Genomic DNA, 56,667 nt, shown 5'->3' with positions numbered 1-56,667 from the left:
CAACGGGATGGCCGAGGCTGTCGTTGATGTGCTTGAAGCGGTCGAGGTCGAGAAACAGCACCGCGCCCTGTTTGCCGGTTTCCTGCTGGCCGTTCAACGCGGCCTGCAGGCGGTTTTCAAACAGTGTGCGGTTAGGCAGTCCGGTGAGGGGGTCGTGGTGCGCCTGGTAGTCGAGGCGGGCCTGGGCGAGTTTGAGGCTGGAGATATCGGCGAATACCGCGACAAAATGCGTCACCTGGTCGCCGTTACGCACGGCGCTGATGGTCAGCCAACTGGGGTAGAGCTCACCGTTCTTACGGCGGTTGGAGATCTCGCCTTGCCAGTGCCCATAGGCGGTCAACTGGTGCCACATGGCGGCATAGAAGGCGCTGTCGTGCAGCCCTGATGCCAGCAGCCTCGGCGTTTCGCCAAGCGCTTCGGCCTCGCTGTAGCCAGTGATTTCGCTGAAGGCGCGGTTGACGGCGCTGATGTTTTGCCGGGTGTCGGTGATCAGCACGCCCTCGGCGGTGCTCTCGAATACGGTAGCGGCCTGTTGCAGCTTTTCCTGCATCAATTGGCGCTCGGTGATATCCCGGGCGATGGTGAGCATGCAGTCCTCGCCACCGATGGGCAGCGGGCGGCTGGACAATTCGCACAGGCGTATCAGCCCGTCGGCCCGGCGGATGTGGCAGATGAAGTCACGCACAAACCCGTCGCGCCGCATCAGTTCCAGCAGATGTTTGCGCTCGTTGAGGTCGACCCAGATGCCCAGTTCCAATGCGGTCTGGTCAATCGAAGTGGCAGCGGTGAAACCGGTAATGCGGCTGAAACCCTCGTTGACCTCGATCAGCAGCCCGTCGCGCTGGCGGCTCAGCAGTAAACCGTCGGGCGAGGCATGAAAGGCCTTGGCGAATTTCTCCTCGGAGGTCTGCAGTTGTTGCTGGGTTTCCTTCAACTGGCTGATGTCGCGCACCACTACCACAATGGCTTCCACCGTATCGAGCTGGAACGGTTCGGCGGATACCAGCCCGGTGAAGGCTTGGCCATTGCTGCGTCGGAACGCCATTTCCAGGTTGCGAATGCTGGTGGTTTGTACGCGGTGCAGCAGGTCGGGGCCTGCTTGGTCAACACCCCAGATATTTAGGTCAGTGGCGGTTTTGCCCAGCACGTCGGCGGCGCTTAAACCGATCTGGTCTTCAAACGCTTTGTTGACCTCCAGCAGGCAGCCATCGCTCAGGCGTGCGATTACCAGAATGTCGGGGCATTGCTGGAACACCGAGGCGAACTTCTGTTCGGAGCGTTGCAAGGCCTCCTCGGTGCGCTTGGCCTCGCTGATATCAATCATCAAGCCACGAAGTACCGGCTCATGGCCGTGCTTGATCAGGCTGACGATATCGCGCACCCACAGGCAGCGGCCGTCGGCGGTGATCACTCGGTAATCGACGCTATGATCGCGATTGGCACGGGTTTCGCGCCAGCAATAAGCTTCGGCGCGGGTGAGGTCTGCGGGGTGGATGATGTTGCGCCAGAAGCCGGGTATCAGCCAATGGGCGCGTGGATAACCGAGCAGTTCTTCGGCGTGGGGAGACACGTAGCTGTAGGTGAAGTCGGTAATGCTGGCTTCCCAGGCGATGGCGGACAGACTTTCTACCAGGCCACGGTAATGATATTCGCTGCTGCGCAGCTCCTGTTCGAGTGCGACACGGCGGGAAATTTCCGAGCTGAGCCGACGATTGATTCGGATGACGATGACCAATACGGTGCTGAGCAGCAGTAGCGCCGGCACGCCGTATAACAGCAGATCGCTCCAGAACGTGCGGTTATCCGAGAAGTTGCCAACCCAGTGGTGCTGGATTGCGTTGGTTTCGTCCAGGCTGAGGTCGGCCAGCACTTTATCGAGGATACCCACCAATAGCTTGTCTTCGCTTGGTACCCCCATCGCCAGTTGATAGCGGTAGGGCGTTTCACCACTGACGTAAAGGCCTTCAAGTTTGAGTTCGCGCAGGCTCCAGACACTGGACGCGAGGTCGCTGACGACGGCGTCCACTTTTCCGGTGGCCAGAGCCTGCAGGGTGGAGCTGACGTTGGGCATGGCCACCAGATTCAGGTCAGGGTGATGGGTGCGCAGCAGTTCGTGGGGGGCGTAGCTGTCCACTACGGCGATTTTCAGCCCGTAGAGGTCTTTGAGGTTTCGCGGTCGCGCTCCGCCTTCATGGGCGAGAATGACCATCGGAAAGTCGATATAGGGCCGGGTAAAGGCCAGGTATTTCTGGCGCTCGGGCGTAGACATGACGCCGGGGACAAGATCGAGTTGATTGTCTCGGGCCAGCTCCAGCACCATGCCCCAGCGCGGTGGTTCGATCAGTTTGACCTTGACGCCCAGGCGATCCTGGATCAGTCGCACATAGTCCGCGGCGAGACCTTGATAATGCCCATTCTCGTCACGGTATTCGAAAGGTGGCCACGAAGTGTCCACGCCAAGGCGCAGCTCCTGATGGTCCGCCAACCAGGCACGCTCTTGATCGGTGAGAGTCAACGCGCCAGCCGTTGCGGTCCAGATCAGCAGCGACAGTAGTATCACGGTCGGCAAACTGGGCATAACGGTCTCGTTATGGCACGGGGAATTGTTTCGAGTGTAGACGGGCATTTCGCAGGAGGGGTGTCGCGGGGATTTTTATCTGGGCAAAACAAAACCCCCGGCCTGGGCCGGGGGTTCTGGGATCACTCGTCGAGGAAGGAGCGAAGATGCTCGCTTCGCGTCGGGTGACGCAACTTGCGCAACGCCTTGGCTTCGATCTGACGGATCCGCTCGCGGGTTACGTCAAACTGCTTACCGACTTCCTCAAGGGTGTGGTCGGTATTCATGTCGATGCCGAAACGCATGCGCAGTACCTTGGCTTCACGGGCTGTGAGGCCGGACAGTACGTCGCGGGTGGCTTCCTTGAGGCTCTCAACGGTGGCGACATCGATGGGCGACTGCATGGTCGAATCTTCGATGAAGTCACCCAGATGGGAGTCTTCGTCATCACCGATCGGGGTTTCCATGGAGATCGGCTCTTTAGCGATCTTCAACACCTTGCGGATTTTATCCTCAGGCATTTCCATGCGTTCGCCCAGCTCTTCCGGGGTCGGTTCGCGACCCATTTCCTGCAGCATCTGACGGGAAATACGGTTGAGCTTGTTGATGGTCTCGATCATGTGCACCGGAATACGGATGGTGCGGGCCTGGTCGGCAATCGAGCGAGTGATCGCCTGACGGATCCACCAGGTGGCATAAGTCGAGAACTTGTAGCCGCGACGGTATTCGAACTTGTCCACAGCCTTCATCAAACCAATGTTGCCTTCCTGGATCAGATCGAGGAATTGCAGGCCACGGTTGGTGTACTTCTTGGCGATGGAGATCACCAGACGCAAGTTTGCTTCAACCATCTCTTTCTTCGCGCGGCGGGCCTTGGCCTCACCGATCGACATGCGACGGTTGATGTCCTTGATCTCGGCAATCGTCAGCCCGGTCTCGGCCTCAAGCGCGCTCAGCTTCTGCTGGCAACGAATGATGTCCGGCTGCAGGCGGCCGATGGCTTCGGCGTACTTCGCCTTGCCCTTGGCCAGAGCGTCGGTCCAGCTTTCGTCCACTTCATTGCCCGGGAACTGGCGCAGGAAGTCGGCACGCGGCATGCGTGCATCACGCACACAAAGCTGCATGATTGCTCGCTCTTGAGCACGCAAGCGCTCAAGGGCGCTGCGAACGCGCTCAACCAGGCCTTCGAATTGCTTAGGCACCAGCTTGATGGGCATGAACAGCTCAGCCAATGCCAGCAGCTCGGCGATAGCCTGCTTATTGGCGCGACCGTGCTTTTTCAAGGCCTTGCGGGTGATTTCCATTTGATCGGAAACCGCACCGAAACGCTGAGCCGCGATCACCGGGTCCGGACCGCTTTCGACTTCTTCTTCGTCGTCGCTGCTGGCTTCAGCCTCGTCGTCGTCGGTGTCGTCGTCCGCCTTGGCGGCCTTGGCGTCGACAGGCGGCGGAACTTCGGCAGCTGGCGGCGCAATGCCGTCGTCCGGGTCGATATAACCGCTCAGGACGTCGGAGAGGCGGCCACCTTCGGTGGTTACGCGGGTGTACTCGGAGAGAATGTGGTCAACCGTGCCGGGGAAGTGCGCAATTGCGCCCATCACTTCGCGGATGCCCTCTTCGATACGCTTGGCGATTTCGATTTCGCCTTCGCGTGTCAGCAGCTCGACGGTGCCCATTTCACGCATATACATGCGCACAGGGTCCGTCGTGCGACCGATATCGGTCTCCACCGCAGCCAACGCGGCGGCAGCTTCTTCAGCGGCGGCTTCGTCGGTATCGGCGTCGGCCAGCATAAGGGAATCCTTATCTGGCGCAGTTTCGAATACGTTGATCCCCATGTCGTTAATCATGCGGATGATGTCTTCCACCTGCTCTGGATCTGAAATATCCTCAGGCAGGTGGTCGTTGACCTCCGCGTAAGTCAGGTAACCCTGCTCACGACCAAGAAGAATCAACTCTTTGATACGAGACTGCTGTTGCGCTTTTCCGGACATAACACCCTATCCACTGAAGGTCTTGGCGGGCAAAAAACAAGCCGAGGATTATACCCGAGCTATGACCTCACACGCCAGCTGAGGTCGGGTTTGATGCGGAAACATTCTGTTTTAAGAGGTCGCGCATCTGTTTTGCTATCTGAATCTGCTCTTCAGCCGATAATCCAGGCTGCCTTGCTCTCTTGATAAGTTCGTCGAGGGTCTGCGTGTGCTGGCCCGCGGATAACCTAGTAATGGTGTCTAAAAACTGTTGTTCAAGGTTTTCGCCGTCAATTAGCCACTCCTTTTCCGCGAGTGCCTTCAATAATCGACCCTGTTCGGTGCCATGCCATCTTGCCATCAGCTGAATGGAGTTTAGCCTGGGGTTTTTCTGCACCGCCTCGATCAAAGCGATCAGTACCTGCGCGTAAGTGTTGCTCTCGTTGGCAAAGTGCTCGGCACTGTCAACTTTGCCCGCCAGTTGCGGGTGATGAATAAGCGTGCGCAGTGCAATCAGCGTAGGCGCTTCCACCGCGACCGGTGTGCGCGGGGCATAGGCTTCATCTCGATCGCCACGCTTGCCGTTCTTGCTCCAGGGTTTTTTGTTGTCCCATTTCTTGCCGCCGGCGCCGGGCTTCTTCGCCGTCCACTCCTGCTGGGGCGCATAGGCGTCTTGTTGTGGATGAAAATCGGCATAGTCCGGCATGGCGTCGTAGTCCATGCCTGGGTCGTAGGCGGGCGGGGCGTCCTGTGGCGCGCTCTGCACCAACTGACTCACGGCCTCGCCGCTCAAACCGGTAATTTCCAGCAGGCGCTGACGCATCAGTGTGCGCAGGTTGGCGCCGGGCACCTTGTCGATCAGCGGCGCCGCGAGGGTCGCCATGTGGGCCTTGCCTTCAAGGGAGCGTGGGTCGGCTTCTTCGGTCAGTTGCTGGAAAAAATAATCCGCCAGCGGCTGCGCGTGCTGGTTGATTCGTGCACGGAAGGCGTCGGTGCCTTCTGAGCGCACCAGGGTGTCCGGATCCTCGCCTTCGGGAAGGAACAGGAAGCGCGCGCGACGCCCGTCCTGCAGGCTCGACAGCGTGGCCTCAAGCGCTCGCCACGCGGCGTTACGGCCGGCCTGGTCGCCATCGAAGCAGAACAGGACGCTGGGCACCACGCGAAACAGGCGCTTCATGTGCTCTTCGCTGGTGGCGGTACCCAAGGTAGCGACGGCGTTGCGCAAGCCTTGCTGAGCGAGGGCTATCACGTCCATGTAGCCTTCAACCACGATGATTTCGTCAAGGTTGCGGTTGTTCTTGCGCGCTTCGAACAGCCCGTAAAGTTCCTGGCCCTTGTGGAATACCGGGGTTTCCGGGGAGTTCAGGTATTTAGGCTTGTCGTCACCCAGCACGCGGCCACCAAAGGCGATGATGCGGCCGCGACTGTCGCGGATCGGAAACATCACGCGGTCGCGGAAGCGGTCATAGCGCTTGCCGGTCTCGGCGTTTTCCACCAATAGGCCAGCATCGATCATGGCTTTCTGTTGCAGGGTGTCGCTGCTCAAGTGTTTGTACAGGTTGTCCCAGCCCGGCGGTGCAAAGCCAAGGCCGAAGTCGCGGGCGATTTCACCCGTGAGGCCGCGCCCCTTGAGGTACTCGACGGCCGCTTTGCGCTGCGGATGGCTTTTAAGCGCTTGACGATAAAAGTCGGCAGCGGCCGTCAGCAACGGGTACAGCGGCGAGTCGGTGGGTTGTCGTGGTTTGTGCGAACGGCCGCTTTCTTCGCGGGGGATTTCCATGCCGGCGGCTTTGGCCAGTTCCTCGACGGCCTGGGGGAAGTCCAGGTTGTCGTGGTCCATGATAAAGCCAAGGGCATTACCGCCTGCGCCGCAGCCAAAGCAGTAATAGAACTGCTTGTCGGGGCTGACGCTGAACGAGGGGGTCTTTTCTTTGTGGAACGGGCAGCAGGCGGTGTAGTTCTTGCCCGCCTTCTTCATTTGCAGGCGCGAGCTGACCACATCGACGATGTCGGTGCGGTTCAGAAGGTCGTCAATAAAGCTCTGGGGAATCAGCCCGGCCATGGCGTTCTCGTCATCACTGCGTGTAAATGAGGGCCCATGAAGTATTCAAGCGCACGTCATGCGGGCTTGATCATCAATTATCTGTTTGGACTGTCAGGAAGTGTATCTGCCGGACATTCGCTGACGTTAGTGTCTATCAGTCTTCGGCTTGAAATGTTGCCCAGGCATCCGGTCTTGACCCATGGCAGGCCTCGGAAGCTCGGTGGTGGGCACAGCCGACGCAGTTGATCGCCTGTTTATAAAATAAGTGTGCTCGTCAGTAGCCTTGTAAGGCTCGTCAGAAGAGACGCGCACCGCTGGCAGAAGAGCCAGTCCTGACGTGTGAAGCAGTGTCTCGGTCGCGTGTGCGGCGTCGACGATGAAGCATCAAGCGATATCCGCAAATGCCATTAGCCCGGCTGAGGGCCGGGCTTGGCAGAAGCTTGCTACGATCGTCTGTGTATTAGTACAGACGAACGGCGCGGCGCTGTTCGCGCTGAACTTTCTTGGCGTGACGCTTAACAGCGGCTGCTGCCTTACGCTTACGCTCAGAAGTTGGCTTCTCGTAAAATTCGCGGCTACGAACTTCAGCCAGTACACCGGCTTTTTCGCAGGAGCGCTTGAAACGACGCAGAGCTACGTCGAAGGGTTCGTTCTCTTTAACTTTGACGGCTGGCATCCAGAGCTACCTTCTTTCATTACCGGGATCAACGTTCTCGTCGCAAACAATTCACGGCTGAGGTCGTCGGTTTTTAAGGGTTGCGGATGTTAACCCCTCATTGCCTGGAATGCAAAGCCTCTGATCGAAAACCGCTAGTCGGGAGGTGGAGCGGCGACTATTATGCGCGCCTTCGAATTCAGCCTCTACAAGGCGCAAACCCATGCTAGTACTGGGACTTGAAACCTCCTGCGACGAAACCGGCGTCGCCCTTTACGACAGTGAACGCGGGCTTCTGGCCGATGCACTGTTCAGTCAGATCGACCTGCACCGCGCCTATGGCGGCGTGGTGCCGGAGCTCGCCAGCCGTGATCACGTCAAGCGCATGCTGCCGTTGATTCGCCAGGTGCTGGATGAGGCCGGTTGCGTGCCCACCGAGATCGATGCGATTGCCTACACGGCCGGCCCCGGATTGGTCGGAGCCCTGCTGGTTGGGGCCTCTTGCGCCCAGGCGCTGGCATTCGCCTGGGGCATTCCGGCACTCGGTGTGCACCATATGGAAGGTCATTTACTGGCACCCATGTTGGAAAAAACACCGCCACAGTTCCCGTTCGTCGCTTTGTTGGTGTCGGGCGGGCATACGCAGCTGGTTCAGGTGGATGGCATCGGCCAATACACGCTGCTCGGCGAGTCCCTGGATGACGCGGCCGGCGAAGCCTTTGACAAGACTGCCAAGATGATGGGCCTCAATTACCCCGGCGGTCCGGAGATCGCACGCCTCGCCGAAAAGGGCGTCGCCGGCCGCTACACCTTCCCGCGCCCGATGTGCGATCGCCCAGGCCTGATGTTCAGCTTCAGCGGCCTGAAAACCTCCGCACTCAACACCTGGCAGCAAAGCCTCGGCGCCGGGGACGACAGCGAGCAAGTCCGTTGCGACATCGCACTGGCGTTCCAGCAGGCCGTGGTGGAGACTTTGACCATCAAGTGCAAGCGCGCCCTCAAGCAGGCGGGCATGAAGCGTCTGGTGATCGCCGGCGGCGTCAGCGCCAACAAGGCGTTGCGCAGTTCCCTGGAGAAAATGCTCGGCGATATGAACGGCGATGTGTTCTATGCCCGACCTGAATTCTGCACGGATAACGGCGCGATGATCGCCTACGCCGGTTGTCAGCGGTTACAGGCGGGGCAGCATGAAAGCCTGGCGATCAGCGTGCAGGCGCGTTGGCCGATGGAGCAGCTGTCGCCGTTGTAGGACACGAGGTGCGTCGGTATTTAAAAATGCCGTTCGCGCCCGGCAAACAGGTCGCGTAGATTGCCGCGATGGCGCCAGACGATCAGCAGCGTCAGCACGCTCATGGGTAACAGCGCCGCCGGCTCCTGCCAGGCCAGCAGTGGCAGGGTCAGGGGCGTGGCGATCAGCGCGGCCAGCGAGCTGGTGCGGGTCAAGTAAAACGTCAGCAGCCAGGCCAGTACGGCCAGCAGCGCGGCGGGTGGGTAGATCCCCAGCAGCATGCCGGCCGCCGTGGCGACGCCTTTGCCGCCGCGAAAGCGAAAGTACAATGGAAACAGATGGCCGAGGACGGCGCATACGCCCACCCAGGCCTGCTGTTGCAGGGTGAGGCCGGCGAGGCTGGCGATCAGCACGGGTAACAAGCCTTTGCAGACGTCGCCCAGCAACGTCAGTACGGCGAGCTTCTTGCCGGCCAGGCGCAGCATATTGGTAGCGCCGGCATTGCCGGAGCCACCCATTCGCGGATCGGGGTTACCCGTCAGGCGGCTGAGCAAAATGGCGAAGGACAGCGAGCCGAGCAGGTAGGCGAGAATCGCCAGTGACCAAAACATGCTAACTATTCCGGGCGAGGACGCCCTGATTCTAACGGGGCATCGCGCCCTTGTCGTGCTGCGGAGAAGAGTGCTTGGACAGAGTGTTTATCGAAGGCCTGGAAGTCGACACCGTGATCGGGGCCTACGACTGGGAGCGCGGGATCCGACAATGCCTGCGTCTGGACCTGAGCTTCGCCTGGGATAACCGCCCGGCCGCGGCCGGCGACGACCTGACCCTGGCGCTGGACTACGCGAGCGTGTCTGCGCGCATCCAGGCGTTCGCGGAGCAATCCCAATACCAGTTGGTGGAAACGTTTGCCGAGCGCCTGGCTGAAGTGCTGATGCGCGAGTTCAACATTCCCTGGCTGCGCCTCAAATTGACCAAGCCCGGCGCCGTGCCGGCCGCCAAGGGTGTCGGTGTGGAGATCGAGCGCGGATGTCGCTAACTCAGGTTTACCTTGGTCTTGGCAGCAACATCGAGCGTGAGCGCCACTTGCGCGCGGGGCTGGACGCGCTGGCGAGTCTGCTGGTGGACATACGCTGTTCGGCGGTGTTCGAGAGTCAGCCGGTTGGCATCAAGAGCGGGCCGTTCTTCAATTTGGTGGTGTCGGCGTATACCGATCTGGCGTTGATGGAACTGGATCGTCGGTTGAAGTTGATCGAGGCGGATAACGGCCGCTATGCACCGGACCGCAAAGGCTTGCCGCTGGATATCGATGTGCTGCTGTATGGCGAGCTGGTGGGTAACTTTGACGGTTTGGTGCTGCCACGGGCAGAGATCCTGAAAAACGCCTTTGTGTTATGGCCGTTGTCGTTGATGGCGCCGGATCGCATGCACCCTGAGGCGGGCAAGACAATGGCCCACTTATGGCGCGATGCGCACATTGATCAGGTGCTGGCCCCCGTCCCGTTCGAATGGCAGGGCCAGCAGCTCACGCCGAGTGGGTTGTTATAACGCGCACTTTTCCTTGTAGGCCTTGAGTGCCTTGAGCCTTTCCCGCTTGAGCGCTTCGCCCAGTTCCGGACCTTTGAAACCTTTCTCCAGCAGCGGCGCTACGGCCACGCCGCGCGCTGCCTGCGCTGCACCGCGCAAATAATCGGCCTGTGGATAACTGCGCTGCTCCAGGCCTTTGCGGCCACGCGCGTCCATTTCACAGGCAACCACGAACTCCTCGAAGCGCTGCGGCCGGCGATACACGTCAAAACTCTGCAACAACTCCAGCAGCGTCGAGGCCTTCAGCTCCAATGCGCGATGGCCGTGGGTGTGATACTGGCCGACCAGCAGCGCCAGTTCCTGGCAGTCCCTTGGCACTTTGAAGCGCTCATTGACCGCCTTGATCAGCTTCAAACCCCTGTGTTCATGGGCAATATGCTGCGGCAACTTATCCACAGGCGTCAGGCCTTTACCCAGGTCGTGCAGCAGGCAAGCCCAGCGTACGGTCAGCGGTTGCCGATGCACGGCGGCCTGTTCCAGCACGCTTAGGGTGTGCACGCCCGTATCGATTTCAGGGTGGTGTGCCACGGGTTGCGGCACGCCGAACAGCGCATCGATTTCTGGCATCAGGGTTTTCAACGCATTGCAGTCGCGTAACACCTGAATAAATACCTGAGGTTGATCTTCCATCAGTGCGCGAGAGATTTCTTTCCAACTGCGTTCGGGCGTCAGGGCCTCCAGTTCGCCGGATTCGCTGAGTTGGCGCATCAACTCGAGGGTTTCCGGCGCCACTGTGAAACCCAGGTGTGCATAACGCGCGGCAAAACGCGCGACTCTGAGTACGCGCAACGGATCTTCGGCAAACGCCGGGGATACATGCCGGAGTATGCGGGCTTGCAGGTCTTGTTGGCCGTGATAGGGGTCGGTCAGGTTGCCGTCATCGTCTTGCGCCATGGCATTGATAGTCAGGTCGCGCCGAATCAGGTCTTCCTCCAGCGTAACGTCTGGGCTTGCATGGAATACAAAGCCGCCGTAACCCTTGCCGCTCTTGCGTTCGGTGCGGGCGAGGGCGTATTCATCGCCGTTTTTCGGGTCCAGGAACACCGGGAAATCAGCCCCGACCGGCTTGAAACCCTTGGCGAGCATTTCTTCAGTGGTCGCGCCGACAACGACGCGGTCGATGTCAGTAACGTCGATGCCCAGCAAGCGGTCGCGCACCGCGCCACCAACTTTATAGATTTTCATGAAAAAGCCTCCATTAGCGGCACAGGATAACGCCTGTCCCTGGCCAATGGAGGCTTTGCTGTTTCACAGATGGACGACGGCCATGTCCAGGCGACCGTAGTCATTATCGTTGTGGTCGCTGCGCGGCGGAACATGATGAGTCTTCATCACCTGATCGCCCTGCAGGGTTTCCAAGTGAATATCGAAGCCCCACAGGCGATGCAGGTGCTTGAGCACTTCCTCGGTGGAGTCCCCCAGGGGTTTGCGATCATGTTGCTGATGACGCAGGGTCAGCGAGCGGTCGCCGCGCACATCGATGCTGTAGATCTGCACGTTGGGTTCGCGATTGCCCAGGTTGTATTGCGCGGCCAGCGTCTCGCGAATAATGCGATAGCCCGGTTCATCATGGATGGCCGGTACCACCAGGTCGTCCTTGAGGTCGTCATCGAGAATGCTGAACAACTTCAGGTCACGGATCACCTTGGGCGACAGGTACTGCAGGATGAAGCTCTCGTCCTTGAAGCTGCTCATGGCGAACTTGATGGTGGACAGCCAGTCGCTGCCAGCGATTTCCGGGAACCAACGGCGGTCCTCCTCGGTGGGGTTTTCGCACATGCGCCGAATATCGCGGTACATCGCAAACCCCAGGGCGTAGGGGTTTATACCGTTGTAATACGGGCTGTCGAAACCTGGCTGGAACACGACACTGGTGTGGGACGTGAGGAACTCCATCATGAAGCCGTCGGTGACCAGGCCTTCGTCGTACAAGTCGTTCATCAGGGTGTAGTGCCAGAAGGTGGCCCACCCCTCGTTCATCACCTGGGTCTGGCGCTGCGGGTAAAAATACTGGGCAATTTTGCGCACGATTCGCACAATCTCGCGCTGCCACGGCTCCAGCAGCGGAGCGTGCTTTTCCAGAAAATACAGAATGTTTTCCTGAGGTTCGGCGGGGAAGCGTGCATTATCCTTGTCGTTGTGTTTACCGGCGCGCTTGGGGATGGTGCGCCACAGGTCATTAATCTGTTTCTGCAGGTGTTCTTCGCGCTCTTTCTGACGCAGGCGTTCTTCTTCGGCGGAAATCGGGTAAGGGCGTTTGTAGCGGTCGACCCCGTAATTCATCAGCGCGTGGCAGGAGTCGAGCAGGTCTTCCACCGCGTCGATGCCATGGCGCTCTTCGCATTGCATGATGTACTGCTTGGCGAACACCAGGTAATCAATGATCGAACTGGCGTCGGTCCAGGTGCGGAACAGGTAATTGCCTTTGAAAAAGCTGTTATGCCCATAGCAGGCATGGGCGACCACCAGTGCCTGCATGCAGATGGTGTTTTCCTCCATCAGGTAGGCGATGCACGGGTCTGAGTTGATCACGATTTCGTAAGCCAGGCCCATCTGGCCGCGGCTGTAGGATTTTTCGGTGCTGAGGAAGTGCTTGCCGTAGGACCAATGGTGATAGCCCAGGGGCATGCCGACCGAGGCATAGGCGTCCATCATCTGCTCGGCGGTGATTACCTCAATCTGGTTGGGGTAAGTGTCCAGGGCATAACCCGCCGCGATACGGCTGATTTCCCGGTCATAGGCCTGGATCAGTTCGAAGGTCCATTCGGACCCGGTGGAAATGGGTTGGCGCTTAGTCTCTTTTTTGGCGGTCATGTCACTAACCTGCGCTGGAAGAGTTCACGGAAGACCGGATAGATATCGCCGGCCGAGACCAGTTGTTGCTGGGCGAACGTGTCGGCGAAGGCTTCGCCGATACGCTCGTATTCGAACCACAGGGCCTGGTGCTCCCGAGGGGTGATTTCGACATAGGTGTAGTACTGCACGAACGGCATGATCTGGTTGATCAAAATGTCGCGGCAGATCGGCGAATCGTCGTTCCAGTTGTCGCCGTCGGAGGCTTGGGCTGCGTAGATGTTCCATTCGTTGGCGGGGTAACGTTCAGCCATGATCTCCTGCATCAGTTTCAAGGCACTGGAGACGATGGTGCCGCCGGTTTCGCGCGAGTAGAAAAACTCCTCTTCGTCCACCTCCCGTGCGCTGGTGTGGTGACGGATGAAAACTACGTCGATCTTGTCGTAATTGCGCTTGAGGAACAGGTACAGCAGGATAAAGAAGCGTTTGGCGATGTCTTTGGTGGCCTGGGTCATGGATCCGGACACATCCATCAGGCAGAACATCACTGCCTTTGAGCTGGGGTTGGGTTGCTTGACCAGCAGGTTGTATTTCAGGTCGAAGGTATCGAGGAACGGCACGCGGCGAATCCGCGCGCTGAGTTTTTCGATTTCCGTCTCGATTTCCTGGATATCGCCGAAGTTATCCGGTTCTTCGCGCTTTAACCGCGCCAACTCTTCCTTGGCCTGTTTGAGCTTGGCGCGGCTGCTGCCCGATAGGGCAATACGCCGGGCGTGGGCCGAGCGCAGGGTTCGGATGATATTGATCCGCGAAGGGTTGCCTTCGTTGCTGATGCCGGCGCGCACCGTCTTGAAGGTGTCGGTGCCCGTGAGATTGCGTTTAACCAGATTGGGCAACTCCAGGTCCTCGAACATGAATTCGAGGAATTCTTCCTGGGTGATCTGGAACACAAACTCATCCATGCCCTCGCCGGAATTACCGGCCTTGCCCGGCCCCTTGCCGCCACCCCCACTTGGAGGGCGCTGGATATGCTCGCCTGTGGTGAACTCCTTGTTGCCGGGATGCACGACGGTCTGTTTGCCGCCCCGGCCGTGGTGCAGCACCGGCTCGTCGATGTCGCGTCCGGGAATGCTGATTTGTTCGCCATGCTCCATGTCGGTGATGGAGCGGCGGCTGACGGCCTCTTCCACCGCCTTTTTGATGTGGTCACGGTAACGCCGCAGGAAACGCTGGCGGTTTACCGTGCTCTTGTTCTTGCCATTGAGGCGTCGGTCGATCACATAGCTCATGGGGCCCCTCCGGGGAGCTTCAAGTCGTGAGCTTCAAGCCGCAAGGCAGAACCCGCTGACGGGCTCTGTCGCTTTTCCCTTGCCGCTTGTCGCTAGAAGCTTACAGCTGCTTCTCTCACTGCGATTTCCGAACCCGCAGGTACCATTCCGAAAGAAGGCGTACCTGTTTGTCGGTGTAGCCACGCTCGACCATTCGAGTAACGAAGTCGTTGTGTTTTTGCTGGTCCTCCTTGCTGGCCTTGGCGTTGAAGCTGATAACCGGCAGCAGATCCTCGGTGTTGGAGAACATTTTTTTCTCGATCACCACCCGCAGCTTTTCGTAGCTGAGCCAGGTCGGATTCTTGCCGTTATTGTTGGCGCGGGCACGCAACACGAAGTTGACGATTTCGTTGCGGAAATCCTTCGGATTACTGATACCTGCCGGTTTCTCGATTTTTTCCAGTTCCTCGTTGAGGGCTACGCGGTTGAGAATCTCGCCGGTTTCCGGGTCGCGGTATTCCTGGTCCTGAATCCAGAAATCTGCATACAGCACGTAGCGGTCGAAGATGTTCTGGCCGTATTCGCTGTAAGACTCCAGGTACGCGGTTTGGATTTCCTTGCCGATAAACTCGATATAGCGCGGTGCCAGGTATTCCTTGAGGAATCGCAGGTAACGCTCGCGGGTCTCGGCCTGGAACTGTTCCTGTTCGATCTGCTGCTCCAGCACATAAAGCAGGTGCACCGGGTTGGCGGCAATTTCGTGGGGGTCGAAGTTGAACACTTTGGACAGGATCTTGAACGCAAAACGCGTCGACAGGCCGTTCATGCCCTCGTCCACGCCGGCGGAGTCGCGATATTCCTGAATCGACTTGGCCTTGGGGTCGGTGTCCTTGAGGTTTTCGCCGTCGTACACGCGCATCTTGGAGTAGATATTCGAGTTTTCCGGTTCTTTCAAGCGCGACAGCACGGTGAATTGAGCGAGCATTTTCAAGGTGTCGGGCGCGCAATGGGCCTTGGACAGGGAGCTGTTGAACAGCAATTTGTCATAGATCTTGATTTCATCACTGACCCGCAGGCAGTACGGTACCTTGACGATGTAGATCCGATCGATGAACGCCTCGTTGTTCTTGTTGTTGCGGAAGGTGTGCCATTCCGATTCGTTGGAGTGGGCCAGCAGGATCCCGGTGAACGGAATCGCCCCCAGGCCTTCGGTGCTGTTGTAGTTGCCTTCCTGAGTGGCGGTCAGCAGTGGGTGCAGCACCTTGATCGGTGCCTTGAACATTTCCACGAACTCCATCAGGCCTTGGTTGGCCCGGCACAATGCGCCCGAGTAACTGTAGGCGTCGGCGTCGTTCTGCGGGAATTCTTCGAGTTTGCGGATATCGACTTTACCGACCAGCGCCGAAATATCCTGATTGTTCTCGTCGCCCGGTTCGGTCTTGGCCACGCCGATCTGGTTGAGGATCGACGGGTAGAGTTTCACCACGCGGAACTGACTGATATCACCGCCAAACTCCGCCAGGCGCTTGGTAGCCCAGGGCGACATGATGGTGTTGAGGTAGCGCCGTGGAATGCCGAAGTCCTCTTCGAGAATCGCGCCGTCTTCCGTGGCGTTGAACAGGCCCAGGGGCGACTCGAAAACGGGTGAGCCCTTGATAGCGTAGAAGGGCACCTTCTCGATCAACTGTTTGAGTTTTTCGGCCAGGGACGACTTACCGCCGCCGACGGGGCCGAGCAGGTAGAGGATCTGTTTCTTCTCTTCCAGGCCTTGGGCGGCATGGCGGAAGTAGGAAACGATCTGGTCGATGCATTCTTCCATGCCGTGGAAGTCTTCAAAGGCCGGATAGCGGCGGATCACCTTGTTGGAGAATATTCGTGACAGGCGCGAATTATTCGAGGTGTCTACCAGCTCCGGCTCGCCGATCGCCAGCAGCAGGCGTTCGGCAGCGGATGCGTAGGCGCTTCGGTCCTGTTTGCACAGGTCGAGATACTCCTGAAGCGTGAGTTCTTCCTGCTGTGTGGACGCGAAGCGTTGTTGGAAGTGGCTAAAAATACTCATGACGTCGTCACCTCGCTCGATACGTGGAGCCGACGCCGGATCAATCAGTTGATGCTGGCAACCATTGACGATCGCCAATGGTTGTTTTCCCCCCAGAACACCCTGAAACGCTACCGATGACCCGCACGCCGGTGTACCGGCTCTCCCCTGATTCGGATGGCCTGCGCTTAAGGATAGTTCGGAATCGGAGAGGTCAAGGTGCGAGACGTAATTAGTTTGCCCGCGCCGTTCGTCAGAAACGGCGCGAGCCCAAGTGACACGCGGGGTGGCGGGGTGTGAAAAAAATTATTGCGAGTCGCCTGATGCGATTTCTGCAGGAAAGGTCGCACGCCATAGCTCAAATCCGCCATCCAGGCTGTAGACGTCCGAGAAGCCCTGGCTGACCAGATAGGCGGCTGCGCTCTGGCTGGAGTTGCCGTGGTAGCAGGCCACGATCAGCGGTGCGTCAAGGTCGGCGGCGCGAATGAAATCGGCGATGTTGACGTTGTCCAGGTGCTGGGCACCAGTGATGTGGGCAGCGGCGTAAGTAGGCTGATCGCGGATATCGACCACCACTGCGCCTTGTTCGCGCAGGGCCTGGGCTTGTTCGGGAGGGATACGTTTGAATTCGCTCATGGCGGGCTCCTTGGGCGGGCGGCAAGCGGTGTCTAGCGCTTGGCGGCGGCCGGCTGTGTAACGGCAAGAGGGGGTGGGCACTGGCAGCGGTGGCGCTCGCCGGTGTCGATATTCATCAAGGTCATGGCGCCACCCCACACGCAGCCGGTGTCGAGGGCGAATACGCCGGGTTCATCGCAGTGGCCTTCCAGGGCCGCCCAGTGACCGAAGATGATCTTCGTGTCGCGGGTCTTGCGTTCCTTGTGGGCGAACCAGGGTTTATAGCCGGGCAGGGCGGTGTCGGCGCCTTCCTTGCTCTTGAGATCAAGTTTTCCTTCGGCGGTGCAGAAGCGCATGCGGGTGAAGTAATTGGTAATGACCCGCAGGCGAGCGACACCGGTGAGATCGTTATCCCACTTGACCGGCTCGTTACCGTACATACCGTCGAGGTAGGCGGTGTACAGGCTGTCGTCGGCGAGGGCGCATTCAACTTCGGCGGCACACTTGAGGGCTTTCTTCAGTGTCCATTGCGGCGCAATACCTGCATGGACCAGCGCGATATTGCGGCTTTCATCGTAATGCATGAGTTTTTGCCGACGTAGCCAGTCGAGCAGCTCGGCGCGGTCCGGTGCGTCGAGAATTTCCCGCAGGGTATCGCCCTTTTTCAGGCGTTCGATGTTATTCGCGGCGGCCAGCAGGTGCAGGTCATGATTGCCCAGAACACAGACCAACGAATTGCGCAGGCTATATAAGTAGCGCAGGGTCTGGAGTGACGCGGGGCCACGATTGACCAGGTCGCCCACCAGCCACAGGCGATCCTGCGCCGGGTCGAAGGCTACCCGTTCCAGCAGGCACTTGAGGGGCTCCAGGCAGCCTTGCAAATCCCCGACCGCATATGTCGCCATCAGTGCAGGGCTCCTGGCACGGCGAGCCGAAAAGGCTTGATCATGGCATCGAACACATGGCCATCGGTGGCTTTCATCTGATATGAGCCCTGCATGGTGCCGACCTTGGAGGTCATCACCGTGCCGCTGCTGTAGGTGTGGCTGGCGCCGCTGTCGATCAGTGGCTGCTGGCCGACGACGCCGGCGCCACGGACTTCTTCGACCTGGCCGTCACCGTCGGTGATCACCCAGTGGCGTGAGAGCAGTTTGGCCGGCACCAGCCCATTGTTTTTCACCGTGATGGTGTAGGCAAAGGCGAAGCGGTTTTGTTCAGGTTGCGATTGTTCCGCCAGGAAGCGGGTGACGACGCTGACGTCGATCTGGTAGCGAGGATCGGACATGCAAGAGGCCTTAAAAGCAAAAGCGGAAGACAGCAGATGCGGATCAGTCTAGGCCAAGAAGTGTGTACTAGGCCAGACATGCTGTCCGGCCTGGTGCACGGCAGGCTCAGTCCGCGGCTGGCGCAGGCTGGACGGCCAACTGGTCAGCCAGGCGCACGAACGCGGCCAGATCCAGTTGTTCGGGTCGCAGGCTGCCGTCGACGCCGGCGGCTTCGATCTCGGCGTTGCTCAACAGCGCCTTGAGCGTATTGCGCAGGGTTTTGCGCCGCTGGTTGAACGCCTCGCGTACGACGCGCTCAAGCAGTTTGTGATCCTTGGCCGGGTGTGGCAGCACTGCGTGGGGAACCAGGCGTACGATGGCCGAATCGACCTTCGGCGGCGGATTGAAGGCCCCCGGGCCGACGTTGAACAGATGTTCGACGCGGCAGTGGTATTGAACCATGATCGACAGGCGGCCCCAATCACCGCCGCCAGGGCCGGCAGCCAGGCGTTCCACCACTTCTTTTTGCAGCATGAAGTGCATGTCGCGGATGATCCCGGCGTTATTCAGCAGGTGGAAAATCAGCGGCGTGGAAATGTTGTACGGCAGGTTACCCACCACGCGCAGGCTGTTGGGCGCGGCGTTAAGGGTATTGAAGTCGAACTTCAGTGCATCGCCTTGATGCAGGTTGAAGTTGGGCTTACCGGCGAACTGCTGATTGAGGATCGGGATCAGGTCTTTGTCCAGTTCCACCACGTCCAGCTGCCCACCGCTGGCCAGCAGGCCTTGGGTCAATGCTCCCTGGCCCGGGCCGATTTCCAGCAGGCGATCTTCCGGCTTGGCATGAATAGAGCGCAGGATTCGGTCGATCACGCCAGCGTCGTGCAGGAAGTTTTGCCCGAAGCGCTTACGCGCCCGGTGTTGGTAATGCTCGGTCATATACGGGTCTCGGCCATCCGGTAGGCGGTTTCCAGGGCCACGTGCAGGCTGCCGGTATCGATCTTGCCGCTGCCCGCCAGGTCCAGGGCGGTGCCATGGTCGACGGAGGTACGAATGATCGGCAGGCCCAGGGTCACGTTGACGGCGGCGCCGAAGCCTTTGTATTTCAGCACCGGCAGCCCCTGGTCATGGTACATCGCCAGCACTGCATCGCAGTGCTCCAGATATTTGGGGGTAAACAGAGTGTCTGCGGGCAGCGGGCCGCGCAGGTCCATGCCTTCTTGGCGCAGACGCTCCAGGGTGGGTTCGATGATGTCGATTTCTTCATGGCCCAAGTGGCCACCTTCTCCGGCATGAGGGTTGAGCCCGCAGACCAGGATACGCGGTTGGGCAATGCCGAATTTGTGGCGCAGGTCGGCGTGCAGGATGCGAGTCACGCGCTCTATACGCTCGGCGGTGATGGCGTCGGCCACCTCGCGCAAGGGCAGGTGTGTGGTCACCAGCGCCACACGCAGGCCGCCCGTGGCCAGCATCATTACCACCTGCGCGGTGTGAGTCAGCTCGGCGAGAAACTCGGTGTGTCCGGAAAACGCGATGCCGGACTCGTTGATCACGCCCTTGTGCACCGGCGCGGTGATCATGCCGGCGAAGTCGCCGTCGAGGCAGCCTTGCCCGGCGCGAGTCAGGGTCTGTAACACAAATGCCGCGTTAGCCTTGTCCAGGCGACCCGCTACGACCTTGGCCTGCAGCGGGGTGTCCCACACGTACAGGCTGCCGGCGGGCGCGGGCGCGTCAGGCCAATTGCCCGGTGACGCATCCAACAGGGTGACAGCCACACCCAGCTGCGCGGCCCGCTCAACGAGCAGGCCACGGCTGGTAATGGCAATCAGGGGGTGTGGCTGAGGTTGCGAGGCGAGCAGCAGGCACAGGTCTGGACCGATGCCGGCGGGCTCGCCGGGAGTCACCGCGAAACGCTTTGGTTTCACTGGGCTGCCTGGTCGGTGCCTGTTGGTCCGGCGCCTGGCAGCTTGATTTCCACATAGGCTTCGTCACGGATCTGACGCAACCAGGTTTGCAGCTCTTCGTCGTATTTGCGGTTACGCAGCACGTTCAGAGCCTGTTGCTCGCGAGCCTGGCTGGTGTTGTCAGTGGCACGACGGCCAAGGACTTCCAGGACATGCCAGCCGTATTGCGTCTTGAACGGCTTGGACAACACGCCCTGCGGAGTATCGGCCATCACCTGCTGGAACTCTGGTACCAAGGCTTTCGGATCGATCCAGTTCAGGTCGCCGCCGTTGAGGGCAGAACCCGGATCTTCCGAGAAACTCTTGGCCAGGGTGGCGAAGTCTTCACCGTTCTGGATACGGTCGTAGATCTTCTCGGCCAGCTCCTTGGTTTGCGCTTCGCTACGGATTTCGCTTGGCTTGACCAGGATGTGGCGAACATGCACTTCGTCTTTCAACGACGTCTGGCCGCCACGGCGCTCGAGCAACTTGAGGATGATGAAACCGCCTGGCGTGCGAGCTGGCGGAGTAATGCCGCCCACTTCCATGGCGCTCAGTTCACGATCGAACGGAGGTGGCAATTGAGCGGCTTTACGCCAGCCCATATCACCGCCTTCAAGGGCGTTGTCACTGCCGGACTGGGCGATCGCCATTTGCGCGAAATCGGCACCGGCCTTGAGGCGATCATAAATCGCCTTGGTTTTGGCAGCTGCCGCATTGAGTTGTTCGGAGTTGGCGCTGTCCGGGGTCGGAATCAGGATATTGGCCAGGTGCAGCTCTTCGGAAAGCTGCATCTTGCCCAGGTCCGATGCCAGGAAGTTCTTCACTTCCTGCTCCGAAACCTGGACGCGCTCAGCGACGCGGCGCTGACGTACACGGCTGATGATCATTTCACGGCGGATCTGGTCACGGGCGTCCTCGTAGGACAAACCATCGTGAGCCAGCGCCGCGCGGAACTGGTCAATGCTCATGTTGTTGCGTTGGGCAATGGTGCCCACTGCCTGGTTCAACTCTTCGTCCGAGATACGGATGCCGGAGCGTTCGCCGATCTGCAATTGCAGGTTCTCGACGATCAGGCGTTCCAGCACCTGCTGGTCCAGCACGCTGGTAGGTGGCACACCGCCGCCACGCTTGGCGATGGTCTGCTGAACTTCCTTGACCCGTTGGTCGAGTTGGCTCTGCATGATCACGTCGTTATCGACAATGGCCACCACTTTGTCCAACTGTTGGACCGCCGCGTGTGCCGAGACGGTCCCCAGGAACAGCGCGCCCAGTACGAGCGGGCGCAGACAATCAGAAAGCTTGATCTTCACGTTCACGATAACCTTGAATGCCTTTGTCGAGGAAGCTCTCTACCTTGGCGCCGGTCAGGCCGCCGAGTCCTTTGAGGACGATCTGGAAGAAGAGCCCGTGGTCACCCTTTTCGTTAAGCGGGGCGAGCTGGGTATATTCGTCGTTGGAAACCCAGTAACGGTTGATGACACGCAATTTCCAGCAGCAGTTGTCGTATTCGAAACCACCAAAAGCTTCCAGGGTGCGGTTGCGGGCATAGTCATACTGCCAGCGGGTGATCAGGTTCCACTGCGGAATGATCGGCCACATCATCGAGAAGTCGTGTTGTTGGATTTTGTAGTAATCCTTCACGAAGTTCGGTTGACCTTGGGTGCCGTAGTCCCCGCCGAACTGCCACTTGCCGGTCAACTGGTTGTAAACCACCTGGTCGTTGCGATAGCGATAACCGAGGTTGACCACCTTGTTGGGGTTGTCTTCCGGTTGGTAGTGGAACATCGCACTGCCGGAGCGAGGACTGTGTTCTTCGGTGTCCCAGTTGTAGTCGGCAGTGGCGCGCCAGTCGCGGTTGAAGCGGAACTCGTAGTCCAGTGCAACAGGGGATATGTCTGTCTGGGAATCAGCACGGTCAGCGGCCAAGATACCTGGTAATTGAACCTCGCGGTCTTTGAAATAAAGTGCCTGGCCTACGCTTATGCGCTGCCGTTCGAGACCGTTTTCTTCAATCCAGCGGCTGGTTACACCCAAGGACAACTTGTTTTCATCACCGATACGGTCGTTACCGACAAACCGGTTATCTCGGAACAGCGACGCGTAGCTGAACGAGGTTTCCGCAGTATCGAAAATAGGTATGTCGTTCTGGTCTTTATTGGGCACATACAGATAGAACAAGCGAGGTTCGAGGGTTTGGGAGTAATTCTTACCAAACCATTGCGTCGACCGGTCGAAATAAAGACCGCTGTCAATGCTTGCGATGGGGATCGCTCGATCCTGAGAACTCGAGAACTTGCTGCCAGTGTAGCGAGTGTTGGCTGCCATAGCGGCATCCTGCGCCGCGATCAGGTCGTTTTGGCCTCGGCTGTCTAGATCCAGATCATATTTGGTGTAGACGTACTTGAGCTTGGGGGTAATAAAACCATACGTCCAGTTGAGTGGTAGCTCAACTGTGGGCGCTACGTTCAAACGGTTGCCATTGACGCGGTTCAACCCGGAAACATACTCATCCAATCGCTTATCTGGAACGCCATCCTCCCCCGTGAACGTACCTGTTTTTAGGTCACGGTCAAACCTTACGGCTTCAGTCTCATAGGAAAAATTTAAACCACCGGGATGGTACGGCAGTGCGCCACTGAATGTGATCTGCGGCAGTCTGTCATAAGGGGTGATCTGGGAGATAGTCGCCAATTGATAAGCTTGGAGGCTCAAGCGCGCTGTATATGTGTCGCCACGGTAGGTCAATGCACCTTGCTGGTTCAAGTAGTCCTGAGACTCCACCCCAATCTGGTTGCTTTTCAGATCCTGGAAGTAATAAGGATCGCTGATCCGGGTGTAATCCACCTGAGTCGACAACCGCGAATCCAACCCACCCTTATGCTGCCAATTGAGCATATAGCGGGTTTTCTCGTAATCGGTCTGCTTGCTGCGCTCGTCGTTGTCGTCGTTCAGGTATGCGCCGCCGAACTGACCTTCGCTGGCCTTGGTGAGGTAGCGGAATTCGCCTTCCATCAACAGGCCGCGCTTGGTCATGTATTGCGGGTACAACGTGGCGTCATAGTTTGGCGCCAGGTTGAAGTAGTACGGCGTGGTCAGCGTAAAGCCAGTCTCGCTGCCGGTGCTGAAGCTCGGCGGCAGGAAACCGGACTGACGACGATTGTCGATCGGGAAATAGATGTAAGGGGTGTACAGGATCGGGATGTTCTTGACCCGCAACGTCGCGTTGGTCGCCGTGCCGAAACCGGTGGCGGGGTTCAACGTAATGTTGTTGCCCTTGAGCTGCCAGGCGTTGCTGTCCGGCTCGCAGGTGGTGTACGTACCGTCCTTGAGACGGATGATCGCGTTTTCGGCACGCTTGGCGTACAGCGCGTTGCCGCGGATTCGCGACTTGTGCATCACATATTCGGCGTTGTCGATCTGCGCGGCGCCGGTGTCCAGTTGAACCTGGGCGTGGTCGCCGACGATCAGCGCACCGTTGTCACGCAGGCGCACGTTGCCGTTCAGCTCGCCACGGTTCTCGGCCTGGTACAGGCTGGCTTCCTGGGATTCGAGCTGCATGCTGCCCTGGCGCATGACGACATCACCGGCCAGGGTCGCGACTTGCGATTCCTGCTCGTAACGAGAGGCCTTGGCACCGATGAAGGTCGGCGCGTCGCTCTTGTTCGTCTTGTCGTTCATGCCCGGACGCGTCGGTTCGATGTACGCACCGCCGCAATACGGACCGGTTTCGGCCAATTGGGCTGCGGTCAGCTTGTCGCGCGGCACCCAATCCAGGTGGCTGTAGTCGGCGCTGCGCGAACGCAGGCCGCGGCCCTTGGCTTCGGTGACCAGTGCGGTCTTGGGCTCGGCCTCGGTGCTGCCACCCGCCTCGGCCTGTGCCGTGCTGTTGGCCGAGCTGACGGCAGCGCCGTCATGCACCGGACGCGGTGGTAGCGGGGCTGCGGCGGTTTTCGGCGCGCAATCCCAGGCACCCGAAGCAGAGACTGAGCAGTCATACTGTTCCGCGGCGACCACGAATGAGGTGGCGAAGGGTTGCATGGCCAGCAGACTGCCGGTTACCAGCAACGGAAATTTTCTACGAAACGCGGGGGATTTCAATGCCATCTTATTAGTCCGGGCTTCCTGCGTGCCATCTGCCCGCGGTGTGGGCCGCACGCCTCTCGATGGTCTGAAAAAGATGCGTGATAATAAAGCATGACCCGCTTGACGGCTAGCGCCGTCGGAGACCCTTGTAATGCCCGAGCAAGATCTACGTTTACAACAGCTGAAAGTCTGGCTGGATGAGCAGTTGCCGATCCTTTTCAACGCTCAGGACTGGGGCGTCGTACCCCCGGCCACATTGACCGCGGCCAGCAGCGACGCGAGTTTCAGGCGGTACTTTCGATGGGAGGGCGGTGGCCGGACTTTCGTGGTAATGGACGCGCCGCCCCCCCAGGAAAACTGCAAACCTTTCGTCGATATCGCCCATTTACTTGCGACGTCGGGCATAAATGTTCCAAAAATTTATGCGCAGGATCTGCCGCGAGGCTTTCTTTTGCTCAATGACCTGGGCACAAAAACCTACCTGGACGTGATCGACGAGCACAACGCCGATCAATTATTCGCCGACGCCATCGATGCCTTGCTGGCCTTCCAGCAGTTGCCAATGGATGCACCGCTGCCCAGTTACGACGTCGCCCTGCTGCGTCGCGAGTTGGAACTGTTTCCCGAGTGGTACGTGCGCCGCCACCTGGGTATCGACATGGATACCCAGCAACAGGCGCTCTGGCAGCGCGTCAGCGACCGGTTGATCGACAGCGCCCTGGCGCAGCCGAAGGTGCTGGTGCACCGCGACTACATGCCGCGCAACCTGATGATCAGCGAGCCGAACCCCGGCGTGCTGGATTTCCAGGATGCGGTCTACGGCCCGGTCACCTACGACATCACCTGCCTGTTCAAGGACGCCTTTCTCAGCTGGCCCCAGGCCCGTGTGCGGGCATGGCAGCGTGTTTATTGGGAGCGCGCCGTGCAACTGGGTATTCCGGTGCAGACGGATTTCAATGAGTTCCTGCGTGCCAGCGACCTGATGGGCGTGCAGCGCCACCTCAAGGTGATCGGTATTTTTGCGCGTATTTGCCATCGCGACGGCAAGCCTCGTTATCTGGCGGACGTGCCGCGCTTCTTCGCCTTTATAGAGGCGGTCTTGGCTGAGCGTTCGGAGCTGAGCGAACTCTCCGAATTGTTGACCAGCCTGCGCCAGCCCGCGGAGGCGGTGGTATGAAGGCCATGATCCTGGCCGCCGGCAAAGGCGAGCGGATGCGTCCGCTCACCTTGCACACGCCCAAGCCGCTGGTGCAGGCCGGCGGCAAACGCTTGATCGAGTATCACCTGGAGGCGCTGGCCAGGGCCGGTTTCACCGACATCGTGATCAACCATGCCTGGCTTGGCCAGCAGATCGAAAGCTACCTGGGCGACGGCGCGCAATTTGGTCTGCGCATCCGTTACTCCCCAGAAGGCGAGCCGCTGGAGACCGGCGGCGGGATTTTCCAGGCACTGCCTTTGTTAGGAGACGAACCCTTCCTGGTGGTCAATGGCGATATCTGGACCGATTACGACTTCAGCCGGCTCAAGCAGCCGCTCCAGGGCCTGGCGCACCTGGTCATGGTCGATAACCCGGCGCATCACCCGTCGGGTGGTGACTTCTACCTGGATCACAGTCTGCTTCATGATGCGGCGCCCGGTGCCGATAACCTGACCTTCAGTGGCATTTCCGTGCTCCACCCTCAGTTGTTCGCGGGTTGCAGCGCGGGTGCCTTCAAGCTGGCGCCGCTGTTGCGGGCGGCCATGGCGAAAGGTCAGGTAACGGGGGAGCACATGGCAGGACGCTGGATTGATGTCGGCACGCTGGAGCGCTTGGCGCAAGTCGAAACCCTGCTCACAGCGGGGCAGTAGCATGTTGTGGCCAGGGACGCTGATCGGCGCCGGGGCTGGCTATGCCATTGCCAGTATTCCGGGGGCTTTGTTAGGGGCGCTGTTGGGGCAGGCGCTGGATCGTCGCCTGCAACTGCACAGTTGGGCGCAGTTGCGCGAACGCTTGGGCGGCCGCCCGGCGTTACGCAATGACGAATTGCTGTTTGTGTTGTTGGGGCGGCTGGCCAAGAGCAATGGTCGCGTGGTGGACGGGCATATCCAGCAGGCGCGGCAAGAGATGCGCGCGCTGGACATGAGCGCATCGGCCCAGCGTCGGGCGATTGCGGCGTTCAACCGGGGCAAGTCCGGTTCTGACCGTGTGCGCAGGTACCTGCGCGTGCTCAAGGCTCAACCCCATGCCGCCGAAGGCGTATTGCGAGCGTGTTGGCGGATGGTCTGGGCGGACGGTCGCGCGGACGATGCGGAGCGCGATCTGATCAATCAATGGGGCCGCTGGCTCGGCTGGACACCGCAACAGCTCAAGGCTCTGGCCGCTGACTACACCCCCGAGCGCAAGCCGTTGGCGAACCGAGGCGCGAGTTATCAAGACGCCTTGCGCCTGCTCGGAGTAACGGCTACCACGGAACCGTCGGCGATCAAGCGTGCTTATCGCCGCCTGCTCAGCCGTCACCACCCGGACAAGATCGCCGGCACCGGCGCCAGCCCGGCGCAGGTGCGTGAAGCTACCGAACGCACGCGCGAGTTGCATAGCGCCTACGCATTGATTCGCGAACGCCGGGATTTTCGTTAGTCGCCGCCGTTCAAGGGAGTGCTGTTCTTCAATCTGTGTTGGCCTGGGGGCTTAACCAGCCGCGGATCCTGCGGTACAGCTGCTCCTGCTCGGCGGCGCTGTTGCCGGGCAGGGTCTTGAGCGACACCTGCTTATAGCCGTCATTCTTCAAACGCTTGGCCGCTTGCAGGCGGGCCAGGGCGTTTTTGCTGGCTTGCGGGATATCCTGATAGAAGACATCGGCGGTCGGCAGTTTCAAGCCTGGGGCCAGTTGCTGCACATCCGGCTGCCGGCCGTGGGGTGTCTTGGCGTCGACCATGACCAGTTTCTGCACCTGGGCCGGCTGCTTCTCGCTCAAGTAGCGCGCGGCCCACCAGGCCCCGGTGCCATGGCCGAGCAGTACCACGCTGCGTGCGCTCTGGGTCTGGGCGAACGCCACGGCGGCGTCGATGCGATCAAAGATACGCGACGCATCGGTTTTATCCTGCTCGTCGGCACCCGGAACCACCGAAGGGTCGGTGCCCTCGGCTTCGGCGCTGGCGGCTTGCTCGATGGGTTTGTCGGCGGTGCTGGCTTCCTTGCTGCTGGTGTCGACCGTGGCGTTGGGCGCTTCCATGACACGCGGCGGCAGCGTGTCTACGCTGACGTCCGGCAACGACAGGCTCAGGCTGCCCCAATTGGCGTCCGGCAATTTGCGGCGCAACGGGCCGATTGCCTGCGGCCAGTCAGCATTTTCACCGGCGCCCGGTACGATAATCACCAGACCTTCGGGTTCGGCGCTGTTGGCCGGTTTCCACAGGGCCAGGAAAGAATCGCTGCCTGCCTGTAATTGCTGTTGCTCCTGTTGCGGGATTTTGCGTTCCAGAGCGCTGGCCTCTGCCTGGCTGCGTTCGGGCAGAGGTTGGCGTTCCACGGGCTTTTCGGCTTCTGGCGTGGGAGCGTCAGCGGCCTGTACGGAAAAGGCACTGGTAAAAAGCAGCGACAGGCACAATGCTGGCAGTGCCGAGCGGTGGTGAAAGGGCATCGTTAATTCCCGGCCAGAAGTGATTCCAGCAGCCTAATGGGTTGGTCAGTATTTGTCAGTGATGTGAGACGTGGATCATGGGTTTTCGCTGTCTGCTGGTTATCGGCTGTTGGTGCGTTGCCTTGATGGCAAACGCCGCTCCCGCGTCTGCCGTCGGGCCGGCGCAGTTGACCGCGCAGCAGCGCGAATGGCTGGCGGCGCACCCGGAACTGCGAGTGGGTGTGGTGCTGCAAGCGCCTTATGCGCAATACGATCGGCGCCTGCAGCGCTTGTCCGGGGCCAACGTTGAGTTGATGCAGTGGCTGGCCAAGGCGCTGAATATCGAGCTGACCTGGCGCAATTTTCCCTCTCAGGAGCAGCTCGAAGAGGCTGTGCGCGAAGGTGAAGTGGACATCGCGCCCGGCCTGCAGCAAACCCCGGCCGGCCTGCGCCTGTGGTTGTTCAGCGACCCCTACATGCGCGTGCCCCAGCGTGTGGTCGGCATTCGCGAGGGCGGCGGTGCGGTGGAGCTGGAAAAACTCGATGATCAATCTCGCGTCGCGGTGCGCATGCCCAGCGCCGTGGCCGATTACCTGCGCAGCACGTACCCCAATCTGAATCTGCAAGGCGTGCCCATGGAGCGTCAGGCCCTGCAGTTGCTGGTCAGCCAGCAGGCGCGCTACGCCGTGGTGGATGAAGCGCAACTGAGCCGTTTATCAGCGGAGGCGGAATTCGCCGGGCTGGCGGTGGTGGGCGATATCGGCCTGCCGCAACTCTTGCGCGTGGCCACCCGCCGCGAATGGCCGCAGCTGGCCGGCATCATGGAAAGCGCGCTGCGCGCCATCCCCGCCCGTGACCTGGACCAACTGCACACCCGTTGGCTGCAGCCCCAATACCCTCGGCTGTCGCAATCTCCCGGGCTGTGGCAAAACCTCAGCCTGTTGCTGGGCCTGCTGCTGCTCGCCAGCCTGGCGGTGGTGGTCTGGCAGCGCCGCCACCAGCGCCAGCTGGAACACGATCTGCTGGCCGCCCGTGAAGAAAGCGCCGCCCGCGCCGCCGGTGCCCAGGCGTTACGGTTGACGCAGTTTTCCATCGATCAAAGCACTGTCGGCATTCTCTGGGTCAACTGGGACAGCCATGTACGCTATGCCAACCGGGCGGCCGAGACCATGCTCGGTTATGGCCCCGGCGCTTTGATCGAGCGACCGCTGGTCGACCTTGACCCCACGCTGGACATGGACCGCTGGCTCAACCTGTGGAAGCGCGCGCGGGCCAGCGAAGAGGGGCCGCAGAATTTCGCCACCGATTGTGTGCGCGCCGATGGCAGCATCCTGCCGGCTAACGTCTCCTTGAGTTTTGTACGCTTTGCCGACGCCGAATACCTGGTGGTCTACCTCAACGACGTCACCGAACTGCGCCGCACCCTGGCCGCCCTGTTGCAAAGCGAGGCGCAACTGCGCGAGCTGTCGGCCCACCTGGAAACCGTGCGCGAAGAAGAAAAGGCCCGCATCGCCCGGGAAGTACACGACGAACTCGGGCAGATGCTCACCGTGCTCAAGCTGGAAACCTCCATGTGCGAGCTGGCCTACGCGCAGTTGGACCCCGGCCTGCATGAGCGCTTGAACAGCATGAAGCGCCTGATCGCTCAGCTGTTCCAATTGGTGCGCGACGTGGCTACCGCGTTGCGCCCGCCGATTCTCGACGCAGGCATTGCCTCGGCCATCGAGTGGCAGGCCCGGCGCTTCGAAGCGCGCACGCACATTCCTTGCCTGGTGCAAGTGCCGGATAACCTGCCGGCGCTGAGCGACGCCAAGGCCGTCGGCCTGTTTCGCATCCTGCAAGAGGCACTGACCAATGTGATGCGCCATGCCCAGGCGCATACTGTGGAACTGAGCCTGGCGATCGAAGGTGCCGACCTGCGCCTGACCATCAGTGACGATGGTGTCGGCTTCGTTCCGGCCCAAGGTCGAGCGACCTCGTTCGGCCTGGTCGGCATGCGCGAGCGGGTGTTGATCATGGGCGGCCAACTGAGCCTGCACAGCGAGCAGGGGGAGGGCACCACCCTGAGCGTGACGGTGCCGTTGGATGCCTGACAATAAGAGGAAGCCCTTGTGATACGTGTACTGGTAGCCGAAGACCACACCATCGTCCGTGAAGGCATCAAGCAATTGATCGGCCTGGCCAAAGACCTGCAGGTGGTGGGGGAGGCGAGCAATGGCGAGCAGTTATTGGAGACGCTGCGCCACGTCGCCTGTGAGGTGGTGCTGCTGGACATCTCAATGCCCGGCGTCAATGGCCTGGAAGCGATTGCGCGGATTCGTGCATTGAACAACCCGCCGGCGATCCTGGTGCTGTCGATGCATGACGAAGCGCAGATGGCCGCGCGGGCCTTGAAGGTCGGCGCCGCCGGCTACGCCACCAAGGACAGTGATCCGGCGTTGCTGCTCACGGCGATTCGCAAGGTGGCGGCCGGCGGGCGTTATATCGACCCTGACCTGGCCGACCGGATGGTCTTCGAAGTCGGCCTCACCGATGCCCGCCCCCTGCATTCATTGCTTTCGGAGCGCGAGTTCTCGGTGTTCGAACGCCTGGCGCAGGGCGCCAATGTCAATGACATCGCCCAGCAACTGGCCCTCAGCAGCAAGACCATCAGCACCCACAAGGCGCGCCTGATGCAGAAGCTTAATATCACCTCCCTGGCCGAGCTGGTGCGGTACGCCATGGAACACAAGCTTCTGTAGCGGCATATCTATTTGCGACACCCCGCAAAACCGCGCCGCACCCATTCTTGCCGCTTGCAGCGGGGGTCTTGCCGCCGCACTGTCCGGTGCCCGCCATCGGTGTAGGGCGATCCCTACCCCCAACCTTCCAACCGGCTGATGTGATTCTCTCCTGGCCCCCGATTTCCGGGGCTTCGCGCCTGGACTACGCTTGTGCCACAGCAGTCCAAAATAAAAGGTGCGGGTATGAGCGAGGTGGATTCAAATGATGTGCTGGTCAGCTTTCGTGGCGTGCAGAAAAGCTACGACGGCGAGAACCTGATCGTCAAAGACCTCAACCTGGAGATTCGCAAGGGCGAGTTCCTCACCTTGCTTGGGCCTTCCGGCTCGGGCAAGACCACCAGCCTGATGATGCTCGCGGGTTTCGAAACACCGACCGCCGGTGAAATCCAGCTGGCCGGGCGCTCCATCAACAACGTGCCGCCGCATAAGCGCGATATCGGCATGGTGTTCCAGAATTACGCGTTGTTCCCACACATGACCGTTGCCGAGAACCTCGCATTCCCATTGTCGGTGCGCGGTTTGAGCAAGACCGACATCAGCGAGCGCGTCAAGCGCGTGCTCAGCATGGTCCAGCTCGACGCCTTCGCCCAGCGCTACCCGGCGCAGCTCTCCGGCGGTCAGCAACAGCGCGTGGCCTTGGCCCGGGCGCTGGTGTTCGAACCGCAACTGGTGCTGATGGACGAACCCCTCGGCGCACTCGACAAGCAACTGCGCGAACACATGCAGATGGAGATCAAGCACCTGCACCAGCGCCTCGGGGTGACCGTGGTGTACGTGACCCACGACCAGGGCGAAGCCTTGACCATGTCCGACCGCGTGGCGGTGTTCCACCAGGGCGAGATCCAGCAGATCGCCGCGCCGCGCACCCTGTATGAAGAGCCGAAGAATACCTTCGTGGCTAACTTCATTGGCGAAAACAACCGTCTCAACGGCCGCCTGCACAGCCGCAGCGGCGAACGTTGCGTGGTTGAGCTGGCGCGGGGCGAGAAGGTCGAGGCGCTGGCGGTGAACGTCGGCCAGGTCGGCGGCCCGGTGACGCTGTCGGTGCGCCCGGAACGCGTCAGCCTCAATGGCTCCAGCGAAAGCTGCGTCAATCGCTTCTCAGGGCGCGTGGCGGAGTTCATCTACCTGGGCGACCACGTGCGCGTGCGCCTGGAAGTCTGCGGCAAGACCGATTTTTTTGTGAAACAACCGATCGCCGAGCTGGACCCAGCCCTGGCCGTCGGCGACGTGGTACCGATTGGCTGGCAAGTCGAGCACGTTCGCGCACTCGACCCACTTCTAGAGGCGAATTGATCGCCCCCATGGCTTCACCAACCCTGCACGTGGAGAGAACAACAATGTTGAGATCCCTGAAGTATTCGGCCCTGGCAATTGGCTTGATGGGCGCAACGCATGCCATGGCCGGCCCGGACCTGACCGTCGTGTCGTTCGGCGGCGCGAACAAGGCGGCGCAGGTCAAGGCCTTCTACGCACCGTGGGAAAGCGCAGGCAACGGCAAGATCGTCGCCGGTGAATACAACGGTGAAATGGCCAAGGTCAAAGCCATGGTCGACACCAAAAGCGTGTCCTGGGACCTGGTGGAAGTGGAGTCGCCGGAACTGTCCCGTGGCTGTGACGAAGACATGTTCGAGCCCCTGGACCCGAAACTGTTTGGCAACACCGCCGACTACGTGAAGGGCGCGATCCAGCCGTGCGGGGTGGGCTTCTTCGTATGGTCGACGGTGCTCGCCTACAACGCTGACAAACTGACTTCGGCGCCAACCAGCTGGGCGGATTTCTGGGACACCAAGAAATTCCCGGGCAAGCGCGGCCTGCGCAAAGGCGCCAAATACACCCTGGAATTCGCGCTGATGGCCGACGGCGTTGCGCCGAAGGACGTCTACAAAGTGCTGGCCGGCAAAGATGGCCAGGACCGTGCGTTCAAGAAACTCGATGAACTCAAACCGTCGATTCAATGGTGGGAAGCCGGCGCACAACCGCCGCAGTACCTGGCCTCCGGTGACGTGGTGATGAGCTCGGCCTACAACGGTCGCATCGCCGCCGTGCAGAAAGAAAGCAACCTGAAAGTGGTGTGGAACGGCGGTATCTACGACTTCGACGCCTGGGCCATTCCAAAAGGCCTGGCCAAGGACCGTGCCGAAGCGGCGAAGAAATTCATCGCTTTCTCGGTCGCGCCGCAGCAGCAGAAGACCTACTCGGAAAACATCGCCTACGGCCCGGCCAATACCCAGGCCGTCCCGCTGCTGGCCAAGGACATCCTCAAGGACATGCCGACCACCCCGGAAAACATCGCCAACCAGGTGCAGATCGACGTGAGCTTCTGGGCGGATAACGGCGAGCAGCTTGAGCAGCGCTTCAATTCCTGGGCTGCCAAGTAACACCGCATAACCCTGTGGGAGGGGGCAAGCCCACTCCCACAGGGGATTTCTTGTGTGTGAGAGATTGCATTCATTTTCAAGTTTCGGAGTCAGCCATGGCCATCGCCGTTCCCTCTAACGAGGTCGACAGCCCCACCCTCAAGCAGCGCCTGGCGCGTGCGGAGCGGCTCAATCGCTGGAAAGCCCAGGCTTTGATTGCGCCGCTGGTGCTGTTTTTGCTGCTGGTGTTCCTGGTGCCGATTGTTGCGCTGCTCTACAAAAGCGTCGGCAACCCGGAAGTGGTCGGCGGTTTGCCGCGTACCGTGGTGGCGGTGAAGGCGTGGGACGGGCGTGGCCTGCCGGGTGAGCCGGTGTACCAGGCCCTCAGCGAGGACTTGGGCGAGGCGCGCAAAAACCAGACCCTGGGCGATCTGTCCAAGCGCTTGAACATGGAACTGGCCGGCTATCGCAGCCTGCTGACTAAAACCGCGCGGGCGCTGCCGTTTACCGACGCGCCCGCCTCTTATAAAGAAGCGCTGGAAAACCTTGATGAGCGCTGGGGCGACCCGGCGTACTGGCAGGCGATCCGGCGCAATACCAGCAGCGTCACGCCTTTTTACCTGCTGGCGGCCGTGGATCACCGTATCGACGACCTCGGCGAAGTGGCGCCGGCCACTCCAGACCAGGCGATCTATCTGGATATCTTCGCTCGCACCTTCTGGATGGGTCTGGTGATCACCGCCATTTGTTTGCTGCTGGCGTATCCGTTGGCCTACTTGCTGGCCAATCTGCCGGCGCGCAAAAGCAACCTGCTGATGATCCTGGTGCTGCTGCCGTTCTGGACCTCGATCCTGGTGCGGGTGGCGGCATGGATCGTGCTGCTGCAATCCGGTGGCCTGATCAACAGCGCGCTGTTGAGCATGGGCTTGATCGATAAGCCTCTGGAGCTGGTGTTCAACCGCACCGGAGTCTATATCTCGATGGTGCATATCCTGCTGCCGTTCATGATTCTGCCGATCTACAGCGTGATGAAGGGCATCTCGCCGACCTACATGCGTGCGGCGATTTCCCTGGGCTGCCATCCGTTCAGCAGTTTCTGGCGCGTGTACTTTCCGCAGACCTACGCCGGCGTCGGCGCCGGTTGCCTGCTGGTGTTCATCCTGGCGATTGGTTACTACATCACCCCGGCGCTGCTGGGCAGCCCGAACGACCAGATGGTCAGCTACTTCGTGGCCTTCTATACCAACACCAGCATCAACTGGGGCATGGCCACGGCGCTGGGCGGCCTGCTGCTGCTGGCGACGGTTTTGCTGTACCTGATCTACAACCGGCTGGTAGGCGCCAGCCGCCTGCGCCTGAGCTGAGGAGACGTTGCGATGCTGAGCCCTTATATGTCACCGGTGGAACGGGTGTGGTTTTACAGCTTGCGGATTCTCTGCGGCCTGATCCTGTTGTTTCTGATACTGCCCGTGCTGGTGATCATCCCGTTGTCGTTCAACAGCGGCAGTTTTCTGGTGTACCCGCTGCAAGGCTTCTCCCTGCACTGGTACCAGGATTTCTTCGCTTCGGCGGAATGGATGCGTGCGCTGAAAAACAGCATCATCGTCGCCCCGGCGGCCACGGTGCTGGCCATGGTATTCGGCACCCTGGCGGCCATCGGGCTGACCCGTGGACACTTTCCCGGCAAGGCGCTGGTGATGGCCCTGGTAATTTCGCCGATGGTGGTGCCGGTGGTGATCATCGGCGTGGCCAGCTACCTGTTCTTCGCGCCGTTGGGCCTGGGCAACAGTTTCTTCTCGCTGATCGTGGTGCATGCGGTGCTGGGTGTGCCGTTCGTGATCATCACCGTGTCCGCCACTTTGCAGGGGTTCAACCATAACCTGGTGCGTGCGGCGGCCAGCCTGGGGGCTTCGCCGTTGACGGCGTTTCGCCGGGTGACATTACCGTTGATCGCGCCGGGGGTGATCTCCGGGGCGCTGTTTGCCTTTGCCACCTCGTTCGATGAGGTGGTGGTGACGCTGTTTCTCGCCGGGCCCGAGCAAGCGACCTTGCCTCGCCAGATGTTCAGCGGCATTCGCGAAAACCTCAGCCCCACCATCGCGGCAGCGGCGACGTTGCTGATTGCCTTCTCGGTGCTGCTGTTGCTGACCCTTGAGTGGTTGCGCGGGCGTAGCGAGAAACTGCGCACCGCCCAGGTTTAAAGGTCAATACAGATCAAACTGCGGGAGGGGCCTGCCCCTCCCACTTAGGTTCCTTGACCATTCAGCCGCTGAATGGAAGACAACCTGTTTCAGTCAGCTACTCTTGTGCCAGCCCATCCATTAAAAAGAGGCCGCGCACATGAGTACTTCCTCATTCAAGATCGCCCACAAACTACTGACCGGCGCCGGTGCCATCGAGCAATTGGCCGCCGAGCTGACGCGCCTGGATGTGGATAACCCGCTGATCGTCACCGATGCTGCGCTGGTCCAGTCCGGCACGGTGGCGCTGGCGCTTGAACATTTGGGCGAGCGCAGTTACGAGATTTTCGACCGCGTGAAGCCCGACCCCGAGATTGCCATCGTCGAGGATTGCATGCAGGCGTACCGTGACGGTGGGCACGACGGCCTGATCGGCGTGGGCGGCGGCAGCGCCATCGACATTGCCAAAAGCGTGGCCGCCTATGCCGGTTATCACGGTGCGCTGCAAGACTTGTTCGGCGTCGACCAGGTGCCGCGCAAAGGCCCGCCGCTGATTGCGATTCCCACCACCGCCGGCACCGGTTCGGAGGTGACCAATGTGGCGATCCTCTCCGACAAGGTCGCCCAGCTGAAAAAAGGCATCGTCAGCGACTACCTGTTGCCGGATGTCGCGCTGATCAGCCCGCAGATGACCCTGACGTGCCCGCGCAGCGTCACCGCCGCCAGTGGTGTGGACGCGCTGGTGCACGCGATCGAATCCTACTTGTCGCTCAACGCCTCGCCGATCACCGATGCGCTGGCCATTGGCGCGATCAAACTGATCGTCAACGCGCTGCCCAAGGCCTACGCCAATCCGGCCAACCTGCAGGCGCGCGATGATATGGCCACCGCCAGTCTTATGGCCGGGATGGCTTTCGGCAACGCCGGCGTGGGTGCCGTGCATGCGCTGGCCTATCCGCTGGGTGGGCGCTACAACGTCGGACACGGCGTGAGCAATTCGTTGCTGCTGCCCTATGTGATGCACTGGAACAAGTTGGCGTGTGTCGAACGTATGCGCGACATCGCCGAGGCGATGGGGGTAGAAGTGGCAGGCTTGAGCGTCACTGAGGCCGCCGACCGGGCCGTCGACGCGATGGCGCGCCTGTGCGCGGATGTGGAGATTCCCTCCGGGCTGCGCAATTTCGGGGTGACCGAGGATGCCATCCCCGCCATGGCGGCCGAGGCGGCAGGTATCGAGCGCCTGATGCGCAACAACCCGCGCAAGCTCAGCGCGGCCGACATCGAGAAAATCTACCGGGCCGCCTACTAGCCATTGAGCCAGGTCACGGTGCGCGCGGCAAAGCATGAGGTATACAATGCGCGCCATCGTGATTTAGCTCAGAAAAGGTGTGTCATGCAGCCCTTCGTCATTGCCCCATCGATTCTCTCCGCCGACTTCGCCCGCCTGGGCGAAGAAGTGGACAAGGTATTGGCCGCCGGTGCCGACTTTGTCCATTTCGATGTCATGGACAACCACTATGTGCCCAACCTCACCATCGGCCCGATGGTCTGCGCGGCGCTGCGTAAGTACGGCATCACCGCGCCGATCGACGCGCACCTGATGGTCAGCCCGGTGGATCGCATCATCGGCGACTTCGTCGACGCCGGCGCCACGTACATCACCTTTCACCCGGAAGCCTCGCTGCATGTGGATCGCACTCTGCAGTTGATCCGCGAAGGCGGCTGCAAGGCCGGCCTGGTGTTCAACCCGGCCACGCCGCTGGACGTGCTCAAGTACGTAATGGACAAGGTCGACATGGTGTTGCTGATGAGCGTCAACCCAGGCTTCGGCGGGCAGAAGTTCATCCCCGGCACCCTCGACAAGCTGCGCGAAGCCCGCGCGCTGATCGATGCGTCGGGGCGTGATATCCGCCTGGAAATCGACGGTGGAGTTAACGTCAACAACATTCGTGAAATCGCCGCCGCCGGCGCCGACACGTTTGTGGCCGGCTCGGCGATCTTCAACGCCCCGGACTATCAGGACGTCATCGCCACGATGCGCGCCGAACTGGCGCTGGCGCGTCCATGAGCGGCTTTGAGCAGTTGTTCCCCGGCAAATTGCCACGGCTGGTGATGTTCGATCTGGACGGTACGTTGATCGATTCGGTGCCCGACCTGGCGGCGGCGGTGGACCAGATGCTGCTCAAGCTGGGGCGCAAGCCGGTGGGCATTGAGGCTGTGCGCGAATGGGTCGGCAACGGCGCGCAGATGCTGGTGCGCCGCGCCCTGGCCAATCACATCGATGCCGAAGGTGTCGATGACGTCGAGGCCGAGCGGGCGCTGGAATTGTTCAACGAAGCGTATGAAGGCGGCCACGAGCTGACCGTGGTCTACCCGGGCGTGCGGGACACCCTCAAATGGTTGAGCAAGCAGGGCGTGGAAATGGCCCTGATCACCAACAAACCGGAGCGCTTTGTCGCGCCGTTGCTGGACCAGATGAAAATCGGTCGTTATTTCCGCTGGATCATCGGCGGCGATACCTTGCCGCAGAAGAAGCCAGACCCGGCGGCGCTGTTTTTTGTGATGAAAATGGCCAATATCCCGGCCTCCCAGTCGTTGTTCGTCGGCGATTCGCGCAGTGACGTGCTGGCGGCCAAGGCGGCGGGCGTGCAGTGTGTGGCGCTCAGTTACGGCTACAACCATGGTCGGCCGATTGCTGAAGAATCGCCGGCGCTGGTGATCGATGACCTGCGACGGCTAATCCCCGGTTGCCTGGGAGCGGGCGCTGAGATAACGTTGCCCGACCTTGATCCGTCCCCTTCTGGAAATGCCATCGTGGTGGTCACTCGCAAGCTCTGGATGAAAGTCATGAAGGCCCTGGCCCGCTGGCGTTGGCGCGCCTGACCGATCCTGGCCGCGCCCTGCGGCACGTTGCCTACCTGACCGTCAGACCCTCACACCACGAGGCACCTCATGAACCGTGAAGAATTCCTGCGTTTGGCCGCTGCCGGCTATAACCGCATTCCCCTGGCCTGCGAAACCCTGGCCGACTTCGATACGCCGCTGTCGATCTACCTGAAGCTGGCCGACCAGCCTAATTCCTATCTGTTGGAATCGGTACAGGGCGGCGAGAAGTGGGGCCGTTACTCGATCATCGGCCTGCCGTGCCGCACCGTGCTGCGGGTGTATGACCACCACGTCAGCATCACCCATGATGGTGTCGAGATCGAAAGCCATGATGTAGAAGACCCGCTGGCCTTCGTCGAGGCGTTCAAGGCGCGCTATAACGTGCCGACCATTGCCGGCCTGCCACGTTTTAACGGTGGCCTGGTGGGCTATTTCGGCTACGACTGCGTGCGCTATGTGGAGCAACGCCTGGGCAAGTGCCCGAACCCGGATCCCCTGGGCGTACCGGACATCCTGCTGATGGTCTCCGACGCAGTGGTGGTGTTCGACAACCTGGCCGGCAAGATGCACGCCATTGTCCTCGCCGACCCGTCCCAGCCTGACGCGTTCGAGCAAGGCCTGGCCAGCCTTGAAGCGCTGCTGGAAAAGCTGCGCCAACCGATCACCCCGCGCCGCGGCCTGGACCTGAGCCGTCCGCCGGCGGCCGACCCGGTGTTCCGCTCCAGCTTTACCCAGAATGACTACGAGCGCGCGGTCGACACCATCAAGGAATACATCCTCGCCGGTGACTGCATGCAAGTGGTGCCGTCGCAACGCATGTCCATCGATTTCAAGGCTGCCCCCATTGACCTGTACCGGGCGCTGCGCTGCTTCAACCCGACGCCGTACATGTACTTCTTCAACTTCGGCGACTTCCACGTGGTGGGCAGTTCGCCGGAAGTGCTGGTGCGTGTCGAAGACAACCTGATCACCGTGCGCCCGATCGCCGGTACCCGCCCGCGCGGCGCGACCGAAGAAGCGGACCTGGCGCTGGAGGAAGACCTGCTGAGCGACGACAAGGAAATCGCCGAGCACCTGATGCTGATCGACCTGGGCCGCAACGACACCGGGCGTGTCTCGGAAATCGGCTCGGTCAAGCTCACCGAGAAGATGGTGATCGAGCGCTATTCCAACGTGATGCACATCGTGTCCAACGTCACCGGCGAGTTGAAAGCCGGGCTCACCGCAATGGACGCACTGCGGGCGATTCTGCCGGCGGGTACGTTGTCGGGTGCGCCGAAGATTCGGGCGATGGAAATCATCGACGAACTGGAGCCGGTCAAGCGTGGTGTGTATGGCGGTGCGGTAGGGTATTTCGCCTGGAACGGCAACATGGATACCGCGATTGCGATCCGCACTGCGGTGATTAAGGACGGGGAGCTGCACGTTCAGGCCGGTGGCGGCATTGTCGCCGACTCGGTGCCGGCCCTCGAATGGGAGGAAACCTTGAACAAGCGCCGCGCGATGTTCCGCGCCGTGGCGTTGGCCGAACAGACCCCGCAGGATTGATGGCGGCCACAATGTGGGAACGGGGCACCGTCCCACATTGGTTCGCACGCGTCAGAAGTCCAGGCTGACACCGACGCTGACCCCTTGCTGGGTCAGGTTGTCATCCTTTCTCACGTTATACGCGGCCTTCAGCGCCAGCTCCTGGGTCAGTCTATGGCTGACCCCCAGGCTCAAGCGGTCCGAATTGCTGCGCGGCGTGTAGCCATCCAGTTTGAAATCGATCCCCTGCACGCTGTTGAGCGAAATCTTTACCTTCTGGGTGTCGTTTTCGAACTCATGTTCGCGGGCCACTTCGCCGAAAACCTGGGTGAGTGGCGTCACGCGGTAGCTGCCCTGCAGGCCGACGCCGAGACGTTTGGAGTCGCGCTGTTGATCGGCGAACGTCAAGGCAGTTGAGCGGTTGCCCTTCTCTGCGTAGCCATCGACGTGAACTCGCGCATAGTCGGCGCTGACGAACGGCGACAGGTGCCATTCGCTGCCCGGTGCGGCGATGTCATAGCCCAGGCGGCCACTCAAGGCCCACAGCCAGCCATCGGTGTCGCCTTTCTCGGCGCCTTCGCTGACGCCCAGGGCGAACTTGCGCTTGAGGCTGTCGAAATCCAGCTTGCCGGCGGTCAGCGCGGTGTCGGCCCACCAGTGGTTGTATTGATACTGAGCGAATGCGCTGCCCATGTAGCTGTTGAGCTTGTAGTCCGAATCGCTGGCGCCTGCTTCCAGAGTCTGGCGGTACAAACCCGTCGCGACGCCGACGCGCCAGGCTTCATCGAGCCGATAGCTGCCACCGATATTGAGGTTGTAGCCGCTGCCGTCGCCGCTGGCCGAGTGGTTTTGCTCGTCGAAGTCCAGGCGCTGGCCGCCCGCGGCTACGATCGCGCGCCACTGGCCGATGGCTTGCCACGCGCCGTTGTCGCCTTGCCATTGGTTACGCAGTTCGTCCTGATGCGCGCGCAATGTCCCTTGGGCCATTTCCGGCAGCAAGGTCAGCTCCCAGGGTGCGGCCAGCAGCGAATAGGCGTAGTCGGCGATCAGTCGTTGCCCGGCGATGGTGGGGTGGACGGAATCGTTGTAAATGAGCTTGGTCGGGTCCGGGGCACTGCCGCCGAGGCCATAGGTGGGATTGGCGGTACAGCCGCTGCCGCTGAAGCACGTTCCTGTGAGGTTTTGCCCGATGCCCAGACCAAAGCGGCCAGGGTCGGCGAAAGTTTCCTGAAGCAGCAGTGGGATGTTCAGCGGGATTACTTGGGCATCGACACGTGACAATCGCTGCACCAGCGCCTGGTTGAACACGCGACTCAGCGCCGAACTCGAGGCCTGCAGCGGCGTGCCGTTGAGGGCCGGAGTCAAACCCAGGTCGGGCAGCATCCACACCATGATGTAGCGCGCACCGGCCTGTTGCAGGGCGTCCGCGCTGTCGGCCAGACGCCCGCCCGCGGCTGCGGCCTGGCTTGGGCTGAGGACGCGCCCTTGCAGGAAGTCATTACCTCCACCGGACAGAAAATACAGTGCGTTCGGGTCTGCGCGCCCGCCGTTTGCCGGCAGGTAGCCCTGTCGACTGCGCAGCACGGTGCCGCCACCCGGGTTGTTGGGCGGGATCGTGGCGTTGGAGACCGAGGTGATGGAGTCCAGGATGTTGTCGGTACGGTAGCCGCCCACGGCCCAGTTGTTCCCGTCCGGCAGGCCCTGGGCGGCCCGAACGGGGGAGGTGGAGGCATTCAGATCGTGGGTGGGCACGCCCAGCCGTGAACCGAGCAGGGTCGATGAAACCAGGCCGAAATCGCCTTGGAACGTCGGACCGGTGCGGTTGGTAAAGCGCAATGTGGCGCCGGTGGAGCCGTCGGGGAATGTGCCGGCATCGGCCAGGCTATCGCCGAACACCACCATGGTTGAGTACGGCGCTGGCGCTGCAAGCGCCTGGGCACAGGCCAGTGACAGCAGGCAGCCGGCGAGAGGGGCGAATACCGTGGGTCTGAACATAGCGAAAATCCATTTAGTTGTTTTTGTGAAGGCGACGAAACATGAGCAATGTAGTAAGGGTTGCCTTCAATGAAAACCGTTTTTTCCTGCATGCTCTGCGTCGCGCACCCAGTATTTGCTGCTCCATATTGCACCGCTGCCGAGGCTACGTTACTGTGCCTGAACGTATGGACGAGACCCTCCCCGTGTTGATCATCAGCAAACTCTTAATGCGAGTCGTCAAGGCACACGCCCGTTGGCGTTGGCGCGCCTGACTTTTTCTCCACCGGCTCCGCCGGACCTGTACCGTTTGGCCTTCTTCACCCTCTGTTTGACGCCCCTTGCCTGCGACGCCGGCAACCGGAACGTGCGCCTGGCAGCGGGTATCCCCTTGAAGGCCGTGGCTAGAAATCAGTGAATTCCAGAGGTGTTTGCTCCCATGTTGCTGATGATTGATAACTACGACTCCTTTACCTACAACGTTGTGCAGTACCTGGGCGAGCTGGGTGCCGAGGTCAAAGTGGTGCGCAACGACGAGCTCACCGTGGCCGACATCGCGGCACTTAACCCCGAGCGCATTGTGGTGTCGCCGGGGCCGTGCACACCGACCGAGGCGGGTGTTTCCCTCGACGTGATCAAGTATTTTGCCGGCAAGCTGCCGATCCTCGGCGTGTGCCTGGGCCATCAGTCCATTGGCCAGGCCTTCGGCGGCGATGTGGTGCGCGCGCGCCAGGTGATGCACGGCAAGACCAGCCCGGTGTTCCATAACAACGTGGGCGTTTTCCAGGGCTTGAATCTGCCCGTAACGGTCACTCGCTACCACTCGCTGGTGGTCAAGCGCGAAACCTTGCCTGAGTGCCTTGAACTGACCGCCTGGACCCAGCTGGAAGACGGCAGCGTCGATGAAATCATGGGCCTGCGCCACAAGACATTGAATATCGAGGGGGTGCAATTTCACCCCGAGTCGATCCTGACCGAGCAGGGCTACGAGCTGTTCGCCAACTTTCTCAAGCAGAGCGGCGGCACGCGCTAAGGACTTTCCATGGATATCAAGACTGCCCTGAGCCGTATCGTCGGCCATCTGGACCTGAGCACCGCCGAAATGAGCGATGTGATGCGCGAGATCATGACCGGTCAATGCACCGACGCGCAGATCGGCGCGTTCATGATGGCGATGCGCATGAAGAGCGAGAGTATCGACGAGATTGTCGGCGCTGTGTCGGTGATGCGCGAGCTGGCGGACAAGGTCGAACTCAAGACCCTCGACGGCGTGGTCGATGTGGTGGGTACCGGCGGCGATGGGGCGAACATCTTCAACGTATCGACGGCTTCTTCTTTTGTCGTCGCGGCGGCGGGTTGCACCGTGGCCAAGCATGGTAACCGTGCGGTGTCCGGCAAGAGCGGCAGTGCCGACCTGCTGGAAGCGGCCGGTATCTACCTGAACCTGACGTCGGTGCAAGTGGCGCGCTGCATCGATAACGTCGGCATCGGCTTTATGTTTGCCCAGTCTCACCACGGTGCGATGAAACACGCGGCCGGCCCGCGTAAAGACCTGGGCCTGCGCACGCTGTTCAACATGCTCGGCCCGCTTACGAATCCGGCCGGCGTGAAGCACCAGGTGGTGGGTGTGTTCAGCCAGGCACTGTGCCGACCATTGGCCGAAGTGTTGCAGCGTCTGGGCAGCAAGCACGTGCTGGTGGTGCACTCCAAGGACGGTCTGGACGAGTTCAGCCTGGCCGCGCCGACTTTTGTCGCAGAGCTCAAGAACGATCAGGTCACCGAATATTGGGTAGAGCCTGAGGACCTGGGGATGAAGAGCCAGAGCCTGCATGGCCTGGCGGTGGAAAGCCCGGCCGCCTCCCTTGAATTGATTCGTGATGCCTTGGGGCGCCGTAAGACCGAAAACGGTCAAAAGGCTGCGGAGATGATTGTTCTGAATGCTGGCGCGGCACTTTACGCAGCGGACCATGCCTATAGTCTTAAAGAAGGTGTCGAGTTGGCTCACGATGCACTGCACACCGGTCTGGCCCGCGAGAAACTCGAGGAGCTGGGAGCATTCACTGCCGTATTCAAGATGGAGAATGAAGGATGAGTGTGCCGACCGTTCTGGAAAAGATCCTGGCCCGCAAGGCCGAAGAAGTCGCCGAGCGCCGTGCCCGCGTCAGCCTGGCTGAACTGGAAGACCAAGCCAAGCTGGCTGACGCGCCGCGAGGGTTCGCCAAGGCCCTGCTGGAGCAGGCTAAAAAGAAGCAGCCGGCGGTGATCGCGGAGATCAAAAAAGCTTCGCCGAGCAAAGGCGTGATCCGTGAGCATTTTGTGCCGGCCGAGATCGCCGTGAGCTATGAAAAGGGCGGGGCGACGTGTCTGTCGGTGCTCACCGATATTGACTATTTCCAGGGCGCCGATCTGTTCCTGCAGCAGGCTCGCGCCGCATGCAAGTTGCCGGTGATCCGCAAGGATTTCATGGTCGACCCGTACCAGATCGTCGAAGCCCGTGCCTTGGGTGCCGACTGTGTACTGCTGATCGTTTCCGCACTGGATGACGTGAAGATGGCCGAACTGGCCGCCGTGGCCAAACGCGTCGGCCTGGATGTATTGGTGGAGGTGCACGATGGCGATGAGCTGGAACGCGCCCTGAAAACCCTCGACACACCGCTCATAGGCGTCAACAACCGAAACCTGCACACTTTCGAGGTCAGCCTGGAGACCACTCTCGACCTGCTGCCGCGTATCCCGCGCGACCGTTTGGTGGTCACGGAGAGTGGCATCCTCAACCGTGCCGACGTGGAACTGATGGAAATCAGCGACGTGTATTCGTTCCTGGTCGGCGAGGCGTTTATGCGCGCGGAAAATCCAGGGGCTGAATTGCAGCGCTTGTTCTTCCCGGAGCGCGGCGTGCCGGTCAGTGGTTCCACGCTCGATTGATTTGAAATGCGATCCAAGTGTGGCAGGGGGCTTGCTCCCGATGGCGGCGATTCAGTTGGAGCATCCTTGACTGACATACCGCTATCGGGGGCAAGCCCCTCTCACATTCGGGTTTGTGTTTATTCAGATAGGTAGGTGCTCATTGATCCAGCCAGTGTCGATGCGTGTTGAAGCAGGCCTTGCCGCCGAGCAAGCCTTACTGGCCGCCGTTTGCGCGGGTGAGCAGGGGTTTGGGTTGTTGTTCTGGCAGCCCAGTGACCAGGCATTGGTGATGCCACGCCGTTTGAGCAGATTGCCTGCTTTCGATGTCGCCAGTCGCGTGTCTGCGGATGCCGGTTGGCCGGTGCTCTTGCGCGAAACCGGCGGCGAGCCTGTGCCGCAATCGGCGGCTACGGTCAACATCGCACTGGTCTACGCGCCGCCACGCAGCGAAGGCGACCAGAACCGCATCGAGACCGGTTACCTGCGTTTATGCCAGCCGATTTGCGATCTGTTGATCGAGTTGGGCGGCGATGCCTCGGTCGGCGAGATCGATGGGGCATTCTGCGACGGCCGTTACAACGTCAACCTCAATGGCCGCAAAATGGTCGGCACCGCCCAACGCTGGCGTCAGAGCGGCGGTCGCGCGGTGGGGTTGGTGCATGGAGCGTTGTTACTGGAGAACGATCGTGAAGCACTGATTGCGGCGGTCAACCGCTTCAACCAGGCCTGTGGTCTGGAGCAGCGAGTGCGCGCCGACAGCCATATCGCCCTGCACGAAGCGTTCCCGGCACCGGACGCCATCAGCCGATTGGATATCTTGTACCGCCAGATGCTGGCCGGCATCCTGGCCTAACGAGTACCGAACACCACCATCGTCTTGCCTTTGACGTGCACCAGGTTGCGCTCCTCCAGGTCTTTGAGCACGCGCCCGACCATCTCCCGCGAACAGCCGACAATGCGCCCGATTTCCTGGCGCGTGACCTTGATCTGCATGCCGTCGGGGTGGGTCATGGCGTCCGGCTGCTTGCACAGCTCCAGCAGGCAGCGGGCCACCCGGCCGGTGACATCGAAGAACGCCAGGTCGCCGACCTTGCGCGTGGTATCGCGCAGGCGCTGAGCAATCTGACCGCTGAGGGCGTAAAGAATGTCGGAATCGTGCTGGGCCAGTTCGCGGAATTTAGCGTAGCTGATCTCGGCCACGTCGCACTCTACCTTCGCGCGCACCCAGGCGCTGCGCTCCTGCTCCTTACCTGCTTGTTCGAACAGGCCCAACTCGCCGAAAAAGTCTCCGGTGTTGAGGTAGGCGATGATCATCTCCCTACCGTCCTCATCCTCGATCAGAATGGTGACGGAACCCTTGACGATAAAGAACAGCGTTTCGGAGCGCTCGCCGGCGCAGATGATGTTGTGCTTGGCCGGGTAGCGTCGGCGCTGGCAATGCATCAGCAGCTTGTCGAGGTTCTTGATCTTGGGTATGGGAGTAAGGGCAACCATGGTTGTATCCCGAAAAGGCGTCGCAAGGGGGTTGGCGTTGTTGTATGCAGCGGTATCGGCACAGATACGGGCTGGATAAAGTGTGGCAATGAGCCATCGATTTGGCGCCAGCTTAACAGAGGCATTCTGACTCGATCAGGGAATTTACTGGGCAACGCCCCGTTATCTATCACTTTGATGGGATGCACTGCCGTGATCGGGCCCTGTGCTAAGCTGGCGACCCTTTTTAAGCAGTGGAGTCTGGGCGATGAAGGCACGCATCCAATGGGCGGGCGAAGCCATGTTCCTCGGTGAGTCGGGCAGTGGCCATGTGGTGGTCATGGATGGCCCGCCGGAAGCCGGTGGTCGTAACCTGGGTGTACGCCCGATGGAAATGCTCCTGCTGGGTGTAGGCGGTTGCAGCAATTTCGACGTCGTCAGTATCCTGAAGAAATCCCGCCAAGCCGTGGAAAGCTGCGAAGCCTTCCTGGACGCCGAGCGCGCCACTGAAGATCCGAAGGTATTCACCAAGATCCATATGCATTTCGTGGTGAAGGGGCGCGGTCTTAAAGAAGCCCAGGTCAAGCGCGCCATCGAGTTGTCGGCTGAGAAATACTGCTCGGCATCGATCATGCTGGGCGCGGCCGGTGTGGCCATTACCCATGACTACGAGATTGTCGAGTTGGGCTGATCAACACTCGGCAAAAGAAAAGGGCGCTTTGAGCGCCCTTTTTTGTACCGGCAGGTCGGATCAGATGCGGTACGTACTTTTGGTCATGACCTTGGCCAGCAGGCTCATGCCCAAGCGTACCGGTGCCGGGAAACGAAAGCCGCCGGCGTCCAGCGCGCTTTCGGCGTGGTGTTCTTCGTCGATGCGCATCTGTTCAAGAATCGCACGGGACTTGTCGTCTTCACTGGGCAATTGCTCCAGGTGTTCGTCCAAGTGCTTGCACACCTGATGTTCCGTCGCGGCGACGAAACCGAGGCTGACCTTATCGCTGACCAGCCCGGCCACGGCGCCGATACCAAACGACAAACCGTAGAACAGCGGGTTCAGCACGCTTGGGTGGCTGCCCAATTGGCGGATGCGCTGCTCGCACCACGCCAGATGGTCGATTTCTTCCTCCGCCGCATGCTCCATGGCCGCGCGCACGTGCGGCAGCTTGGCGGTCAGGGCCTGTCCCTGGTACAGCGCCTGGGCACACACTTCGCCGGTATGGTTGATGCGCATCAGGCCTGCGACGTGACGGGTGTCGGTCTCGTTCATCTGCACATCGGGCTGCAGCAGGGCGGGCGATGGGCGGTAAGGCTGCCCGCTGAAGGGCAACAGCGTACGCATGGCCGTATCGGCTTGCAGCAGCAGACGGTCAATCGGCGAGTAGTGACGTTGGGTTGTCATGCTGACCTCCGGGAAGAATCTCGGCGGCCAGTTTACCGCAAGAGAGGAGAGAGCGTTTGCCCTGAGTCAAGGGCATAGGGTCGCAGCCTCCAGCGTTGGCTTCGACCCTGCGGACTTATCAGCCCGGCGGCCAGTTCATCTGGCGCTGACCCAGAACGTGCATGTGGATGTGATAAACGGTTTGTCCGCCCATCTCATTGCAGTTCATGACCACGCGGAAACCTTCTTCGCAACCCAGCTCCAGGGCCAGGCGCTGGGCTGTAAACAGGATATGGCCGGCCAGGCCTTTATCGTCCTCGGTCAGGTCGTTCAAGGTACGGATCGGTTTCTTGGGAATCACCAGAAAATGCACCGGTGCTTGTGGGGCGATGTCGTGGAAGGCTAAAACTTGATCATCTTCGTAAATGATCTTCGCGGGTATTTCTCTGTTGATGATCTTGGTGAACAGAGTATCCACAGCGGTTTCTCCATGATGAAAGGTCAGGGTGAGTGTACTCAGGCGATCAGCGTGGGCAATAGGCTTTGTTGATGGCGCCGGCGATCTTGCGTGTCAGCCAGCGTGGGCTGAAACGTGGGCTGAATGCCAACCAGCGGTTGCGCCGCCCCGGGATGATGATGGCTTTGTTCTTTTCCAGTGCTCGCACGGTGTAGAGCGCGACTTCTTCCGGACTCATCAGATGGTCGCTGCGCTCGAGCTTGGCGGTGTCCATTTGCGCGGTGCCGAAGAATGCGGTGCGCGTCGGCCCCGGACACAATACCGAGACCTTGATGCCGCAGGTCTTGAGCTCTTCGCGCAGGCCTTCGGAAAAGTGCAGCACGTATGCCTTGCTTGCGTAGTAACTGCTCATCCATGGGCCAGGCTGGAAGGCCGCGATCGAGGCAACGTTGAGGATCTGCCCGCCGCCGTGCAGCGCCATGGCATTCCCCAGGGCATGGCACATCCGGGTCAGGGCAAGGATGTTGACTTCGATCAGGTCCTGCTCGGTCATCCAGTCCTGGGCCAGGAATGGCCCGCTGGTGCCGATGCCGGCGCAGTTCACCAGCAGGTCGATCTGCCGCTCGCCTTCTTCCAGCTCCAGCAGAAACCCGGACAAGCGCAGAGGCTCGCCCAGGTCACACGCGCGAAACAGCACTTCTACGCCAAAGCGTTGGGTCAATTCGAGGGCGATGCTTTCCAACTGATCACGCTGGCGGGCCACCAGAATCAAGCTGCGGCCGCGTCGGGCCAGTGCTTCGGCCAAAGCCAGGCCGATGCCGCTGGAGGCACCGGTGATCAGAGCGTAACGGGTCATGCGTTTCTCCATCGCAACGTCCCGGGCCGGTGATGGCGGCACCACCGGCCCGAAGCGTTTCTTTACTGATCCGGAGAGTCTACAGGGTCGGCCGCTTCGTCAGCACTTTGCGTGTCGTCTTCCTGGACGGTCCCGCTCTGGTCGGCGTCTTCGTCGTACGTCATGGAACTGCTTTCGTAGCTGCTGTCGACGTTGCTCTCGAGTTGATCGAGGTAGCCGTTCATCCCCAGGGTCACCACGATGATCAGTATCAACGGAATGAACGCCAGCCACAGTGACGCCAGCACCTTGACTGCGGTGGAGTTGCGCGGCGGCGGCGCGCCGTACTGGTTGGCGCCCGCATTGCCCGGCATTACCAGCAGCAGCAAGGGGAAAATGCTGTTGACCAGCGGGACCAGGTTGAGCAGGTACAACCAACCGGACCAGCCCAGGTCGTGCAGACGCTGCACACCGATTTGCACGCTTACGACAACGAGCGCCACGAACAGCGCAAGGCCCAGCAGCGAACCGACGATGATGGCAAGGGTCGGCGAGGCGGTGGCGATGGCGAAGCCCACGGTGCTCAGGATGCCGGCTGCCACGATCATTGCAACGGTCAGTACCAGCGTCCATGCCAGGTACCGCAGGCGACCGATACGCCCATTGATGGTGAACACTTTGAGGGTGGCGTATTCCGGCAGGTTTTCACCGACGGCAGCCCGTGGCGGCGCATACGGCGATGCGGCCGGGGTGGAGAAGTCCGTGGTGCCGGCAGCGGTCTCGTGGGTTTCGGCAAGGCTGAAAGCCACCGGTTGCTCGGCTTCGATACGTGCATCGACGCCGGCGTTCTTCAGTGCGGTGAGGTAGGTCTCGGCGTCCGGGCGTGACAGGTCACGTTTAAGTGCGACCGTGCGGCCGGTAAAGAGCTTTTCGATCGCCTCGACGTCGCTCTTGAACAGCTCGGCCAGGTTCAGCTTGGCCGTGGTGCTTTCGACACCCGGGAGCAAGGCTCCATCAAACACAATCTTGAAACGGTTGTCGCTCATGCGGGCATCCTTGTCTGTCAAACATTGGGGGGAGTGCAGGCCTGCGCAATCGGCAGGCCTTGCAGGATTAGTCAGCGTGGCCAGTGTAACTGTGTCGCCTGTGTTTGCGCCTCGCGGTATTCGGCATTCAGGCGCGCAACGAGTTCATCGACGCCGGGCAAATCGCCAATTTCACCGACGCCCTGGCCGGCCGACCAGACAGTCTTCCAGGCCTTGGCCTCGTCGTTCAGCGGTTTGAGCTTGGAACCGGAGTTGACTTCGCCTTTGCCTTGCAGGGCATTGAGGTCGAAGCCGGCGTTTTCCAGGCTCTGGCGCATGAAGCTCGCCGGCACACCCGAGACAGCGGGAGTGTGCACGATGTCGGCGGCGCGCGCTGTGAGCAGCATCTCTTTATAAGCATCTGGAGCGTGGCTTTCGGTGGTGCCGATAAATCGAGTGCCCAGGTAGGCCAGGTCCGCCCCCATGACTTGCGCAGCCAGAATCTGGTGCCCGTGGTTGAGGCAACCGGCCAACAGTACGGTTTTATCGAAGAACTGGCGAATTTCTGCGATCAGCGCGAAAGGGCTCCAGGTCCCCGCATGGCCCCCCGCCCCGGCGGCCACGGCGATCAGGCCATCCACCCCGGCTTCGGCGGCTTTTTCGGCGTGGCGCCGAGTGGTGACATCATGAAACACCAGGCCGCCGTAGCTGTGCACGGCGTCCACCAACTCTTTGACCGCGCCGAGGCTGGTGATGACGATCGGCACTTTGTGCTCGACGCAGATGGCCAGGTCAGCCTCAAGGCGTGGGTTACTGCCATGCACGATCAGGTTGACGGCGTACGGGGCCGGGTTGTCCAACTGCGCCAGGCCCGCCTCGATCTCCTCCAACCAAGCTTTGAAGCCGCTGCTTTCACGCTGGTTGAGCGCCGGAAAGCTGCCGACGATTCCGTTGCGGCAACACGCCAGGACCAGTTGCGGGTTGGAAATCAGAAACATCGGCGCGGCCACCACGGGCAGGCGCAGACGTTGTTCGAGCAGAGCGGGCAGCGACATTGGATGTACCCCGATTGATTGACGTTAGAACGGCTTGACCACCACCAAAATTACGACAGCCAGCAATATCAGAACTGGCACTTCATTGAACCAGCGATAAAAGACATGGCTGCGGGTGTTTTCGCCACGGGCAAAGCGTTTTACCTGGGCGCCGCACATATGGTGGTAACCGATCAGCAGCACGACCAGGGTCAGCTTGGCGTGAATCCAGCCGCCCGTGCTGAAGATGCCGGGGTTCAGTGCAATCAGCCAGATGCCGAACACCAGGCTGGCAAGCATTGCCGGGCCCATGATTCCGCGGTAGAGCTTGCGCTCCATGACGCTGAAGCGTTCCTTGCTGACGGTGTCTTCACTTTGTGCGTGGTAGACGAACAGGCGTGGCAGGTAGAACAGCCCGGCAAACCAGCAGACGATGCTGACGATGTGGAAGGCTTTGACCCATAGATAGAGCATTTTCAGTTATTCCCAGGTTCACGGTAGCGAGGATAGTAGTGGCAGATACGCCCATACGTCACGTTGGCGGTTGTCGCAGAACGATGTGGCCCCTATTATCGACGGCTTTCCAGTGGTTCGTTGAGGGCAGGTTTATGGTCAAGGTCGGTATTGTCGGCGGCACGGGTTACACCGGTGTCGAATTGCTGCGTCTGTTGGCTCAGCATCCGCAGGCTGAGGTGGTGATCATCACCTCCCGATCCGAGGCCGGCCTGGCTGTGGCCGATATGTACCCGAACCTGCGCGGCCACTACGACGGCCTGGCGTTCAGCGTGCCGGACACCAAGACCCTGGGCGCATGCGATGTGGTGTTCTTCGCCACGCCCCATGGCGTTGCCCATGCACTGGCCGGTGAGTTGCTGGCTGCCGGCACCAAGGTTATCGACCTGTCGGCGGACTTCCGCCTGCAGGACGCCGACGAATGGGCCAAATGGTACGGCCAGCCTCACGGCGCACCGCAGCTGTTGGAAGAGGCGGTATACGGTTTGCCGGAAGTCAATCGTGAGCAGATCAAGCAGGCGCGCCTGATCGCCGTGCCGGGCTGCTATCCGACTGCGACACAACTGGGCTTCCTGCCGCTGCTCGAGGCTGGGCTGGCGGATGCGTCGCGTCTGATCGCGGACTGCAAATCAGGCGTGAGCGGCGCAGGTCGTGGCGCCGCGGTTGGTTCGTTGTACTCCGAAACGTCGGAAAGCATGAAAGCCTATGCGGTAAAAGGGCATCGTCACTTGCCGGAAATTCGTCAGGGCTTGCGTCGCGCCGCCGGTAAAGAGGTGGGGCTGACCTTTGTTCCGCACTTGACCCCGATGATCCGTGGTATTCACTCCACGCTTTACGCGACCGTGACTGATCGCTCGGTGGATCTGCAGGCCTTGTTTGAGCAGCGCTATGCCGGCGAGCCGTTCGTCGATGTGATGCCTGCCGGCAGCCATCCGGAAACCCGCAGCGTACGCGGCGCCAATGTCTGTCGGATCGCGGTGCATCGCCCGCAGGACGGTGACTTGGTAGTGGTGCTGTCGGTAATCGATAACCTGGTCAAAGGCGCGTCCGGCCAGGCAGTGCAGAACATGAACATCCTGTTTGGCCTGGATGAGAAGCTGGGGTTGTCCCACGCAGGCATGTTGCCCTGAGAGCAGCGCCAAGCGTTAAGCTTGAAATTGCCGCTGCTCCCATAATAGTTGACCGCTTTTCTAGGAGAAGCGGATAATGCCCGCCATTACGCATATGGCGGCGCGACGCCGGGAGATTATCAGCATGAGCGTTGAATCCTTCACCCCCACGGCTTTGCAATTCACCCACGGTGCTGCGCACAAGGTGAAGAGCCTGGTCGATGAAGAGGGTAATGATCGCTTGAAGCTGCGCGTATTTGTTACGGGCGGCGGTTGTTCAGGGTTTCAGTACGGTTTTACCTTCGATGAAGAAGTTGCCGATGACGACACCATCGTTGAGCGCGAGGGCGTTAGCCTGGTCGTGGATCCGATGAGCTTCCAGTACCTGGCAGGTGCCGAGGTGGATTATCAGGAAGGTCTGGAAGGATCGCGCTTCGTGATCAAGAATCCCAATGCCACCACCACTTGTGGTTGCGGGTCTTCGTTCTCGATCTGATTGGCAGCGGATACAAAAACGCCGCTTGGCTTTGATAGGCCAAGCGGCGTTTTGCTGTCTGGAAGGTCACGCGGGGTAGATCGCGCCGAGTATTCGCAGCCCGCGCGCATCGGTCACGCTCGGGCGATTAGTAGCGATGCCTTCAAGACAGCAATGGGCCAGCCAGGCGAATGCCATGGCTTCCACCCAGTCAGGGTCCACGCCATAAGTCGCGGTGGTGCTGACTTGAGTGGAGGGCAGTAACGCCGCCAGACGCCTCATCAGCGCGCTGTTATGCGCACCGCCGCCGCAAACCAGTAGGGTTTCAGTGTGGCTTTGTGCGATTTGCAGGGACTCGACGATGGTCTGCGCGGTCAGTTCCAGCAAGGTGGCCTGCACGTTCTGAGGCGCGAAGGCTGGCAGGCGGGCGAGGTGCTGTTGCAGCCATCCGAGATTGAACACTTCACGGCCGGTGCTCTTCGGACCTTTGGTGGTGAAGAACGGATCGCTGAGCAATGCGTTGAGTAGCTGTGGCTCAACGTTACCGCCGCCGGCCCACTGGCCATCGCGGTCGAAGTGGTGGCCTTGCTGGAGGTGGATCCAGGCATCCAGCAGCACGTTGCCCGGGCCACAGTCGAAGCCTGCAACCGGCTTGCCTGTCTCGATCAAACTGAGGTTGCTGAAACCGCCTACGTTCAGTACCGCGCGGTTGCCGCTGCGCTCACCAAACAGGGCCTCATGAAATGCAGGTACCAATGGTGCGCCCTGGCCGCCGGCGGCGACGTCGCGGCTGCGGAAGTCGCTGACGACGGTAATGCCAGTCAATTCGGTGAGCAGCGCGGGGTTGCCGATCTGTACGGTAAAACCTCGGGAAGGTTCGTGACGAATGGTCTGACCGTGGCTGCCAATCGCACGAATGTGCTGCGGTTTGAGATTCTGCTGGCCCAGTAACGTATGGATGCCTTGAGCGGCGAGTGCAACCCAGTGTTGCTGGGCAATGGCCGACCGGGCGATTTCATCCGGGCCGCTGGCGCACAGGCCCAGCAATTCGGCGCGCAGGCTGTCGGGCATGGGGACGTAATGGGTGGCGATCAAGCTGATCGCCGCGTCCTGCTCGATGAGGGCAATGTCCAGGCCATCAAGGCTGGTCCCGGACATTACACCTATATAGCGCGGCATCGCTTAACGCTTCGCCGAAGCCAGCAAGGTGGTGCGCTCCTGATCCATGCGCGCCATCAGCGGCTGGCTCTGTTGCATGAAGCGCGCACGCTCGGCTTTGGCGATGGGGTCAGCCATCGGCAGCTTCTGGCCCAGCGGGTCAACGTGAACGCCGTTGACCTGGAACTCATAGTGCAGATGCGGGCCGGTAGACAGGCCCGTAGTGCCGATATAGCCAATCACCTGGCCTTGCTTCACGTTGCCGCCCGTTTGCACGCCCTTGGCGAACCCTTGCATGTGGCCATACAGCGTACGGTACGTGTTGCCGTGCTGGATGATGACAGTGTTGCCATACCCGCCGCGACGGCCGGCCAGCAGTACCTTGCCGTCACCGGCAGCCTTGATCGGCGTACCGCGTGGCGCGGCATAGTCGACGCCTTTGTGGGCGCGAATCTTGTTCAGAATAGGGTGCTTGCGGCCCATGGAAAAACGCGAGCTGATGCGAGCGAAATCCACTGGCGTACGGATGAACGCCTTGCGCATGCTGTTGCCGTCAGCGGTGTAGTAGCTGGTGTTGCCTTGTTTGTTGGTGTAGCGCACGGCGGTGTAAGTTTTGCCGCGATTGGTAAAGCGCGCGGAGAGAATGTTGCCGGTGCCGACCACTTTGCCGTTGGCGACTTTCTGTTCGTAGATGACGTCGAATTCATCGCCCTGACGGATGTCTTGGGCGAAGTCGATGTCGTAGCCAAAGACACTGGCCATGTCCATGGTCATGTTGTGGGACAGGCCCGCGCGGGCAGCCGATTGAGACAGTGAGCTGTTAATCACGCCGTGAACGTAGGCGGAGCGCATTACCGGCTTGGTGGTGATGCGATTGAAGGCAAAGCCCTTGGGGCCCTTGGTCAACGTGATGCTTTCCAGATCGCTGACATTGCTGTGCAGATTGTTCAGCTGGCCATCCGGCGTCAGCTCGAATTCCAGTTTCTGCCCGTGCTTGAGCTGGGTGAATTGCTTGGCTTGCTTATCGCTGGCCAACACTTGCGTAACGGACGCCGCCGGCAGGCCTACTTTTTCGAACAGGGTGGAGAGGGTATCGCCCTTGGCAACGATCACTTCGCGGTGTTGTGGGCCCTTCGCCGGTGTCGGTGCCGGTACGGGTGGGTTTTGGGTGGCTTGCTGGGTGTCCTCGGGAGTGCTTTCTATCTGCGCGAACGGTGAGTCCACGGGTGCGTTTGTGGCTTGTTGAGCGTCGGAAGCGTCTTGATCTTGTGTCAGTTGTTCAACGGGGCTCTCCAGGTCAAGGCTCAGAGACGTTCGTTTGGCTTCTACATCACTGGAAGGGAATACCAGGAGTGCCAGGCTGAGAAGGGCGGCGATACCACTTGCGGCAAGCAGGTGGGTCTTCGGGTAAAGCGGCGGCGCTTTAGACGGTTCAGTGGTCATAGGTAATTTGACTTTGAAAAGATGAAATGGAAAAGATGAATGACATGATGAAGATGAAATAACTGTATAAAATATAACCAAATCATCTGTGGCGCAAGCTCGCGAATGCCGGGCTTGCTGAAGGTTGTCCGTTTGCAGGGCAAAACTTGTAATTAGTCCCTGATCTTGTATGGTTGGTTCCCTTTTGAATCTGAGCCTTGCGGGTCTGTTATGAAGTCGGTTGAAGAGCAGCTAGCGCTGATAAAACGTGGTGCGGAAGAACTGTTGGTCGAGGCTGAGCTGATCGAAAAGCTCAAGCGTGGCCAGCCCCTGCGTATCAAGGCCGGCTTTGATCCGACCGCACCGGATCTGCACCTGGGACACACCGTGCTTATTAATAAGCTGCGTCAGTTCCAGGAACTGGGGCATCAGGTGATCTTCCTGATAGGTGACTTCACCGGGATGATCGGTGATCCAAGCGGAAAGAGCGCGACGCGACCACCCTTGACCCGTGAACAGGTTCTCGATAATGCCGAGACCTACAAAACGCAGGTATTCAAGATTCTCGATCCGGCCAAGACCGAGGTGGCATTCAATTCCACCTGGATGGATCAGATGGGGCCGGCAGACTTTATCCGCCTGACTTCTCAGTACACCGTGGCGCGCATGCTCGAGCGTGATGATTTCGATAAGCGCTATTCGACTAACCAGCCGATTGCCATCCATGAGTTTCTCTACCCGCTGGTTCAGGGGTATGACTCGGTAGCGTTGCGCGCGGACGTTGAGCTGGGCGGGACGGATCAGAAATTCAATCTCCTGATGGGGCGTGAGTTGCAACGCGCCTATGGGCAGGAAGCTCAATGCATTCTGACCATGCCTTTGCTGGAGGGGTTGGACGGCGTCAAGAAGATGTCCAAATCCTTGGGTAACTATGTAGGTATTCAGGAGGCGCCGGGTGTGATGTACGGCAAGCTTGTGTCCATACCTGATGCATTGATGTGGCGTTATTTCGAGCTATTGAGCTTCCGCTCGATGGATGAGATCAATGCGCTGCGTGCTGAGGTTGAAGCGGGGGCCAATCCGCGGGACGTGAAGATCAAGTTGGCTGAAGAGATCGTAGCGCGTTTCCATGGCGAGGAGGCTGCGGCCAGCGCTCACCGTGCGGCAGGCAATCGTATGAAAGATGGCGAGTTGCCGGATGATCTGCCGGAGATCGAATTGGCTGCGACGGAGGCGATGCCCATTGCCGCCGTCCTCAATAAGGCGGGCCTGGTGAAGAACTCGGCAGTCGCTCGCGATCTTTTGGGTTCTGGCGGCGTGCGTATTGATGGTGAGGTGGTTGATCGCGCCTTTATATACCAGCTGGGCGCGACTCATGTTTGTCAGGCTGGGAAGAAGGCATTTGCGCGTATTACGCTCAAATCGGAATAAACCTGAAATTAACGGTTGACGGCGAATTATATCTGTCTATAATTCGCCCCACTTCCGGCGCAGTCGAAACGGAAAACTCCTTGGTAAAC

51 protein-coding genes (1 of these 51 only partly in view) are annotated in these 56,667 nt (G+C 60.4%); 24 read left to right on the top strand and 27 right to left on the bottom strand.

What is annotated here, in order from left to right; genetic code table 11:
• The 4 genes from QRN10_RS06365 to rpsU all read right to left on the bottom strand — a co-directional run.
• Window positions 1-2,578, bottom strand: the 5' portion of a protein-coding gene (locus tag QRN10_RS06365; RefSeq protein ID WP_285428029.1) for a bifunctional diguanylate cyclase/phosphodiesterase. The gene continues 1,163 nt to the left of window position 1, outside the view; 2,578 of the gene's 3,741 nt are visible here — the first part of the coding sequence; its start codon is at window positions 2,576-2,578; the stop codon falls past the left edge of the window.
• Window positions 2,579-2,700: 122 nt separating this feature from the next.
• Window positions 2,701-4,551, bottom strand: a complete 1,851-nt coding sequence (gene rpoD, locus QRN10_RS06360; protein WP_181080222.1) for an RNA polymerase sigma factor RpoD — start codon at window positions 4,549-4,551, stop codon at window positions 2,701-2,703.
• A gap of 67 nt (window positions 4,552-4,618) precedes the next feature.
• Complete coding sequence (gene dnaG, locus QRN10_RS06355; protein ID WP_181080223.1) at window positions 4,619-6,592, bottom strand: DNA primase; 1,974 nt, start codon at window positions 6,590-6,592, stop codon at window positions 4,619-4,621.
• Between the two features lie 442 nt (window positions 6,593-7,034).
• Window positions 7,035-7,250: a 30S ribosomal protein S21 gene (rpsU, locus tag QRN10_RS06350; protein WP_002551877.1), complete on the bottom strand. Its 216-nt coding sequence runs from the start codon at window positions 7,248-7,250 to the stop codon at window positions 7,035-7,037.
• 202 nt (window positions 7,251-7,452) lie between these two features.
• Here rpsU and tsaD point away from each other — a divergent pair, with 202 nt between their 5' ends.
• Entirely contained in the window at window positions 7,453-8,478 is a 1,026-nt protein-coding gene (tsaD, locus tag QRN10_RS06345) for a tRNA (adenosine(37)-N6)-threonylcarbamoyltransferase complex transferase subunit TsaD (protein ID WP_181080224.1), read from the top strand.
• 20 nt (window positions 8,479-8,498) lie between these two features.
• On the opposite strand, the gene plsY is transcribed toward tsaD, so the two are convergent.
• On the bottom strand, window positions 8,499-9,068 hold the full coding sequence (gene plsY / locus QRN10_RS06340) for a glycerol-3-phosphate 1-O-acyltransferase PlsY (RefSeq protein ID WP_034101082.1): 570 nt from the start codon (window positions 9,066-9,068) through the stop codon (window positions 8,499-8,501).
• 74 nt (window positions 9,069-9,142) lie between these two features.
• Here plsY and folB point away from each other — a divergent pair, with 74 nt between their 5' ends.
• Together folB and folK are read left to right on the top strand one after the other, a co-directional pair.
• Complete coding sequence (gene folB, locus QRN10_RS06335; RefSeq protein WP_181080226.1) at window positions 9,143-9,496, top strand: dihydroneopterin aldolase; 354 nt, start codon at window positions 9,143-9,145, stop codon at window positions 9,494-9,496.
• A complete protein-coding gene (folK, locus tag QRN10_RS06330) occupies window positions 9,487-10,005 on the top strand; it encodes a 2-amino-4-hydroxy-6-hydroxymethyldihydropteridine diphosphokinase (RefSeq protein ID WP_285428028.1) in 519 nt (172 codons plus the stop codon). The genes folB and folK overlap by 10 nt, the downstream gene beginning before the upstream one ends.
• Here the strand turns inward: folK and QRN10_RS06325 are convergent.
• The 11 genes from QRN10_RS06325 to QRN10_RS06275 all read right to left on the bottom strand — a co-directional run bounded on the left by QRN10_RS06325 (window position 10,000) and on the right by QRN10_RS06275 (window position 24,073).
• Complete coding sequence (locus QRN10_RS06325) at window positions 10,000-11,229, bottom strand: multifunctional CCA addition/repair protein (RefSeq protein WP_253509612.1); 1,230 nt, start codon at window positions 11,227-11,229, stop codon at window positions 10,000-10,002. The genes folK and QRN10_RS06325 overlap by 6 nt on opposite strands.
• Before the next feature lie 63 nt (window positions 11,230-11,292).
• Window positions 11,293-12,858: a SpoVR family protein gene (locus QRN10_RS06320; RefSeq protein WP_285428027.1), complete on the bottom strand. Its 1,566-nt coding sequence runs from the start codon at window positions 12,856-12,858 to the stop codon at window positions 11,293-11,295.
• On the bottom strand, window positions 12,855-14,126 hold the full coding sequence (locus QRN10_RS06315; RefSeq protein ID WP_266247075.1) for a YeaH/YhbH family protein: 1,272 nt from the start codon (window positions 14,124-14,126) through the stop codon (window positions 12,855-12,857). Before QRN10_RS06315 ends, QRN10_RS06320 begins: the two co-directional genes overlap by 4 nt.
• Before the next feature lie 115 nt (window positions 14,127-14,241).
• Window positions 14,242-16,164: a PrkA family serine protein kinase gene (locus tag QRN10_RS06310; RefSeq protein ID WP_181080231.1), complete on the bottom strand. Its 1,923-nt coding sequence runs from the start codon at window positions 16,162-16,164 to the stop codon at window positions 14,242-14,244.
• Between the two features lie 285 nt (window positions 16,165-16,449).
• Window positions 16,450-16,779: a thiosulfate sulfurtransferase GlpE gene (glpE, locus tag QRN10_RS06305; RefSeq protein WP_181080232.1), complete on the bottom strand. Its 330-nt coding sequence runs from the start codon at window positions 16,777-16,779 to the stop codon at window positions 16,450-16,452.
• 32 nt (window positions 16,780-16,811) lie between these two features.
• Window positions 16,812-17,663: a symmetrical bis(5'-nucleosyl)-tetraphosphatase gene (locus QRN10_RS06300; protein ID WP_181080233.1), complete on the bottom strand. Its 852-nt coding sequence runs from the start codon at window positions 17,661-17,663 to the stop codon at window positions 16,812-16,814.
• A complete protein-coding gene (gene apaG / locus QRN10_RS06295) occupies window positions 17,663-18,043 on the bottom strand; it encodes a Co2+/Mg2+ efflux facilitator ApaG/CorD (RefSeq protein ID WP_181080234.1) in 381 nt (126 codons plus the stop codon). The genes QRN10_RS06300 and apaG overlap by 1 nt, the downstream gene beginning before the upstream one ends.
• Window positions 18,044-18,149: 106 nt before the next feature.
• On the bottom strand, window positions 18,150-18,962 hold the full coding sequence (gene rsmA / locus QRN10_RS06290) for a 16S rRNA (adenine(1518)-N(6)/adenine(1519)-N(6))-dimethyltransferase RsmA (protein WP_181080235.1): 813 nt from the start codon (window positions 18,960-18,962) through the stop codon (window positions 18,150-18,152).
• A complete protein-coding gene (gene pdxA / locus QRN10_RS06285; protein ID WP_181080236.1) occupies window positions 18,959-19,948 on the bottom strand; it encodes a 4-hydroxythreonine-4-phosphate dehydrogenase PdxA in 990 nt (329 codons plus the stop codon). The genes rsmA and pdxA overlap by 4 nt, the downstream gene beginning before the upstream one ends.
• The gene (locus tag QRN10_RS06280; RefSeq protein ID WP_253509609.1) at window positions 19,945-21,285 is read right to left on the bottom strand and encodes a peptidylprolyl isomerase; all 1,341 of its coding nucleotides are present in this window, start codon (window positions 21,283-21,285) and stop codon (window positions 19,945-19,947) included. Before QRN10_RS06280 ends, pdxA begins: the two co-directional genes overlap by 4 nt.
• Entirely contained in the window at window positions 21,260-24,073 is a 2,814-nt protein-coding gene (locus QRN10_RS06275) for an LPS-assembly protein LptD (protein ID WP_285428025.1), read from the bottom strand. Before QRN10_RS06275 ends, QRN10_RS06280 begins: the two co-directional genes overlap by 26 nt.
• Before the next feature lie 130 nt (window positions 24,074-24,203).
• Between QRN10_RS06275 and QRN10_RS06270 the strand changes: the two genes are divergently transcribed.
• Genes QRN10_RS06270 through QRN10_RS06260 form a run of 3 tightly spaced genes read left to right on the top strand, consistent with a single transcriptional unit; the run spans window position 24,204 to window position 26,669 of the window.
• Window positions 24,204-25,229, top strand: a complete 1,026-nt coding sequence (locus tag QRN10_RS06270) for an aminoglycoside phosphotransferase family protein (protein ID WP_253509607.1) — start codon at window positions 24,204-24,206, stop codon at window positions 25,227-25,229.
• A complete protein-coding gene (murU, locus tag QRN10_RS06265) occupies window positions 25,226-25,900 on the top strand; it encodes an N-acetylmuramate alpha-1-phosphate uridylyltransferase MurU (RefSeq protein WP_285428024.1) in 675 nt (224 codons plus the stop codon). The genes QRN10_RS06270 and murU overlap by 4 nt, the downstream gene beginning before the upstream one ends.
• A 1-nt stretch (window position 25,901) precedes the next feature.
• A complete protein-coding gene (locus QRN10_RS06260; protein WP_266247062.1) occupies window positions 25,902-26,669 on the top strand; it encodes a TerB family tellurite resistance protein in 768 nt (255 codons plus the stop codon).
• Between the two features lie 28 nt (window positions 26,670-26,697).
• Here QRN10_RS06260 and QRN10_RS06255 read toward each other — a convergent pair whose 3' ends face one another.
• A complete protein-coding gene (locus QRN10_RS06255; protein WP_285428023.1) occupies window positions 26,698-27,672 on the bottom strand; it encodes an alpha/beta hydrolase family protein in 975 nt (324 codons plus the stop codon).
• Window positions 27,673-27,749: 77 nt separating this feature from the next.
• On the opposite strand from QRN10_RS06255, the gene QRN10_RS06250 reads away from it, so the two are divergent.
• The 10 genes from QRN10_RS06250 to trpE all read left to right on the top strand — a co-directional run bounded on the left by QRN10_RS06250 (window position 27,750) and on the right by trpE (window position 39,408).
• Entirely contained in the window at window positions 27,750-29,744 is a 1,995-nt protein-coding gene (locus QRN10_RS06250) for a PAS domain-containing sensor histidine kinase (protein WP_181080243.1), read from the top strand.
• 18 nt (window positions 29,745-29,762) lie between these two features.
• Window positions 29,763-30,392 (top strand): response regulator, encoded by a 630-nt coding sequence (locus QRN10_RS06245; protein WP_034101058.1) that lies wholly within the window; start codon window positions 29,763-29,765, stop codon window positions 30,390-30,392.
• A 225-nt stretch (window positions 30,393-30,617) separates the two neighbouring features.
• Window positions 30,618-31,730: an ABC transporter ATP-binding protein gene (locus tag QRN10_RS06240; RefSeq protein ID WP_040267156.1), complete on the top strand. Its 1,113-nt coding sequence runs from the start codon at window positions 30,618-30,620 to the stop codon at window positions 31,728-31,730.
• Window positions 31,731-31,774: 44 nt separating this feature from the next.
• Entirely contained in the window at window positions 31,775-32,815 is a 1,041-nt protein-coding gene (locus tag QRN10_RS06235) for an ABC transporter substrate-binding protein (RefSeq protein ID WP_253509604.1), read from the top strand.
• Between the two features lie 95 nt (window positions 32,816-32,910).
• Window positions 32,911-34,158, top strand: a complete 1,248-nt coding sequence (locus tag QRN10_RS06230; protein ID WP_181080245.1) for an ABC transporter permease — start codon at window positions 32,911-32,913, stop codon at window positions 34,156-34,158.
• A gap of 12 nt (window positions 34,159-34,170) precedes the next feature.
• Window positions 34,171-34,995: an ABC transporter permease gene (locus tag QRN10_RS06225; protein WP_024077705.1), complete on the top strand. Its 825-nt coding sequence runs from the start codon at window positions 34,171-34,173 to the stop codon at window positions 34,993-34,995.
• 139 nt (window positions 34,996-35,134) lie between these two features.
• On the top strand, window positions 35,135-36,283 hold the full coding sequence (locus tag QRN10_RS06220; protein ID WP_285428021.1) for an iron-containing alcohol dehydrogenase: 1,149 nt from the start codon (window positions 35,135-35,137) through the stop codon (window positions 36,281-36,283).
• 84 nt (window positions 36,284-36,367) lie between these two features.
• Window positions 36,368-37,042 (top strand): ribulose-phosphate 3-epimerase, encoded by a 675-nt coding sequence (gene rpe, locus QRN10_RS06215; protein WP_181080247.1) that lies wholly within the window; start codon window positions 36,368-36,370, stop codon window positions 37,040-37,042.
• Window positions 37,039-37,857: a phosphoglycolate phosphatase gene (locus QRN10_RS06210; RefSeq protein WP_181080248.1), complete on the top strand. Its 819-nt coding sequence runs from the start codon at window positions 37,039-37,041 to the stop codon at window positions 37,855-37,857. Before rpe ends, QRN10_RS06210 begins: the two co-directional genes overlap by 4 nt.
• Before the next feature lie 69 nt (window positions 37,858-37,926).
• Window positions 37,927-39,408 (top strand): anthranilate synthase component I, encoded by a 1,482-nt coding sequence (gene trpE / locus QRN10_RS06205; RefSeq protein WP_181080249.1) that lies wholly within the window; start codon window positions 37,927-37,929, stop codon window positions 39,406-39,408.
• 51 nt (window positions 39,409-39,459) lie between these two features.
• Here trpE and estP read toward each other — a convergent pair whose 3' ends face one another.
• Entirely contained in the window at window positions 39,460-41,382 is a 1,923-nt protein-coding gene (gene estP / locus QRN10_RS06200; RefSeq protein ID WP_285428020.1) for an esterase EstP, read from the bottom strand.
• 418 nt (window positions 41,383-41,800) lie between these two features.
• On the opposite strand from estP, the gene QRN10_RS06195 reads away from it, so the two are divergent.
• The 4 genes from QRN10_RS06195 (at window position 41,801) to QRN10_RS06180 (ending at window position 45,121) form a co-directional block, all read left to right on the top strand.
• On the top strand, window positions 41,801-42,394 hold the full coding sequence (locus QRN10_RS06195; protein WP_181080251.1) for an aminodeoxychorismate/anthranilate synthase component II: 594 nt from the start codon (window positions 41,801-41,803) through the stop codon (window positions 42,392-42,394).
• 9 nt (window positions 42,395-42,403) lie between these two features.
• Window positions 42,404-43,453: an anthranilate phosphoribosyltransferase gene (gene trpD, locus QRN10_RS06190; RefSeq protein ID WP_285428019.1), complete on the top strand. Its 1,050-nt coding sequence runs from the start codon at window positions 42,404-42,406 to the stop codon at window positions 43,451-43,453.
• Window positions 43,450-44,286 (top strand): indole-3-glycerol phosphate synthase TrpC, encoded by an 837-nt coding sequence (gene trpC, locus QRN10_RS06185; RefSeq protein ID WP_266247045.1) that lies wholly within the window; start codon window positions 43,450-43,452, stop codon window positions 44,284-44,286. The genes trpD and trpC overlap by 4 nt, the downstream gene beginning before the upstream one ends.
• A gap of 142 nt (window positions 44,287-44,428) precedes the next feature.
• Window positions 44,429-45,121: a lipoate--protein ligase family protein gene (locus QRN10_RS06180; RefSeq protein WP_266247042.1), complete on the top strand. Its 693-nt coding sequence runs from the start codon at window positions 44,429-44,431 to the stop codon at window positions 45,119-45,121.
• On the opposite strand, the gene crp is transcribed toward QRN10_RS06180, so the two are convergent.
• The gene (gene crp / locus QRN10_RS06175) at window positions 45,118-45,762 is read right to left on the bottom strand and encodes a cAMP-activated global transcriptional regulator CRP (protein WP_285428018.1); all 645 of its coding nucleotides are present in this window, start codon (window positions 45,760-45,762) and stop codon (window positions 45,118-45,120) included. The two genes, QRN10_RS06180 and crp, sit on opposite strands and share 4 nt — an antisense overlap.
• 247 nt (window positions 45,763-46,009) lie before the next feature.
• Between crp and QRN10_RS06170 the strand changes: the two genes are divergently transcribed.
• Window positions 46,010-46,432, top strand: a complete 423-nt coding sequence (locus QRN10_RS06170) for an OsmC family protein (RefSeq protein WP_009045862.1) — start codon at window positions 46,010-46,012, stop codon at window positions 46,430-46,432.
• Window positions 46,433-46,492: 60 nt separating this feature from the next.
• On the opposite strand, the gene coq7 is transcribed toward QRN10_RS06170, so the two are convergent.
• The 6 genes from coq7 to hemJ all read right to left on the bottom strand — a co-directional run bounded on the left by coq7 (window position 46,493) and on the right by hemJ (window position 50,944).
• On the bottom strand, window positions 46,493-47,140 hold the full coding sequence (gene coq7, locus QRN10_RS06165) for a 2-polyprenyl-3-methyl-6-methoxy-1,4-benzoquinone monooxygenase (protein ID WP_266247033.1): 648 nt from the start codon (window positions 47,138-47,140) through the stop codon (window positions 46,493-46,495).
• A 118-nt stretch (window positions 47,141-47,258) separates the two neighbouring features.
• A complete protein-coding gene (locus QRN10_RS06160) occupies window positions 47,259-47,597 on the bottom strand; it encodes a histidine triad nucleotide-binding protein (RefSeq protein ID WP_181081909.1) in 339 nt (112 codons plus the stop codon).
• A gap of 46 nt (window positions 47,598-47,643) precedes the next feature.
• Window positions 47,644-48,432 carry an SDR family NAD(P)-dependent oxidoreductase gene (locus QRN10_RS06155; RefSeq protein ID WP_253509597.1) on the bottom strand — a complete coding sequence of 263 codons (789 nt, stop codon included), beginning with the start codon at window positions 48,430-48,432 and terminating at the stop codon, window positions 47,644-47,646.
• 62 nt (window positions 48,433-48,494) lie between these two features.
• Window positions 48,495-49,457, bottom strand: coding sequence for a DUF805 domain-containing protein (locus QRN10_RS06150; RefSeq protein WP_253509596.1), 963 nt, complete (start codon window positions 49,455-49,457; stop codon window positions 48,495-48,497).
• Between the two features lie 71 nt (window positions 49,458-49,528).
• On the bottom strand, window positions 49,529-50,491 hold the full coding sequence (locus QRN10_RS06145) for an NAD(P)H-dependent flavin oxidoreductase (protein ID WP_181081906.1): 963 nt from the start codon (window positions 50,489-50,491) through the stop codon (window positions 49,529-49,531).
• Between the two features lie 24 nt (window positions 50,492-50,515).
• Entirely contained in the window at window positions 50,516-50,944 is a 429-nt protein-coding gene (gene hemJ, locus QRN10_RS06140) for a protoporphyrinogen oxidase HemJ (protein ID WP_253509594.1), read from the bottom strand.
• 134 nt (window positions 50,945-51,078) lie between these two features.
• On the opposite strand from hemJ, the gene argC reads away from it, so the two are divergent.
• Window positions 51,079-52,113: an N-acetyl-gamma-glutamyl-phosphate reductase gene (gene argC / locus QRN10_RS06135; RefSeq protein WP_266247025.1), complete on the top strand. Its 1,035-nt coding sequence runs from the start codon at window positions 51,079-51,081 to the stop codon at window positions 52,111-52,113.
• Window positions 52,114-52,237: 124 nt separating this feature from the next.
• On the top strand, window positions 52,238-52,588 hold the full coding sequence (erpA, locus tag QRN10_RS06130; RefSeq protein ID WP_007906865.1) for an iron-sulfur cluster insertion protein ErpA: 351 nt from the start codon (window positions 52,238-52,240) through the stop codon (window positions 52,586-52,588).
• A gap of 66 nt (window positions 52,589-52,654) precedes the next feature.
• Here erpA and QRN10_RS06125 read toward each other — a convergent pair whose 3' ends face one another.
• The gene (locus QRN10_RS06125) at window positions 52,655-53,746 is read right to left on the bottom strand and encodes an anhydro-N-acetylmuramic acid kinase (protein ID WP_285428017.1); all 1,092 of its coding nucleotides are present in this window, start codon (window positions 53,744-53,746) and stop codon (window positions 52,655-52,657) included.
• Window positions 53,747-53,749: 3 nt separating this feature from the next.
• Window positions 53,750-55,168 (bottom strand): peptidoglycan DD-metalloendopeptidase family protein, encoded by a 1,419-nt coding sequence (locus QRN10_RS06120; RefSeq protein ID WP_285428016.1) that lies wholly within the window; start codon window positions 55,166-55,168, stop codon window positions 53,750-53,752.
• Window positions 55,169-55,378: 210 nt separating this feature from the next.
• Between QRN10_RS06120 and tyrS the strand changes: the two genes are divergently transcribed.
• Window positions 55,379-56,578: a tyrosine--tRNA ligase gene (gene tyrS, locus QRN10_RS06115; RefSeq protein ID WP_181081901.1), complete on the top strand. Its 1,200-nt coding sequence runs from the start codon at window positions 55,379-55,381 to the stop codon at window positions 56,576-56,578.
• The last annotated feature ends 89 nt before the right edge of the window (window positions 56,579-56,667 follow it).

The sequence above is a fragment of the Pseudomonas sp. lyk4-R2A-8 genome (assembly GCF_030209095.1).
GTDB classification, from domain to species: domain Bacteria; phylum Pseudomonadota; class Gammaproteobacteria; order Pseudomonadales; family Pseudomonadaceae; genus Aquipseudomonas; species Aquipseudomonas quebecensis.
The sequence above is the reverse complement of the archived record's forward strand: the minus strand, read 5'-3'. Positions and strand labels throughout refer to the sequence as shown.

Excerpts from the sequence above, each read along its gene's own strand:
- rpoD (WP_181080222.1), bottom strand. The coding sequence starts at position 4,551 with ATGTCCGGAAAAGCGCAACAGCAGTCTCGTATCAAAGAGTTGATTCTT.
- dnaG (WP_181080223.1), bottom strand. The coding sequence starts at position 6,592 with ATGGCCGGGCTGATTCCCCAGAGCTTTATTGACGACCTTCTGAACCGC.
- rpsU (WP_002551877.1), bottom strand. The coding sequence starts at position 7,250 with ATGCCAGCCGTCAAAGTTAAAGAGAACGAACCCTTCGACGTAGCTCTG.
- tsaD (WP_181080224.1), top strand. The coding sequence starts at position 7,453 with ATGCTAGTACTGGGACTTGAAACCTCCTGCGACGAAACCGGCGTCGCC.
- plsY (WP_034101082.1), bottom strand. The coding sequence starts at position 9,068 with ATGTTTTGGTCACTGGCGATTCTCGCCTACCTGCTCGGCTCGCTGTCC.
- folK (WP_285428028.1), top strand. The coding sequence starts at position 9,487 with ATGTCGCTAACTCAGGTTTACCTTGGTCTTGGCAGCAACATCGAGCGT.
- QRN10_RS06325 (WP_253509612.1), bottom strand. The coding sequence starts at position 11,229 with ATGAAAATCTATAAAGTTGGTGGCGCGGTGCGCGACCGCTTGCTGGGC.
- QRN10_RS06320 (WP_285428027.1), bottom strand. The coding sequence starts at position 12,858 with ATGACCGCCAAAAAAGAGACTAAGCGCCAACCCATTTCCACCGGGTCC.
- QRN10_RS06315 (WP_266247075.1), bottom strand. The coding sequence starts at position 14,126 with ATGAGCTATGTGATCGACCGACGCCTCAATGGCAAGAACAAGAGCACG.
- QRN10_RS06310 (WP_181080231.1), bottom strand. The coding sequence starts at position 16,164 with ATGAGTATTTTTAGCCACTTCCAACAACGCTTCGCGTCCACACAGCAG.
- glpE (WP_181080232.1), bottom strand. The coding sequence starts at position 16,779 with ATGAGCGAATTCAAACGTATCCCTCCCGAACAAGCCCAGGCCCTGCGC.
- QRN10_RS06300 (WP_181080233.1), bottom strand. The coding sequence starts at position 17,663 with ATGGCGACATATGCGGTCGGGGATTTGCAAGGCTGCCTGGAGCCCCTC.
- apaG (WP_181080234.1), bottom strand. The coding sequence starts at position 18,043 with ATGTCCGATCCTCGCTACCAGATCGACGTCAGCGTCGTCACCCGCTTC.
- rsmA (WP_181080235.1), bottom strand. The coding sequence starts at position 18,962 with ATGACCGAGCATTACCAACACCGGGCGCGTAAGCGCTTCGGGCAAAAC.
- QRN10_RS06275 (WP_285428025.1), bottom strand. The coding sequence starts at position 24,073 with ATGGCATTGAAATCCCCCGCGTTTCGTAGAAAATTTCCGTTGCTGGTA.
- QRN10_RS06270 (WP_253509607.1), top strand. The coding sequence starts at position 24,204 with ATGCCCGAGCAAGATCTACGTTTACAACAGCTGAAAGTCTGGCTGGAT.
- murU (WP_285428024.1), top strand. The coding sequence starts at position 25,226 with ATGAAGGCCATGATCCTGGCCGCCGGCAAAGGCGAGCGGATGCGTCCG.
- QRN10_RS06260 (WP_266247062.1), top strand. The coding sequence starts at position 25,902 with ATGTTGTGGCCAGGGACGCTGATCGGCGCCGGGGCTGGCTATGCCATT.
- QRN10_RS06255 (WP_285428023.1), bottom strand. The coding sequence starts at position 27,672 with ATGCCCTTTCACCACCGCTCGGCACTGCCAGCATTGTGCCTGTCGCTG.
- QRN10_RS06250 (WP_181080243.1), top strand. The coding sequence starts at position 27,750 with ATGGGTTTTCGCTGTCTGCTGGTTATCGGCTGTTGGTGCGTTGCCTTG.
- QRN10_RS06240 (WP_040267156.1), top strand. The coding sequence starts at position 30,618 with ATGAGCGAGGTGGATTCAAATGATGTGCTGGTCAGCTTTCGTGGCGTG.
- QRN10_RS06235 (WP_253509604.1), top strand. The coding sequence starts at position 31,775 with ATGTTGAGATCCCTGAAGTATTCGGCCCTGGCAATTGGCTTGATGGGC.
- QRN10_RS06230 (WP_181080245.1), top strand. The coding sequence starts at position 32,911 with ATGGCCATCGCCGTTCCCTCTAACGAGGTCGACAGCCCCACCCTCAAG.
- QRN10_RS06225 (WP_024077705.1), top strand. The coding sequence starts at position 34,171 with ATGCTGAGCCCTTATATGTCACCGGTGGAACGGGTGTGGTTTTACAGC.
- QRN10_RS06220 (WP_285428021.1), top strand. The coding sequence starts at position 35,135 with ATGAGTACTTCCTCATTCAAGATCGCCCACAAACTACTGACCGGCGCC.
- rpe (WP_181080247.1), top strand. The coding sequence starts at position 36,368 with ATGCAGCCCTTCGTCATTGCCCCATCGATTCTCTCCGCCGACTTCGCC.
- QRN10_RS06210 (WP_181080248.1), top strand. The coding sequence starts at position 37,039 with ATGAGCGGCTTTGAGCAGTTGTTCCCCGGCAAATTGCCACGGCTGGTG.
- trpE (WP_181080249.1), top strand. The coding sequence starts at position 37,927 with ATGAACCGTGAAGAATTCCTGCGTTTGGCCGCTGCCGGCTATAACCGC.
- estP (WP_285428020.1), bottom strand. The coding sequence starts at position 41,382 with ATGTTCAGACCCACGGTATTCGCCCCTCTCGCCGGCTGCCTGCTGTCA.
- QRN10_RS06195 (WP_181080251.1), top strand. The coding sequence starts at position 41,801 with ATGTTGCTGATGATTGATAACTACGACTCCTTTACCTACAACGTTGTG.
- trpD (WP_285428019.1), top strand. The coding sequence starts at position 42,404 with ATGGATATCAAGACTGCCCTGAGCCGTATCGTCGGCCATCTGGACCTG.
- trpC (WP_266247045.1), top strand. The coding sequence starts at position 43,450 with ATGAGTGTGCCGACCGTTCTGGAAAAGATCCTGGCCCGCAAGGCCGAA.
- crp (WP_285428018.1), bottom strand. The coding sequence starts at position 45,762 with ATGGTTGCCCTTACTCCCATACCCAAGATCAAGAACCTCGACAAGCTG.
- QRN10_RS06170 (WP_009045862.1), top strand. The coding sequence starts at position 46,010 with ATGAAGGCACGCATCCAATGGGCGGGCGAAGCCATGTTCCTCGGTGAG.
- coq7 (WP_266247033.1), bottom strand. The coding sequence starts at position 47,140 with ATGACAACCCAACGTCACTACTCGCCGATTGACCGTCTGCTGCTGCAA.
- QRN10_RS06155 (WP_253509597.1), bottom strand. The coding sequence starts at position 48,432 with ATGACCCGTTACGCTCTGATCACCGGTGCCTCCAGCGGCATCGGCCTG.
- QRN10_RS06150 (WP_253509596.1), bottom strand. The coding sequence starts at position 49,457 with ATGAGCGACAACCGTTTCAAGATTGTGTTTGATGGAGCCTTGCTCCCG.
- QRN10_RS06145 (WP_181081906.1), bottom strand. The coding sequence starts at position 50,491 with ATGTCGCTGCCCGCTCTGCTCGAACAACGTCTGCGCCTGCCCGTGGTG.
- hemJ (WP_253509594.1), bottom strand. The coding sequence starts at position 50,944 with ATGCTCTATCTATGGGTCAAAGCCTTCCACATCGTCAGCATCGTCTGC.
- argC (WP_266247025.1), top strand. The coding sequence starts at position 51,079 with ATGGTCAAGGTCGGTATTGTCGGCGGCACGGGTTACACCGGTGTCGAA.
- erpA (WP_007906865.1), top strand. The coding sequence starts at position 52,238 with ATGAGCGTTGAATCCTTCACCCCCACGGCTTTGCAATTCACCCACGGT.
- QRN10_RS06125 (WP_285428017.1), bottom strand. The coding sequence starts at position 53,746 with ATGCCGCGCTATATAGGTGTAATGTCCGGGACCAGCCTTGATGGCCTG.
- QRN10_RS06120 (WP_285428016.1), bottom strand. The coding sequence starts at position 55,168 with ATGACCACTGAACCGTCTAAAGCGCCGCCGCTTTACCCGAAGACCCAC.
- tyrS (WP_181081901.1), top strand. The coding sequence starts at position 55,379 with ATGAAGTCGGTTGAAGAGCAGCTAGCGCTGATAAAACGTGGTGCGGAA.